This window comes from Bradyrhizobium sp. SZCCHNGR1005 (assembly GCF_032489995.1).
GTDB lineage: Bacteria > Pseudomonadota > Alphaproteobacteria > Rhizobiales > Xanthobacteraceae > Bradyrhizobium.
The window spans coordinates 115,344-173,014 of record NZ_JAUEZC010000004.1 but is presented as its reverse complement, the minus strand read 5'-3'; the positions used below and the strand labels follow the sequence as shown (position 1 = coordinate 173,014).

49 protein-coding genes (2 of these 49 cut by a window edge) are annotated in these 57,671 nt (G+C 63.6%); 23 read left to right on the top strand and 26 right to left on the bottom strand.

Annotated elements, in window-relative coordinates; translation table 11 throughout:
• The 8 genes from QXZ85_RS18515 to eno all read right to left on the bottom strand — a co-directional run.
• On the bottom strand, positions 1–699 hold the 5' portion of the coding sequence (locus QXZ85_RS18515; RefSeq protein ID WP_316174601.1) for a GAF domain-containing protein. Its footprint begins 267 nt before the window's first position; the window shows 699 of its 966 coding nt (coding positions 1–699); it begins with the start codon at positions 697–699; the stop codon falls past the left edge of the window.
• A 156-nt stretch (positions 700–855) separates the two neighbouring features.
• Positions 856–1,173 carry a septum formation initiator family protein gene (locus QXZ85_RS18510; protein ID WP_315704153.1) on the bottom strand — a complete coding sequence of 106 codons (318 nt, stop codon included), beginning with the start codon at positions 1,171–1,173 and terminating at the stop codon, positions 856–858.
• Positions 1,174–1,475: 302 nt separating this feature from the next.
• Positions 1,476–2,033 (bottom strand): NADPH-dependent FMN reductase, encoded by a 558-nt coding sequence (locus QXZ85_RS18505; RefSeq protein ID WP_315704154.1) that lies wholly within the window; start codon positions 2,031–2,033, stop codon positions 1,476–1,478.
• 167 nt (positions 2,034–2,200) lie between these two features.
• On the bottom strand, positions 2,201–3,061 hold the full coding sequence (locus tag QXZ85_RS18500) for a hypothetical protein (protein ID WP_316174599.1): 861 nt from the start codon (positions 3,059–3,061) through the stop codon (positions 2,201–2,203).
• A 140-nt stretch (positions 3,062–3,201) separates the two neighbouring features.
• Complete coding sequence (locus QXZ85_RS18495) at positions 3,202–4,377, bottom strand: serine hydrolase (RefSeq protein ID WP_316174597.1); 1,176 nt, start codon at positions 4,375–4,377, stop codon at positions 3,202–3,204.
• Positions 4,378–4,505: 128 nt separating this feature from the next.
• Positions 4,506–5,504, bottom strand: coding sequence for an MBL fold metallo-hydrolase (locus tag QXZ85_RS18490; RefSeq protein ID WP_316174595.1), 999 nt, complete (start codon positions 5,502–5,504; stop codon positions 4,506–4,508).
• Positions 5,505–5,620: 116 nt separating this feature from the next.
• Complete coding sequence (locus tag QXZ85_RS18485) at positions 5,621–6,763, bottom strand: zinc-binding dehydrogenase (RefSeq protein WP_316174593.1); 1,143 nt, start codon at positions 6,761–6,763, stop codon at positions 5,621–5,623.
• 202 nt (positions 6,764–6,965) lie between these two features.
• Entirely contained in the window at positions 6,966–8,249 is a 1,284-nt protein-coding gene (eno, locus tag QXZ85_RS18480) for a phosphopyruvate hydratase (protein ID WP_315704159.1), read from the bottom strand.
• 144 nt (positions 8,250–8,393) lie between these two features.
• On the opposite strand from eno, the gene queF reads away from it, so the two are divergent.
• Entirely contained in the window at positions 8,394–8,870 is a 477-nt protein-coding gene (gene queF, locus QXZ85_RS18475) for a preQ(1) synthase (RefSeq protein ID WP_315704160.1), read from the top strand.
• Here queF and QXZ85_RS18470 read toward each other — a convergent pair.
• From QXZ85_RS18470 to secG, 5 genes are all read right to left on the bottom strand, one after another.
• Positions 8,867–10,075, bottom strand: coding sequence for an MFS transporter (locus QXZ85_RS18470; RefSeq protein ID WP_315730052.1), 1,209 nt, complete (start codon positions 10,073–10,075; stop codon positions 8,867–8,869). The genes queF and QXZ85_RS18470 overlap by 4 nt on opposite strands.
• Positions 10,075–10,953 (bottom strand): 3-deoxy-8-phosphooctulonate synthase, encoded by an 879-nt coding sequence (kdsA, locus tag QXZ85_RS18465; RefSeq protein ID WP_409977497.1) that lies wholly within the window; start codon positions 10,951–10,953, stop codon positions 10,075–10,077. The genes QXZ85_RS18470 and kdsA overlap by 1 nt, the downstream gene beginning before the upstream one ends.
• 84 nt (positions 10,954–11,037) lie before the next feature.
• On the bottom strand, positions 11,038–11,364 hold the full coding sequence (locus QXZ85_RS18460) for an NIPSNAP family protein (protein WP_315704163.1): 327 nt from the start codon (positions 11,362–11,364) through the stop codon (positions 11,038–11,040).
• A gap of 75 nt (positions 11,365–11,439) precedes the next feature.
• Positions 11,440–13,071: a CTP synthase gene (locus QXZ85_RS18455; protein WP_315704164.1), complete on the bottom strand. Its 1,632-nt coding sequence runs from the start codon at positions 13,069–13,071 to the stop codon at positions 11,440–11,442.
• 167 nt (positions 13,072–13,238) lie between these two features.
• Positions 13,239–13,625: a preprotein translocase subunit SecG gene (secG, locus tag QXZ85_RS18450; RefSeq protein ID WP_315704165.1), complete on the bottom strand. Its 387-nt coding sequence runs from the start codon at positions 13,623–13,625 to the stop codon at positions 13,239–13,241.
• 210 nt (positions 13,626–13,835) lie between these two features.
• Between secG and QXZ85_RS18445 the strand changes: the two genes are divergently transcribed.
• Positions 13,836–14,402: an XRE family transcriptional regulator gene (locus QXZ85_RS18445; protein WP_315744469.1), complete on the top strand. Its 567-nt coding sequence runs from the start codon at positions 13,836–13,838 to the stop codon at positions 14,400–14,402.
• Between the two features lie 3 nt (positions 14,403–14,405).
• Positions 14,406–14,933: a GNAT family N-acetyltransferase gene (locus QXZ85_RS18440; RefSeq protein WP_315744468.1), complete on the top strand. Its 528-nt coding sequence runs from the start codon at positions 14,406–14,408 to the stop codon at positions 14,931–14,933.
• Here QXZ85_RS18440 and tpiA read toward each other — a convergent pair.
• Positions 14,930–15,685, bottom strand: a complete 756-nt coding sequence (gene tpiA / locus QXZ85_RS18435; protein ID WP_315766381.1) for a triose-phosphate isomerase — start codon at positions 15,683–15,685, stop codon at positions 14,930–14,932. The genes QXZ85_RS18440 and tpiA overlap by 4 nt on opposite strands.
• Positions 15,686–15,910: 225 nt before the next feature.
• On the opposite strand from tpiA, the gene QXZ85_RS18430 reads away from it, so the two are divergent.
• The 5 genes from QXZ85_RS18430 to QXZ85_RS18410 all read left to right on the top strand — a co-directional run bounded on the left by QXZ85_RS18430 (position 15,911) and on the right by QXZ85_RS18410 (position 23,173).
• Positions 15,911–17,818: a peptidylprolyl isomerase gene (locus tag QXZ85_RS18430; protein ID WP_315767793.1), complete on the top strand. Its 1,908-nt coding sequence runs from the start codon at positions 15,911–15,913 to the stop codon at positions 17,816–17,818.
• A gap of 19 nt (positions 17,819–17,837) precedes the next feature.
• On the top strand, positions 17,838–18,851 hold the full coding sequence (trpD, locus tag QXZ85_RS18425) for an anthranilate phosphoribosyltransferase (RefSeq protein WP_315704170.1): 1,014 nt from the start codon (positions 17,838–17,840) through the stop codon (positions 18,849–18,851).
• Between the two features lie 131 nt (positions 18,852–18,982).
• Positions 18,983–19,801 (top strand): indole-3-glycerol phosphate synthase TrpC, encoded by an 819-nt coding sequence (gene trpC / locus QXZ85_RS18420; RefSeq protein WP_315766384.1) that lies wholly within the window; start codon positions 18,983–18,985, stop codon positions 19,799–19,801.
• A 5-nt stretch (positions 19,802–19,806) separates the two neighbouring features.
• A complete protein-coding gene (gene moaC, locus QXZ85_RS18415; RefSeq protein WP_315704172.1) occupies positions 19,807–20,301 on the top strand; it encodes a cyclic pyranopterin monophosphate synthase MoaC in 495 nt (164 codons plus the stop codon).
• 145 nt (positions 20,302–20,446) lie between these two features.
• Positions 20,447–23,173 carry an EAL domain-containing protein gene (locus QXZ85_RS18410; protein WP_315704173.1) on the top strand — a complete coding sequence of 909 codons (2,727 nt, stop codon included), beginning with the start codon at positions 20,447–20,449 and terminating at the stop codon, positions 23,171–23,173.
• 245 nt (positions 23,174–23,418) lie between these two features.
• On the opposite strand, the gene QXZ85_RS18405 is transcribed toward QXZ85_RS18410, so the two are convergent.
• Complete coding sequence (locus tag QXZ85_RS18405; RefSeq protein ID WP_315704174.1) at positions 23,419–24,750, bottom strand: S41 family peptidase; 1,332 nt, start codon at positions 24,748–24,750, stop codon at positions 23,419–23,421.
• Positions 24,751–25,154: 404 nt separating this feature from the next.
• Here QXZ85_RS18405 and QXZ85_RS18400 point away from each other — a divergent pair, with 404 nt between their 5' ends.
• Together QXZ85_RS18400 and QXZ85_RS18395 are read left to right on the top strand one after the other, a co-directional pair.
• Positions 25,155–26,291: an alpha-hydroxy acid oxidase gene (locus tag QXZ85_RS18400; RefSeq protein ID WP_315767792.1), complete on the top strand. Its 1,137-nt coding sequence runs from the start codon at positions 25,155–25,157 to the stop codon at positions 26,289–26,291.
• Positions 26,292–26,339: 48 nt separating this feature from the next.
• Positions 26,340–26,969 (top strand): HAD-IA family hydrolase, encoded by a 630-nt coding sequence (locus tag QXZ85_RS18395; protein WP_315767791.1) that lies wholly within the window; start codon positions 26,340–26,342, stop codon positions 26,967–26,969.
• An 877-nt stretch (positions 26,970–27,846) separates the two neighbouring features.
• On the opposite strand, the gene QXZ85_RS18390 is transcribed toward QXZ85_RS18395, so the two are convergent.
• From QXZ85_RS18390 to QXZ85_RS18375, 4 genes are all read right to left on the bottom strand, one after another.
• Entirely contained in the window at positions 27,847–31,194 is a 3,348-nt protein-coding gene (locus QXZ85_RS18390; protein ID WP_316174589.1) for a CHAT domain-containing protein, read from the bottom strand.
• A gap of 302 nt (positions 31,195–31,496) precedes the next feature.
• On the bottom strand, positions 31,497–31,718 hold the full coding sequence (locus QXZ85_RS18385; protein ID WP_315744458.1) for a hypothetical protein: 222 nt from the start codon (positions 31,716–31,718) through the stop codon (positions 31,497–31,499).
• 249 nt (positions 31,719–31,967) lie between these two features.
• A complete protein-coding gene (locus QXZ85_RS18380) occupies positions 31,968–32,324 on the bottom strand; it encodes an SPW repeat protein (RefSeq protein ID WP_316174587.1) in 357 nt (118 codons plus the stop codon).
• 306 nt (positions 32,325–32,630) lie between these two features.
• Positions 32,631–34,895 carry a DUF3141 domain-containing protein gene (locus QXZ85_RS18375; protein WP_315744455.1) on the bottom strand — a complete coding sequence of 755 codons (2,265 nt, stop codon included), beginning with the start codon at positions 34,893–34,895 and terminating at the stop codon, positions 32,631–32,633.
• 283 nt (positions 34,896–35,178) lie between these two features.
• Between QXZ85_RS18375 and QXZ85_RS18370 the strand changes: the two genes are divergently transcribed.
• From QXZ85_RS18370 to QXZ85_RS18360, 3 genes are read left to right on the top strand one after another with little or no spacing between them, the layout of a single operon-like run.
• Positions 35,179–36,216: an HlyD family secretion protein gene (locus QXZ85_RS18370; RefSeq protein ID WP_315744453.1), complete on the top strand. Its 1,038-nt coding sequence runs from the start codon at positions 35,179–35,181 to the stop codon at positions 36,214–36,216.
• The gene (rbbA, locus tag QXZ85_RS18365) at positions 36,213–38,975 is read left to right on the top strand and encodes a ribosome-associated ATPase/putative transporter RbbA (protein ID WP_315704180.1); all 2,763 of its coding nucleotides are present in this window, start codon (positions 36,213–36,215) and stop codon (positions 38,973–38,975) included. Before QXZ85_RS18370 ends, rbbA begins: the two co-directional genes overlap by 4 nt.
• Position 38,976: 1 nt before the next feature.
• Positions 38,977–40,182 carry an ABC transporter permease gene (locus QXZ85_RS18360; RefSeq protein ID WP_315704181.1) on the top strand — a complete coding sequence of 402 codons (1,206 nt, stop codon included), beginning with the start codon at positions 38,977–38,979 and terminating at the stop codon, positions 40,180–40,182.
• 128 nt (positions 40,183–40,310) lie between these two features.
• Here the strand turns inward: QXZ85_RS18360 and QXZ85_RS18355 are convergent, their stop codons facing one another.
• On the bottom strand, positions 40,311–41,798 hold the full coding sequence (locus tag QXZ85_RS18355) for an aldehyde dehydrogenase family protein (RefSeq protein WP_315728938.1): 1,488 nt from the start codon (positions 41,796–41,798) through the stop codon (positions 40,311–40,313).
• Positions 41,799–41,916: 118 nt separating this feature from the next.
• Here QXZ85_RS18355 and QXZ85_RS18350 point away from each other — a divergent pair, with 118 nt between their 5' ends.
• Together QXZ85_RS18350 and QXZ85_RS18345 are read left to right on the top strand one after the other, a co-directional pair.
• Entirely contained in the window at positions 41,917–43,002 is a 1,086-nt protein-coding gene (locus QXZ85_RS18350; protein ID WP_315728937.1) for a substrate-binding domain-containing protein, read from the top strand.
• A 118-nt stretch (positions 43,003–43,120) separates the two neighbouring features.
• Positions 43,121–43,870 (top strand): glutamine amidotransferase, encoded by a 750-nt coding sequence (locus tag QXZ85_RS18345; protein WP_315728936.1) that lies wholly within the window; start codon positions 43,121–43,123, stop codon positions 43,868–43,870.
• A gap of 129 nt (positions 43,871–43,999) precedes the next feature.
• Here QXZ85_RS18345 and QXZ85_RS18340 read toward each other — a convergent pair whose 3' ends face one another.
• Positions 44,000–44,893, bottom strand: a complete 894-nt coding sequence (locus QXZ85_RS18340; protein ID WP_315704185.1) for a phosphotransferase enzyme family protein — start codon at positions 44,891–44,893, stop codon at positions 44,000–44,002.
• 485 nt (positions 44,894–45,378) lie between these two features.
• Here QXZ85_RS18340 and QXZ85_RS18335 point away from each other — a divergent pair, with 485 nt between their 5' ends.
• The 4 genes from QXZ85_RS18335 (at position 45,379) to QXZ85_RS18320 (ending at position 49,462) form a co-directional block, all read left to right on the top strand.
• On the top strand, positions 45,379–46,791 hold the full coding sequence (locus tag QXZ85_RS18335) for an aldehyde dehydrogenase family protein (protein WP_315728935.1): 1,413 nt from the start codon (positions 45,379–45,381) through the stop codon (positions 46,789–46,791).
• 75 nt (positions 46,792–46,866) lie between these two features.
• The gene (locus QXZ85_RS18330; RefSeq protein ID WP_315728934.1) at positions 46,867–47,433 is read left to right on the top strand and encodes a DUF2478 domain-containing protein; all 567 of its coding nucleotides are present in this window, start codon (positions 46,867–46,869) and stop codon (positions 47,431–47,433) included.
• A 369-nt stretch (positions 47,434–47,802) separates the two neighbouring features.
• Complete coding sequence (locus QXZ85_RS18325) at positions 47,803–48,615, top strand: uridine kinase (protein ID WP_315704188.1); 813 nt, start codon at positions 47,803–47,805, stop codon at positions 48,613–48,615.
• Between the two features lie 13 nt (positions 48,616–48,628).
• Positions 48,629–49,462: a molybdenum storage protein subunit alpha gene (locus QXZ85_RS18320; RefSeq protein ID WP_316174584.1), complete on the top strand. Its 834-nt coding sequence runs from the start codon at positions 48,629–48,631 to the stop codon at positions 49,460–49,462.
• Positions 49,463–49,560: 98 nt separating this feature from the next.
• Here QXZ85_RS18320 and QXZ85_RS18315 read toward each other — a convergent pair whose 3' ends face one another.
• Complete coding sequence (locus QXZ85_RS18315; protein ID WP_315704190.1) at positions 49,561–50,427, bottom strand: TerC family protein; 867 nt, start codon at positions 50,425–50,427, stop codon at positions 49,561–49,563.
• A 79-nt stretch (positions 50,428–50,506) separates the two neighbouring features.
• Positions 50,507–50,929, bottom strand: a complete 423-nt coding sequence (ndk, locus tag QXZ85_RS18310; protein ID WP_315704191.1) for a nucleoside-diphosphate kinase — start codon at positions 50,927–50,929, stop codon at positions 50,507–50,509.
• A gap of 391 nt (positions 50,930–51,320) precedes the next feature.
• Between ndk and QXZ85_RS18305 the strand changes: the two genes are divergently transcribed.
• The 3 genes from QXZ85_RS18305 to QXZ85_RS18295 all read left to right on the top strand — a co-directional run bounded on the left by QXZ85_RS18305 (position 51,321) and on the right by QXZ85_RS18295 (position 53,915).
• Complete coding sequence (locus tag QXZ85_RS18305) at positions 51,321–51,581, top strand: sulfur globule protein precursor (RefSeq protein WP_315728933.1); 261 nt, start codon at positions 51,321–51,323, stop codon at positions 51,579–51,581.
• Positions 51,582–51,767: 186 nt separating this feature from the next.
• A complete protein-coding gene (locus tag QXZ85_RS18300; RefSeq protein WP_315704193.1) occupies positions 51,768–51,950 on the top strand; it encodes a hypothetical protein in 183 nt (60 codons plus the stop codon).
• Between the two features lie 93 nt (positions 51,951–52,043).
• Positions 52,044–53,915, top strand: a complete 1,872-nt coding sequence (locus QXZ85_RS18295; RefSeq protein WP_315728932.1) for an ABC-F family ATP-binding cassette domain-containing protein — start codon at positions 52,044–52,046, stop codon at positions 53,913–53,915.
• Between the two features lie 120 nt (positions 53,916–54,035).
• Here the strand turns inward: QXZ85_RS18295 and QXZ85_RS18290 are convergent, their stop codons facing one another.
• From QXZ85_RS18290 to QXZ85_RS18280, 3 genes are all read right to left on the bottom strand, one after another.
• Positions 54,036–54,581 (bottom strand): hypothetical protein, encoded by a 546-nt coding sequence (locus QXZ85_RS18290; RefSeq protein ID WP_315704195.1) that lies wholly within the window; start codon positions 54,579–54,581, stop codon positions 54,036–54,038.
• A gap of 127 nt (positions 54,582–54,708) precedes the next feature.
• Positions 54,709–55,161, bottom strand: a complete 453-nt coding sequence (locus QXZ85_RS18285; protein WP_315704196.1) for a DNA polymerase III subunit chi — start codon at positions 55,159–55,161, stop codon at positions 54,709–54,711.
• 8 nt (positions 55,162–55,169) lie between these two features.
• Complete coding sequence (locus tag QXZ85_RS18280; RefSeq protein ID WP_316174581.1) at positions 55,170–56,711, bottom strand: leucyl aminopeptidase; 1,542 nt, start codon at positions 56,709–56,711, stop codon at positions 55,170–55,172.
• A gap of 336 nt (positions 56,712–57,047) precedes the next feature.
• Between QXZ85_RS18280 and lptF the strand changes: the two genes are divergently transcribed.
• A protein-coding gene (gene lptF, locus QXZ85_RS18275) for an LPS export ABC transporter permease LptF (protein WP_315704198.1) crosses the window boundary here: on the top strand, positions 57,048–57,671 show its 5' portion. It continues 546 nt past the right edge of the window; the window shows 624 of its 1,170 coding nt (coding positions 1–624); the start codon lies at positions 57,048–57,050; its stop codon lies off the right edge, out of view.

Below are 57,671 nucleotides of genomic sequence, written 5' to 3'. Positions count from 1 at the left end.
ATCGACCGCAAGCAGCCCGCCACCATGGCCGTCCGGCGCACGCACAAGGACCATCCTCGCCTTCGGAAAAGCGGCCCTGAACATCTCGGCTTCAATGCGGCGGGCCGCTTCACCGACGGCCAGCGTGATCAGATCCGCAAAGGCTTCGGTGCGATCGGCGCGGCAGGAAGAGACGTCGAGCACACCGACCAGCTTGGCGTCATGATCGTAGATCGGTGAGGCCGTGCAGCTCAGCAAAGTGTTGCGCGTGAAGAAGTGCTGATCGCGGTCGATCGTCAACGGCCGCTTTTCAACGAGACACGTGCCGATGCCGTTGGTGCCTTCGTGCGCCTCGCTCCAGACCGCACCGGTCCAAAGCCCCCAGGATTCGAAGGTGGCATCGTCGGCCGCGGCACCACGGCGATCGACCGGAACGCCATCCTCGGCGGCCAGCAGGACGGAGCAGCCTGTCGCCCCGACCGCCTGATACAGCCGGTCCATGATCGGCCGGGCAGCCTGCAGCAGCGGCGCGGCCCTCTCACGAATCCGCGCAAGCTCGGCCTCGGTCAGCCGGAGCGGCGGCCGGGTGCCGGCGGGATCGAGCTGATGGAATCGGGACGAGCGGCTCCAGGACGCTACGACGGCAGATTTCGCCGCGTGGCCGGAGGCGATGGCGGCCTCAACCAGCGTTGCATGCTGCACGAGCTCGCGCTTATTCATCGCGTTTGGCGCTCCTCCCAGAACTACGGCTAAGGCAGCCGGCCCGGCTCCGTTTGATCTGCGTCAAACTTGGAAACCGACAGACGGAACGGACCGGAACGTCACGCGCCCGTACCTGAACTCTCCTCGGCTGCGGCGTCGGCCCGGAAGACGAGATTACCGCGGATGATTGATCCTGACCAGATCGTGCGGATTGGCATAATCGAGCTGAAAGCGTGCCCGTTCATCGAGCATGTCGGGATCGATACGGTCGGCGCGCAACAGCGACACCCGCTTCTGGCTGTCGGCGCGCTCCTGCTTCAGCCGCACCAGCTCCGAGGTCAGCGCGATGATCTCCTGGTCGAGTTCCTGGCGGGCGGTCAGGCCGTAGCGCCCGGTATAGGCGTTGATGCCGAAATAGCCGATGATGGCCGCCGCCATCGTGTACAGGGCGAGCCCGGTCAGGAATGATTTAAGACGCGCGCGGGAGACCATGGGCCGCAGGATGCGGCGACTTGGTTAAGGCAACCTTAAGGCAGGACCATCGCAAGCAGCCGAACCCGACCGGGCCTCATGGTTCGAGACGCGCCGCAAGCGGCGCTCCTCACCATGAGGGTCTGTCATTTGCCGCAAAACAAACCCTCGTCCTGAGGAGCTCGCCGGAGGCGAGCGTCTCGAAGGACGACCGCGAGAGAGATCGTCGGCCGAGTTTTTTCCTATCGATACCCTGCCGCTTGCGGGGCGAGGTTGTCGCGATCACGCCGCGAGCGCTGTGACAATCTGAGCAAGCTGCCGTCTCACCTGTTCTGCTTCTCCACGAACGCGGCAAACGCTTCAAGATATTGCTGCAGCACCACCTTCAGCGAGTCCTTGGTCAACTCGCCCTGGTCATCGAACGCGTCACCGACGCCGTTCAGATAGATTTCCGGCTGCCCCATGATCGGGCCAGAGATGCCGGGCATGATGGTCTGCAAATGCTTGGCTGCCGATACGCCGCCGAGCGGTCCGGGCGAATTCGAGACGATGCCGATCGGCTTGCCCAGGAATGAGCTCTTGCCATAGGGGCGCGAAGCGATGTCGATGGCGTTTTTCAGGACGCCGGGAATGGAGCGGTTGTACTCCGGCGTCAGGATGAGGACGCCATTCGAGTGCTGCAGCTTCTCGCGCAGCCTCAGCCAATCCGCCGGCGGATTGGCCTCGATATCCTGGTTGAAGAAGGACAGATCATGCAGCGTGGTCACGGCGACCGAGAGGCTCGCCGGCGCCAGCTTGGCCATGGCATTGGCGATCTTGAGCGTGAAGCTCTCCTTGCGGAGACTGCCGACGAGCGCAACGATAGAATACGGGCCAGGCATCAGGCGTCCTTTCGAGCCAAAAGAGGTCGGGCGACTTAACTCTCATGAGAAAATCATGCAAGTGCATGAAGCATGAGTTTTTAGAAACTTAGCGTTTCCCGATGGTCGCGACCGACATCATCATGTTCGTGCCACACCGCATGGGGGCAACTGGCGCCGTCGACACGTCATTGCACGTCGAAGTCCGCTCCTGGACATTCCAAGCTTACCATCGTCGCGCTCATTTGTGCGGTCTGCAAGGTTGGAATGGCAACGACCTTCCAATGACCCGGCTTGTTGAGCCAGAACTTCCGCCGTGACGTGGCGATGCGGCGCTCGGAATATCTGGTGCCCTGCCAAATCATCACCGCCTTCGGCTTCGGCGGGGCAACCTCGTGCCACGGTCCGAGATCGCCATGATCCAGGAACAACAGATGCCATTGGATGGTCTGGAACTCGTGATGTGCAACGATCACCTCGACGATCGAAGGCTTGGCGAGCGAAGTCGCGCCGAACTCCGTTGGAGACAGCAGCTGGCAACGCGTATGCAGCGGCTCCTGGATGTGGAGCAGGTTGTCTTTCTGCGCAGCGGTCAGCATGGCGGATGTGGCGGGAAGCCCCGCATTGGGATCGTTGGTCGGGAATGAGCAAAGCGGCACGCCGGACGGCCCCTGCCCGGTCCAGGGATTGTTGGTGCAAGTGGCGTTCTGTGACCAGCTTGACCAGCCGTTGGAGACCGTCTCCTCCGCCTTCCCCGTCTCGCGATCCCACACGCCGGTGAGCTTGACTGTTTTGTTCGGCGGACAGGCCATCTCCTTGCCGCCTTTCCACCAATGCGTGGTCTCGAACTCATAGATCGAATAGCGCGGCTGGGGATATTGAACGGCTTTGGCACTCGTCAGCGCGTGGTACTGAACGCAGCCGATGCCTTGGGTATCCAGAAAGCAGACGATCGGGAAATTCTCGCTCGGCCAGCAGCCGGCCCGCGCCGAGGAGGTCGATGCGAACACCGCAATCACAAGCGCAAAGGCGAGGATACAAACGCGCATGGACCACCCCATCCCGTTACTCACAACGTGAGGTGGAATTTGCGCTTGGCTTCGCCAAGAGCCTTGATCAAAATCAACTTCGCCTGCGGTCCGCACAAGTGCTCGCTCGCGCCGCATCATGGGCTGCCGCGAAACGATCGCTACCGGCCCGCATCCTCCCCGATGCAGCGCGTGAATTCAGCGACTGCCTTGTGGGTCAGCCAGATCGCCTGCGGCTCGACCGGTTGCGCCCAGGACGAGACCTTCGCAATGACTATGTTGTTGACGGTATCGACGAACAGGTTCTGGCCGTGGATGCCCATGGCGAACAGCAGCTGCGGCGCGTCGTCGATGACGTACCAGCCGCTGCGGTAATGCATGTTCCTGCTGATCGCCGCGAAGCTGTCGCGCCACTGTCCCTCGCGCCAGGCCTCGGCATCGCCGCCGTGCCTGATGTCCTCGATCCAACGCTCCGGAATGATCTGGTTGGAATCGCGATGGCCATTTGCGAGTACGAGCTGGCCGAGGCGGGCAAAGTCGCGCAGCGTCGCGCAGAAGCCGCCGGTGCAGCGCGGCGCGCCTTTGGCATCCACGGTGATGTAAGTCTCTCCGCTGGCGCCCATCGGCTTCCACAGCAGCGTGCCGACCAGATTGGCAAAGCTGCGCCCCGTAGCGCGTTCGATCACCCAGCCGAGCAGATCGGTATTGGCCGATACATAGCTGAACGGGCCGCCATGCGGTTTCGCCTGCGCCCGCATCGTTGCGTAGAAGCCGTGCAAGTCGGCCGTCGCGCCGGGCGCCACCGGCTCCCAGCCGCTCGCATCGGCATAGGCTTGCAACCCTGCAGCGTCCAGCACGACGCCCGCGCGCATGTCCAGGAGTTCGCGAATGGTCGCACCGCGATAGGCCGTCGCGGCAACTTCGGAGATGTAGGTCGTCACCTCCGCGTTCACGTCGAGTTCGCCGCGCCCCACTAAGATGCCGGCCATCAGGCCCGTGATCGACTTGGTCGCGGACATCAGGATGTGCGGCGTCTCGCGATCCAGGCCGCCATCGTAGAATTCGAAGACGATGCGGCCGTCATGCAGCACGACGAGCCCGTCCGTGGCGGTGGTCTTGAGAAAGCCCGCGAGATCGAGGCGCGATCCATTCGGCAGCTTCAAACTGAAGTCGTCGAACTCTCGCGGGCGCGCCGGCAACGGCCACGCACTGCCCGGGGCACTTTCGATATCGGCGACGGGAAGGATGGCGCGGATGTTGCGGAATGCCTGGCGGCTGTACGGCGCCGTGCGCCAGTTGGATCGGTCGGCGCGCGCGGGCAAAGGATCAATCGACATTCACAGTCCGGGTCAATTTGCGAAGCGAGATAGATAGACTCGCGCTGCCCAGAACAAAAGATGCCGCGACGCTGCAAAAGCAGGCAGGCCGCCGTTCCGGCGACCTGCGAGGTTGAAGGGCCGGATGGTCAGATCACCGGATTCCAGGGCGCCGGGATCAGCCGGTATGTGCTGCCGTTCTTCTCGACGTGGCCGACCGACGGAAACTGGAAGTGGAAGCCGATCACCGTTGCCTTCTCCGCTGCGGCCATGTCGTAGAATTTGTGCCGCGTCGCCTGCGCCAGTTCGGCATCGGTGTCATACATCACGTGCCAATCCGGGTTACGCAGGAAGAACTCCGGAATGTTGGTGACGTCGGACTGAATGAGAACCTTCGCGTTGCCCGAGGCGACGGCGAATGACGTATGGCCCGGCGTGTGACCGGGGGTCCCGATCGCGGTGATGCCGGGGGCGACCTCATTGTCCCAATCATACTTGGTGACCTTGCCCTCGAGCCCCGCGAACACCTTCTTGAAGTTTGCAAAGTTGCCCTTCATCAGGTCCGACTGCGCCTTGGCGGCGTTGTCGTCGCTCGCCCAGAACTCCCATTCCTTGGCGGGCACCTTGAGCTCGGCGTTCGGGAAGGCCAACGCGCCGTCCGCGAGCCTGATGCCGTTGATATGATCGCCATGCATATGGGACAGCACCACGATGTCGATGCTCTTGGGATCGACGCCGGCGGCGGCGAGGTTCTGCAAGGTGCGGCCGACCGCGCCTTTGCTGGCCTCGAGATTGGCGACGCCATTGCCGGTGTCGATCAGCACCAGCTTGGATCCGGTATTGATCAGCTGCGGATTGAACGGCACTGTCACCATGCCCTTCGGCATATAGGCCTCGTCGGCTGCCGCGAGGGCCTCCTCCTTCGGCAGATTGGTGACGAACTTGTCGGGCATCGGGAATGTGCGCGCGCCGTCATTGATCGACGTGCACTCGTAGTCTCCAACCTTGTAGCGATAGAAGCCCGGTGCCTGGGCGCCGGCCGCCGGCACCGCTGCCCGCGCAATTGATAGTCCGAGCGGCGACAACGCGCTTGCGGCTCCCACAGCAGCGGCAGCGGCCAGAACTTGACGGCGGCTCAGATCGGTCATGGCGAATTTCTCCCCTCAGCAGTTTTGCGGCGCACGCCGCATCCATTCGCGAGCGGATTTTCTCCGGCCGCGGCGAGAAGGCAAGGGCGGCAGCGGCCGCCGGGCGCGACCTTACGTCACTTATCTTTGTTCGGGTCGATAAGGAATTTTTCGCCAGTTGCCCGTTTGGCGTAGACCGCGAGGTTGGCGGGATCGAGCGCTTCCGCCAACGAAACCACCTTGGTGTAGTGACTCGCGAACGTCGTCTTCAGTTCGTCGACCACACGCTGGCGCAGCCGCTGGATATCCGCCTGGCCGATCTTCATCAGGAACGGAAATAGCAGCCAGCCCCCGACGCCCCAGGCCATGCCGAAGGAGCGCGTGATCTCGGTGGGGCGCGTATCGAGGGCGCCGTAGATGTAGACCTGCTTGTGCACGCTCGAGCCGTAGCGGCTGTACGGATGCTTGCCGGACTTGTTGACCGCGGCCTCCATGCCAACGAGGATCTGTCCGGCCAGTTTGCCGCCGCCGATCGCATCGAATGCGATGGTGGCGCCGGTCTCGACCAGCGCGCTTGTCAACACTTCCATGAAGTCAGGCGTGGTGGAATCGACGATGTATTTGGCGCCGATCTTGTGCAGGATCTCCGCCTGCCCGGCGCTGCGCACGATATTGACCAGCGGAACACCGTCCTTGAGGCAGATCCTGTTCAACATCTGCCCGAGGTTGGAGGCAGCCGCGGTGTGGACCAGCGCGGTGTGCCCTTCCCGCTTCATGGTCTCGGTCATGCCGAGCGCGGTAAGCGGATTGACGAAGCAGGACGCGCCTTCCGCCGCTGTCGTGCCCTCCGGCAGCACCAAACATTCCGCGACCTTCAGGCAGCGATATTGCGCATACATCGCGCCGCCGATCATCGCGACCGTCCGGCCCATCAGCGCCTTGGCCGCCTCGGACGAGCCGGTCTTGATGACGACGCCGGCGCCCTCATTGCCGACCGGCATCGACTCGCCGACGCGGCCGGCCATTGCCCGCATGCCGGCTTCCGGCACCTTCGCCGTGATCACCGGATGCTCCTTGCTGCCGGACGCCTGCATGGTCGACAGATCGGCGGCTCCAACCAAAAGCCCGAGGTCGGACGGATTGATCGGCGCCGCCTCGACCCGCACCACGACCTCGTCGGGCCCGGGTTCGGGAGTCGGCACGTCGAGCAACGAGATTTCGAGCTCGCCGCTCGCCTTGATCAATGTGCGCAGTTGCAGACCATGCGTCGCATCAGTCATGCCGTCCTCCCTTGCCGCTCGCACCCAGCTATGGAAACGAGCTGGGCCTGCAATCTTTGTCGTTGCCATCCTTCGAGACGGCCGCCTGCGGCGGCCTCCTCAGGATGGGGATTTTGCCCGCCGCGAGATTCTCGCCGCTCATAGTGAGGGCGCGGCAACGCCGCGCGTCTCGAACCATGAGCCCAGCGGGGTGCGGGGTTGATCAGACCAGCGCCTTCAGCGCCGCCCTGCCCGCATACTTCGCCTGGGAGTCCAGCTCCTCCTCGATGCGCAGGAGCTGGTTGTACTTCGCGGTGCGGTCGGAGCGCGCCAGCGAGCCGGTCTTGATCTGCCCGCAATTGGTAGCGACCGCGAGATCGGCGATGGTGGAGTCCTCGGTCTCACCGGAGCGGTGCGACATCACCGCGGTGTAGCCGGCCTTGTAGGCCATCTCGACCGCGGCGAGCGTCTCGGTCAGCGTGCCGATCTGGTTGACCTTGATCAGGATCGAGTTGGCGCGGCCCGCTTTGATGCCATCGGACAGACGGTCCACATTGGTGACGAACAGGTCGTCGCCGACGAGCTGGCACTTGCCGCCGACCAGGTCGGTCAACTCCTTCCAGCCGTCCATGTCGTCTTCGGACATGCCGTCCTCGATCGAGACGATCGGGTAGCGCGCAACGAGATCAGCCAGATATTTCGCCTGCTCGGAGCGGGAGCGGGTCTTGTTCTCGCCGCCATAGACGTATGTGCCGTCCTTGAAGAACTCGGTCGCGGCGCAGTCGAGCGCCAGCATCACGTCCTCGCCTGCGGTGTAGCCGGCCTTGCCGATCGCGCTCATGACGAAGTCGAGCGCGGCGTCCGCCGACGGGATGTTCGGCGCGAAGCCGCCCTCGTCGCCGACATTGGTGTTGTGACCGGCCTTCTTCAACTCGCCGCGCAGCGTGTGGAAGATCTCGGAGCCGCAGCGCAGCGCCTCGGCGAAGGTCGGCGCGCCGACCGGCATGATCATGAATTCCTGGAAGTCGATCGGATTGTCGGCGTGCACGCCGCCATTGAGGATGTTCATCATCGGCACCGGCAGCGTGCGCGCATTGACGCCGCCGACATAGCGATAGAGCGGCATGTCATAGGAGATCGACGCCGCCTTGGCGCAGGCGAGCGAGACGCCCAGAATGGCATTGGCGCCGAGCCGGCTCTTGTTCGGGGTGCCGTCGAGCTCGATCAGGATCTGGTCGATGGAGACCTGGTCCTGCACCGCCATGTCGCTGAGCGCTTCATAGATCTCGCCGTTGACGGCCTCGACCGCCTGCTGCACGCCCTTGCCGAGATAGCGGTCCTTGTCGCCATCGCGCAGCTCGACCGCCTCATGGGCGCCGGTGGACGCCCCCGACGGCACCGCGGCCCGGCCCACCGAGCCATCCTCCAGCACGACGTCGACCTCGACCGTGGGATTGCCGCGGCTGTCGAGAATTTCGCGGCCGATGATGTCGACGATGGCGGTCATGGGTTCCTCATGTGTTTCTTGGGTCAACCGTTCGGCGCCGCTTCTAGCGCAAGGCCGCGGGTGCGAAAAGGCCAAGGAGAATGAAGCAAGCACCCGTGACGGGCTTGCCGCGATTGGCTATGGGAGGGTGGAACGGAGACCCCCATGGCGAAAAAACCCGACAAATCCGAGGCTTCAGCCCCACTTCAGCTGGGACAAGCGGTTGCGTGGCCGGATCGCCCCGAGGCCGCCCGGCTCGACCGGGTGCCCAATCCGCAGAAGGACACCGACTATCTGACCCGCTTCACGGTACCGGAGTTCACTTCGCTCTGCCCGGTCACGGGCCAACCGGATTTCGCGCATCTGGTGATCGACTACGCGCCGGGTCCATGGCTGCTGGAATCGAAATCGCTGAAGCTCTATCTGGCGAGCTTCCGCAACCATGGCGCCTTCCACGAGGACTGCACGGTTGCGATCGGCAAGCGGATCGCGGCCGAGATCAAACCGAAATTCTTGCGCATCGGCGGCTACTGGTATCCGCGCGGCGGCATTCCGATCGACGTGTTCTGGCAGACGGGCAAGCTGCCGAAGGGACTGTGGGTGCCCGACCAGGGCGTGGCGCCCTATCGCGGGCGGGGCTAGGTCACAGCATCCGCCGGCGGCCGCTGCCGGATCAGCGCGGCGCAGGCAAAGCCGAGGGCGATCATGATGCCGGCCGCAGCCATCAGGCTCGGCAGCTTGCCGGCATGGACGACGCCGAAGCCATAGGCGATGGGACCGACGGTCTGGCCCATAAAGAAGGAGAACGAGTGCAGCGACATCGCGGTCGCGCGCGCCTCGATAGACAGTTCGCTGGCGAAAACCTGAAGACAGCCGTGGATCATGTAGAAGCCCCAGCCCATCAGCAGCATGCTGGCAAACTGCACCTTCCAGCCCGGACCAAAGGCGATCGCGATCAGTTGCAGGCCGACGAGAGCGGCCCCCGCGATCATCATGCCCTTGACGCCGAGCCGCGGCAGGAATTGCGACACCGTGAAGGTGTAGAACAGCCCTCCGACGGCAAAGCCCGCGATCACGATGCCGGCGATCGAGAGCGACTTCTCGCCGAGATCGAACAGGAAGGCCGCGATGAATGGAAACAGCCCGAACACGCAGCAGCCTTCGATGAAGACCGCGGAAAAGCAGTAGCGCGTGTTCGGATTGCTGAAGATTGTGCGATAACCCTTCCTGAGCGCTGCGAAGTCGGTCGTCGGCGCATGCGTCAGGCTCGCCCCGCGAAAACCGGCGAAGACCGCGATGGCAGCGATCAGTCCGAGCACGCCGAGCGTCGCGAGCACGCCGCGCCAGCCGATGAAATCGCCGATAACGCCGGACGCGGTGGCGCCGAGCAGATTGCCGGCCATCGACCCTGCCAACGTCCGGCCAATCGCGACCTGGCGCTTGGCAGGTGCGACCAGATCGCTCGTCAGGCCGAGCGCGACCGGAAACACGCCTCCGGAGGCGATGCCAGCGAGAATGCGGGTTGCGAACAGGGCGCCGAACGAATTCGCGAGCGCGCCGAGGATGCTTGCAACGCCAAGCAGCGCCAGGCAGAGCGTCATCAACCGCGCCTTGCCGAACATATCGGCGGCCGCACCGATCAAGGGTTGGACCAGCGCATAGATCAAGGCATAGCCGGCAGCGAGGCCTGCGGCCGTGGCGATGCTGATGGCGAAATCGTCGGCCACGTGCGGCAGCACCGGATCGAGCGCCCTGGTCGAGAGCGCCGCCGAGAAGCCGGCCAAAGCAATGATGTTGATCGCTGGCGGGAAGCGCTGTTCCGACGGCCGGGCGACGGTCTGATGCATCAACGCCCCTGCCCTTTGGCAAGCGCGTCGAATGCCATCAGGGTGCGCAGCAATCCCTCGAACTCCGAGAGCGGGACCATGTTGGGGCCGTCCGAAGGAGCGTGATCGGGATCGGGATGGGTTTCGATGAACACGCCGGCGACTCCAACCGCGACCGCGGCGCGCGCCAGTACAGGCACGAATTCGCGTTCGCCGCCGGAGGAGGTGCCCTTCCCGCCCGGCTGCTGCACCGAGTGGGTCGCATCGAAGATGACCGGCGCACCGGTGGTACGCGCCATGATCGGCAACGAGCGCATGTCCGAGACCAGCGTATTGTAGCCGAACGACACGCCACGCTCGGTCACCAGTACATTGCGATTGCCCGCGCTCGTGATCTTGGCCACCACATTGGCCATGTCCCAGGGCGCGAGGAACTGGCCCTTCTTGACGTTAACGACCTTGCCGGTCGCGGCCGCCGCAAGCAGCAGGTCGGTCTGCCGGCACAAGAAGGCCGGAATCTGCAGCACGTCGACAGCCTGCGCCACCTCGGCGCATTGCGCCGGCTCATGCACATCGGTGAGCACCGGCAGGCCCAGCGAGGAGCGGATCTCGGCAAAGATCGGCAGCGACTCCGATAACCCCAAGCCGCGTGCGGCCGACGCGCTGGTGCGATTCGCCTTGTCGAACGAGGTCTTATAGACGAGCCCGATCTTGAGCCGCGCCGCGATCTCCTTCAGGGCCGAGGCCACTTCCAGCGCGTGGTTGCGGCTTTCGAGCTGGCACGGCCCCGCGATGACGGCGAGCGGCAACGCATTGCCGAAACTGACGGAGCCGGCAGTGACGACGGCCGCGGCTGGTGTGGTTGAGTTCAAGAGATCATCCTCGTTGCGTCCGACCATGGCGCAATGGCGCGGCCGGGATCAACCGGCAATCGCGACCGAATGGCTGGGTTGCGCAGCTCGGACGCTGCGCCCGCCGCGGCGCTACCGCATCGCCGAAAACGCCGTCGGCGTCAAAAGCTGGCTGGTAATATTGGCGACGATCTGGCCGTCCTCTTCGCTCTTCGCGCGCGCCGCGAGCCACTCCGGATCGGTCGCGAACGCCGTCCAACGGGTTTCGCGCTCCGCAAGCGATTCCCAAGCAAGGAAGTAGGTCAGCTCCTGGTTGGATTCGCCGATCAGAGTGGTGAAAAAGCCGACCGGACGGATGCCATGCTTCTCGAACAGCTTGAGCGTGACGGTCTCGAAGCGCTTCAGCAGCGCCGGCAAGCGGCCGGGAATGCAGTGATAGATGCGGCTTTCGTAGATCATCGGTTCCTCCCTAATCGGTCGTTCTTTGATCAGGGAGCCTTGTCGCAACAATCGCGGCCACCGTCAAAGGCAGCATCACACCAGGCGCGACTGCACCATCGCGGCCCGAACGAAGGACGCAAACAGCGGATGCGGCTCGAAGGGCCGCGACTTCAGCTCCGGGTGGAACTGCACGCCGATGAACCAGGGGTGGTCCTCATATTCGACGATCTCCGGCAACACGCCGTCCGGCGAGAGGCCGGAGAATTTCAAGCCATGCTGCTCGAGCCGATCCTTGTAGGCGGTGTTGACTTCGTAACGGTGGCGATGGCGCTCGGAGATCTCCGTGGCGCCGCCATAGACCTCCGAGACCCGGCTGCCCCGCTTCAGCACCGCAGGATAAGCGCCGAGCCGCATGGTGCCGCCGAGATCGCCGCTCTTGGAACGCTTCTCGAGCTCGTTGCCGCGCAGCCATTCGGTCATCAGGCCGACCAGCGGCTCCGGCGTCGGGCCGAATTCGGTCGAGTTCGCTTCGGCAATCCCAACCAGATTCCGCGCCGCCTCGATCACCGCCATCTGCATGCCGAAGCAGATGCCGAAATACGGCACGTCGCGCTCCCTGGCGAACTGTGCCGCGCGGATCTTGCCTTCGGCGCCGCGCTGGCCGAATCCGCCGGGCACCAGGATGCCGTTGACGTGCTCCAGGAACGGCGCAGGATCTTCGTTCTCGAACACCTCGCTCTCGATCCAGTCGAGCTTGACGCGGACCTTGTTGGCGATGCCGCCATGCGACAAGGCCTCGATCAGCGATTTATAGGCGTCCTTCATGCCGGTGTATTTGCCGACGATCGCGATCGTCACGTCGCCTTCCGGATTGCGGATGCGCTCGTTGATGGTGTGCCAGCTGGCCAGCGCCGGCGGGATCTTGGGCGCAATGCCGAACGCGGCCAGCACCTCGTCGTCGAGGCCAGCCGCATGATAAGCCTCGGGCACGGCATAGATGTTGTCGACGTCGCGGGCCTCGATCACGGCGCTTTCGCGCACGTTGCAGAACAGTCCGAGCTTGCGCCGCTCCTCCTTCGGAATCTCGCGATCGGTCCGGCACAACAGGATGTCCGGCTGGATGCCGATCGAGCGCAGCTCCTTCACCGAGTGCTGGGTCGGCTTGGTCTTCAATTCGCCTGCGCTCGGGATATAGGGCAGCAGCGTCAGGTGGATGTAGATCGCGTGCTCGCGCGGCAGATCGTTCTTGAGCTGCCGAATCGCCTCGAAGAATGGCAGGCCTTCGATGTCGCCCACCGTGCCGCCGATCTCGACCAGAACGAAATCGAACGGATCATTGTCGGAGACGATGAATTCCTTGATCGCGTTGGTGACGTGCGGGACGACCTGGATCGTTGCACCGAGATAATCGCCGCGCCGTTCCTTGGTCAGGATGTCCTGATAGATGCGGCCCGTGGTGATGTTGTCCTGCTTGGTTGCTGGACGTCCGGTGAAGCGCTCGTAATGGCCGAGATCGAGATCGGTCTCGGCACCGTCATCGGTCACGAACACTTCGCCGTGCTGGTACGGCGACATCGTGCCGGGATCGAGGTTGAGATAGGGGTCGAGCTTGCGAAGGCGGACCTTGTAGCCGCGCGCCTGCAGAAGCGCACCGAGTGCGGCTGACGCCAGACCCTTGCCGAGCGAGGAGACCACGCCGCCGGTGATGAAGATATACCGCGCCATGGGACTTTACCTTTAATGCCGCTGACGCGATTCGCCAAAACGAATCGCACAAAGCCCGCAAGTGGCTCGCGGGCCTGTGGGTTACAGGAAAACTGAAATCTTTTCAGTCGGTTAATTCAGCAATTCACAGACAGAAAGCCAGCCGGCTTCTGCATGGCGGCCCCGCATTATTGCGATTGCGGAGCCTGCGGCGCTGCCGGAGCCTGGTTCTGCTGCTGCTCGTCCGCCTTCTTCAGTTGATCCAACAGCCCGCCACCGGCCGGCGCGACCGGCGTTGCACCGCCTGCCGGCTGCGTCTGGCCCGGGACGTTGTTGAGGATCGAGGCCGGCTTGCGATCAAGGCCCGCCAGCCAGGACAGCAGCAGGCTGGTAAGGAAGAAGCCGGCCGCCAGCACCGCCGTGGTCCGCGTCAGCAGATTCGCGGTGCCCCGGCTCGACATGAATCCGGCGCCACCACCCATGCCCAGGCCACCGCCTTCGGACTTCTGCAGCAGCACCGCGCCAATCAGAACGGAGACGATCATGAGGTGAACGACGATGACGACAGTCTGCATAATGACCTTCAGTCGCAAGCCCCAGGTTGCAACCGGGCCGGAGGCCGGGTCGCAAGGGCTTTGCGGGTTCTTCGGAAATTTGCGCGGTGTTACACGATCGAAACCGGCATTTCTACCCCGCAGATAATCGCGTCCGCGCTCATCGCAAGCGCCGAATGGCTACGGGAGCCACTTGCGAACTACCTTACCGCCGTCTATTAAAATAGACAAATGGATCATATTATAGACGATCTCAGCCGGCGTCTCGCCCGCCGGCTCCAGCTCGAACGTGACACCCGCGGCTGGTCCCTGGCCGAGCTCGCCGAGCGCTCTGGTGTCTCCAAGGCCACCATCAGCAAGATCGAACGCGCCGAGGTCAGCCCCACCGCGACCGTGTTGGTCCGGCTCGCCAGCGCCTTCGACCTGACCTTGGCCGGCCTGATGCTCCGCGCTGAGCAACATGGCGAGCGCGTCTCCAGGGCGAGCGAGCAGCCGGTCTGGCAGGATCCTGAAAGTGGCTACGTCCGCAAGCAGGTCTTCAGCCGCCCTGACCATCCGGTCGAACTGGTGGAGGTCGAGATGCCTGCGGGGCAGAGCGTGACTCTCCCGGCCTCGTCTTATGCCCACATCCGCCAGCTGCTCTGGGTGCAGCGCGGCAACCTCGTGATCACCGAGGGCGGCGAGCGATATGAACTCGGCCCGGGCGACTGTCTCGGCTTCGGCCAGCCCGCCGAGACGGTGTTCGCCAACGAGACCGATGCCCCCTGCGTCTACGTCGTCGCGCTCGCGCGGAGCTGAGCTATGTTGCGGATCAAAATCGAGCCGTTGTCGGATACGCCCGAGATCCGGGCGGCGTTGGGCGAACTCCTGGTCGAAACCGTCGCAAGCGGCGGCTCGGTGAGCTTCCTGCATCCGCTCCCGGTCCAGATCGCGGAGGAATTCTGGCGGAAGTCACTCGCCGCGGCCACTCGCGGCGAACGAATCATCATCGGCGCCTTCGATCGAGAGGACCTGGTTGGCACGGTAACGCTGCAGCTCGACCTGCCTCCGAACCAGCCGCACCGTGCTGAAATCGCCAAGATGATGACGCGGCTCAGCCACCGCAATCGCGGGATCGCAACGGCCCTGCTACGCGCAGCCGAACAATTGGCCTGCGCGTACGGCCGAACCTTGCTGGTGCTCGATACCGCTGTCGATGGCGGCGCTTCGCAGCTTTATGAGGGGCTCGGCTTTCAGCTCAGCGGCGTCATTCCGGATTACGCCTTCAAGCCGCATGGCGGCCTGACCGGCACCAAGATCTACTGGAAAAAGATCGCCACAGCGGTTTAGCAGGCCTTCGCGATTGCCAGGAAGTCGACCGCCTTCAGGCTGGCTCCGCCGATCAGCGCACCGTTGACATTGGCGACCGCGAGCAGCTCGGCGGCATTCGAAGGCTTCACCGAGCCGCCATAGAGGATGCGCATCCGCGCCCCCTCGGCCTTGAAGCGTTCGCTCAGCAATTGGCGGATAAACCCATGAATCTGTTCGACATCGGCCGCAGTCGGCGTCAGCCCGGTGCCGATCGCCCAGACCGGCTCATAGGCTATGACCAGATTGTCGGCGCGGGAGCCGTCCGGCAGGGACAGGTTGAGCTGCCCGCGCAGGATATCCAGCGTCTCGCCAGCGTCTCGCTGGTGCTGGGTCTCGCCGATGCAGGCGATGGCGGTCAGCCCCGCCCGCCAGACCGCCTCGACTTTCCGGTGGACGACGTCGTCGCTCTCGCCATGATCGGCCCGCCGCTCGGAATGGCCGACGATGATGGCCGCGGCCCCCGCATCAGCCAGCATCTCCGCGGAAATGTCGCCGGTGTGGGCGCCGGAGACCGCCGGATGGCAATCCTGCGCGCCGACCGAGAAGGCCTTCGTCCCACGTGCCTTCTCCGCGAAGCCGGCCAGGAGGGTCGCAGGTGGGCAGACCAGGAGATCGGCCTTGGCGGCAACCTCGGGAGCTCCCGCCAGCATGGCATCGAATTCGGCGATCGAGGCCTTCAGGCCGTTCATTTTCCAGTTGCCGGCGATCAGCGGCCGGATGCGGTCGGTCATGGCAAGATTCCAGCGGGCGTTTGTGACTTGGAGCGGTGATCCGGATGCGCTAGCAGAGCGCAACGATCAACGCCAGAGAGGACGCCCTGTCCGCCTGATTCCACCGCGGAGCCGAGGTTGCGACCGGGTGCAGCCCTCTTTATAAGCCTTTTCAATTCGGTGACGGGCTTTTGCGGAAATCTCCTTTAAGAGCCGTCGCTTCCTTCCTGCAGACAGATTGGACCCATGCTTCGAGGATTACGCAAGGCCTCATCAAACTGGCTCGGCAAGACCATCATGGCGGTGGTCATGGGCGTATTGATCGTCAGTTTCGGCATCTGGGGCATCGCCGATATCTTCCGCGGCTTCGGGCAATCGACGGTCGCGACGGTCGGACACACCGAAATCTCCATTAACGAGTTCCGGCAGATCTACACCGACCGCTTGCAGCAGATCGGCCGCCAGTTCGGCCGGCCGCTGACCATGGACCAGGCGCGCGCCTTCGGCCTCGACCGCAGCGTGCTGCAGCAGACCCTCGCTGAAGCTGCCCTGGACGAGGAGGCACGCCGGCTCGGCCTTGGCCAATCCGATGCCGAGACCATGCGGGTGATCTTCGCCGATCCGACCTTCAAGGGCCCCAACGGTGCCTTCGACCCGCAACGCTTCCAGGCCATCATCCGCAATGCCGGCTTCACCGAGCAGCGCTATCTTGCCGACCAGCGCCGGGTATCGCTGCGCCACCAGATCGCGGGCACGATCTCGTCGGGGCTCGAGACCCCGAACACGATGGTCGACGCCCTGAGCCGCTATCAGAACGAGCAGCGCTCGATGGAATACATCAAGCTCGATCAGGCGCAGGCCGGCACCATCGATCCCCCCTCGCCCGAAGCGCTGGCGGCGTATTTCGACGAGCACAAGGCGCAGTTCCGCGCGCCCGAATACCGCAAAATTTCCTTCGTGCTGGACACGCCGGAGGAGATCGGCAAATGGACTGACGTGTCGGACGAGGACGCCCGAAAAGCGTTCGAGCAGCGGCGCAGCCTGCTCGGCACCCCTGAGAAGCGCGAGGTCCAGCAGATGACCTTCCCGACCATGGAGGAGGCGCAGGCCGCGCGCGCCCGCATCGCCTCGGGCGTAGTGACGTTCGACGAACTCGCCAAGGAGCGCAATCTCAACCCGGCGGATCTCGACCTCGGCCTGGTGGCGAAATCGGCCATTCTCGATCCTGCCATTGCCGACGCCGCCTTCTCGCTGCCGACCGGCGAGGTCAGCGAGCCGATCAAGGGCGCATTCAACGTGGCCTTGGTGAAGGTCAGCGCCATCCAGCCCGGCGAGCAGCCGAGCTACGAGAGCCTCGCGAGCGAGATCAAGAAAGAGATCGCGGCCGAACGCGCCCGTTCGCAAGTCGCAACCTTGCGCGACAAGATGGAGGATGAGCGCGGCGGCGGCGCCAGCGTGGCGGAGGCCGCGAAAAAGCTCGGTCTCACGCCTGTGACGATCGACGCGGTTGATCGCTCGGGGCGCCAGCCCAACGGCCAGCCTGCTCCCAACATTCCTCTCGGGCTCGACGTCGTCGCCCAGTCCTTCAACAGCGATGTCGGGATCGACAACGAGCCGATCTCCTTCCGCGGCGGTTATGTCTGGTACGAAGTGCTCGGCATCACCCCACCCCGCGACCGCACGCTCGACGAGGTGAAGGGCCAGGTCGAGGCGCGCTGGCACGATGACGAGGTTGCGGCCAAGCTGCGAACCAAAGCATCCGAGCTGGTCAAGAAGCTCAATGACGGCGGCAAGCTCGCCGACGAGGCGACCGCGCTCGGCGTGAAGGTCGAGACCGCCAGCAATTTCAGGCGCGATGCCACGCTGCCGGGCGTGCCCGCCGGCGCGGTCACTGCAGTTTTCCGGACCGGCAAGGATACCGCCGGACAGACCGACGCCAATGGCGGCAGCCAGTGGATCGTGTTTCGCGTCACCGATGTCACCGTCCCTCCGATCGATCTGGCGTCGAACGACGTCAAGAAGCTGAAGGATACGTTGCAGCGGGCCTTGAACGAGGAGCAGACGACGGCCTACGTCGCAAAGCTCGAGAAGGATATCGGCACCACGATCAACGAGGCCGCCGTTGCACAGGTGGTCGGCGGCAACAACCAATAACCCCGTCTGAAGGCACGCGATGAACGATCTCAAGTCGATCATTGGCAAGGTTGCGACCGGCGCGACCCTGTCCCGCGCGGAGGCGGCCGCCGCCTTCGACAGCATGATGTCCGGCGAAGCCACGCCGTCGCAGATGGGGGCGCTGCTGATGGCGCTGCGGGTCCGCGGCGAGACCGTCGACGAGATCACCGGCGCGGTCAGCGTGATGCGCGCCAAGATGCTTCGCGTCGACGCGCCGTCCAATGCGATCGACATCGTCGGCACCGGCGGTGACGGCTCCGGCTCGGTGAACGTCTCGACCTGCGCCTCCTTCATCGTCGCGGGCGCCGGCTTGCCGGTGGCCAAGCACGGCAACCGCGCGCTCTCCTCTCGTTCGGGCGCCGCCGATGTGTTGGCCTCGCTCGGGGTCAAGATCGATCTGAAGCCCGAGGAGGTCGGCCGCTGCGTGCGCGAGGCCGGCATCGGCTTCATGTTCGCCCCTGCGCATCACCCGGCGATGAAGAACGTCGGCCCCACCCGCGTGGAGCTCGCTACCCGCACCATCTTCAACCTGCTCGGCCCGTTGTCCAATCCGGCTGGCGTCAAGCGGCAGATGGTCGGCGTGTTTTCGCGGCAATGGGTAGAACCGCTGGCGCAGGTCCTGAAAAATCTGGGCTCGGAAGCGGCCTGGGTGGTTCACGGTTCCGATGGCCTGGACGAGATCACCCTCACCGGCCCGACCTTTGTCGCCGCGCTGGAGAATGGCAATATCCGCACCTTCGAAGTCTCGCCCGAAGAGGCCGAGCTCGATCGTTGCGGCGGCGATGGCCTGAAGGGCGGCGACGCGGCGGCCAATGCCGTCGCGTTGCAGAGCGTACTGGACGGCATGCCGAGCCCCTATCGCGATGTCGCCCTTTTGAATGCCGCAGCGGCGCTGGTCGTCGCCGGCCGTGCTAAGACGCTGAAGGAAGGCGTTGCGATCGGCAAGGAGTCGCTCGACAGCGGCGCAGCAGCGGCGCGGCTGAAACAGCTGATCGCCGTGTCCAATAGCTAGATTAAGACCAGATCATGATGCGATTAGAAAGAACCCCATCATGATCTCATCTCTTTGATTGAGCGTGATCTTTTCGGAAGACCGGTTTCCGCTTTTCCGGATCAAGCTCGAAATGTAAGGCGTGGCGCGAGATGTCCGACATCCTGAAAAAGATCGAGGCCTATAAGCGCGAGGAGATTGCGGCGGCGAAGCGTGCGCATCCGCTGTCTGAGCTCGAGTCCCTTGCCCGTGCGGCTACGCCGCCACGCGGCTTCGTTCAGGCCATCCGCAGGAAGCACACAGCCGGCGATTATGCTCTGATCGCTGAGGTGAAGAAGGCCTCACCGTCGAAGGGGCTGATCCGCGCCGATTTCGATCCGCCGGCGCTCGCCAAGGCCTATGAGGCCGGCGGCGCCGCCTGCCTGTCCGTTCTGACCGATGCGCCATCGTTCCAAGGCCACCTCGATTTCATGGTGGCGGCGCGCGCGGCAACATCGCTGCCCGTCCTGCGCAAGGATTTCATGTTCGAGCCCTATCAGGTCGTGGAGGCCCGGGCCCATGGCGCCGACTGCATCCTGATCATCATGGCTGCGCTCGATGACGAAGCGGCGCGCGAGATCGAGGCAACCGCGCTTGCCTACGGCATGGACGTGCTGCTCGAGATTCACGATCAGGCGGAGCTCGATCGCGCGCTCAAGCTCCGGTCGCCGATGATCGGCATCAACAATCGCAATCTGCGGACCTTCGAAACCAGCCTTGCGACATCCGAAGCGCTCGCGCCGCTGGTGCCGAAGGAGCGCCTGCTGGTCGGCGAGAGCGGGATCTTCACGCCGGCCGATCTGGCTCGCCTCGAACGTGTTGGCATCCGCACCTTCCTCGTGGGCGAAAGTCTGATGCGGCAGGCCGATGTGACGGCAGCCACTCGTGCCCTGCTCGCGCGCGATGACCACGCGGCGAGCGCCGCGGGCTAGGCTCCATGGCAGACGATCCCTCCAAGAGCCCTGCCCTGACCCATATCGACCAGCGCGGCGAAGCGCGCATGGTGGACGTGTCGGAGAAGCCGGCAACCGAGCGAATCGCGGTCGCTGAAGGCCGTGTCGTCATGAGCCATGCGACCTTGGAGTTGATCGTGTCCGGCAACGCCAAGAAGGGCGATGTGCTCGGCACTGCTCGCATTGCAGGCATCATGGCCGCCAAGCGAACTTCGGAGCTGATCCCGCTCTGCCATCCGCTGATGCTGTCGAAGGTCACGGTCGACATCACTCCGGATGCGCAGCTGCCCGGTTGCAAGGTTCAGGCAACCGTCAAGGTTACCGGGCCGACTGGAGTCGAGATGGAAGCGCTGACCGCCGTCTCGGTCGCCTGCCTCACCATTTACGACATGATCAAAGCCGCCGAACGCGGCGTGCGGATCGAGGGCATCCATCTGGTCGAGAAGATCGGCGGCAAGTCCGGCCATTATCGCGCGTAGGATCTAAGAGCATCCAATCAAATTAAGCATCGGTTAACCGAACTTCCTAACCTCACATCCATGGTGAACTGGAACCGTGGTGGGTGAAGGGGGAGCGTCCCGGGACAATCTGTCCAGGCGACGCCGCGCGAGACGTTCAGGACCGATGACGACGAAGATCAGTTCAGCGCTAGGAGCACGGGCTTCCACAGGCCGTAGCGGCCCGATCCTGTGGCTCATTGCGGGTGGGTTGATGCTGATCGTTGCCATCGCGATCGGCACGACCATCATGGCCGACAGCTTCCGCCAACGTGCGTTGAACGGCGCGAGGCGCGAGCTGCAGAACACCGTGCTTCTGCTCGCGCGCCACTTCGACCAGCAGCTCGACGACCTCGTCGCTGTCGAGCGCGACCTCGCCGGCTACGTTCGCGACAATCGGCTGACCACGCGCGCGCTCTTCAACGAGCGGATGGGAAGCGCCGAAGTTCACGCGATGATCGTGGCCAAGGTCAGCGCTTTGTCCTACGTCGGCAGCCTGAACATCTTCGATGCCGAGGGGGAACTGATCAATTCCACCGCGTCCTGGCCCCTCTCGTCCGTGAACGTTGCAGACCGCAGCTACTTCACGCGCTTCCGTACCGATCCGACCTCGCCGCAGATCCTGATCGAGCCTGCCGTCAGCCGCATCACCGGTATCGTTACCACCATCGTCGCGATGAAGGTGACGGGAGCCAAAGGCGAATTTCTCGGCGTCATCGCGCGTGGCCTCGAGCCGATCAATATCGAGCGGTTCTTTGCATCGGTTGCACTAGGCCCTGAAGGGTCGATCTCGATGATGCACCGCGACGGCACGCTGCTCGCACGCTATCCCCGCCACAATGGTGTGATCGGCCAGAACTATCGCGAGACGCCGATCTTCCGCCAGATCCTCGCTGGTGACGGCAATACGACGGCAATTTTTGACAGTCCCGTCGATAGCGTGCACAGGATCGGCGCGGCGCATCGCTTAACGAGCTACCCGTTGATCGTGACGGCCACGACGACCGTGTCTTCGGCGCTCGTCGATTGGCACGAACAAATGCGGTTCCTGATCGCGGTGGGCACGACATCGGTCCTGCTGATCGCGGCCATGCTCTACATCGTGGTGCGAAGGCTCCTTTGCGACCACCAGACCTCGCAGCAGCGATTGACCCTGGAGAAGCTGCGGCTTGACAAGGCCGTCAACAACATGACGCAGGGGCTGCTGATGTTCGATGCCAATGAGCGTCTCGTCATATGCAATCAGCGCTATATCGACATGTACGGCCTCTCCCGTGACATCGTGAAGCCCGGATGCAGCTTTCGCGAGCTGATCGCGCACCGCAAGGCCGCCGGCTCGCTCGCCGGCGATGAAACGGCATACGCGACCGCGGTGCTGCGCGATATCGGACGCAAAAAGATCAAGGTCATCGAAACACCCGACGCACGCTCGATTCAGATCGTCGACGAGCAGCTCGCCGGCGGTGGCTGGCTTTCGACTCATGAGGACATCACCGAGCGGCGCCGCGCCGAGCGGCAGATTACGCATCTCGCCCATTACGACGCATTGACCGACCTGCCGAACCGCGCCCTCTTCCATGAACGTTTGAAGCAGGAGTTGGCTACGCTCGCACCAGGACAACAACTCGCGCTGCACTACATAGACATCGACGAATTCAAGGGCATCAACGACTCGCTTGGCCACCTGATCGGCGACGAACTGCTGAAATCGGTCGCGGCGAGTCTCGAGCGAGCGGTCGGCGAAGCCGGGCTCGTCGCCCGCCTCGGCGGTGACGAGTTTGCGATCGTGCAGACCGCAATCGCTGGGCCGGAGAACGTGGTTCGGCTGGTCGAGACCGTGCTGGAGGCCATCCGGGCGCCGCGCGACTGCCTGGGTCATCAGCTGACGGCCGATGCCTCGATCGGCGTGGCGCTCGTGCCCGAGCACGGTACCGAGCTCGACGAGATCCTGAAGAATGCCGATCTCGCGATGTATGCTGCGAAGGCCGCCGGCCGCCGCACCTATCGCTTCTTCGAGCCCGAGATGGATGCGCAGGTCAAGGCCCGCCACCAGCTTGAGGTGGATCTGCGCCAGGCGATTGCCGACGGCGCGCTGGAGGTCCATTACCAGCCCTGCCTGAGCCTCGCGAACGATCGGATTACCGGCTGCGAAGCCCTGGTGCGGTGGAAACACCCGGATCGGGGGGCGATCTCGCCGGGCGAGTTCATCCCGATCGCCGAGGACACCGGACTGATCAACCAGCTCGGCGAATGGGTGCTCGACGTCGCCTGCACCGAGGCTGCCACCTGGCCCGACGACATCAGGCTCGCCGTCAACGTCTCTCCCGTGCAGTTCAAGAGCGGCACCCTCGCACTGAAGATCGCCAATGCGCTCGCGACTTCCGGGCTGCCGCCGCATCGGCTGGAGATCGAAATCACCGAGGCCGTGCTGATCCGCGACGACGAAGCGGCACTGGCAATTCTGCATCAGCTCCGGGCCGTCGGCGTGCGGATCGCGCTCGACGATTTCGGCACTGGATATTCGTCGTTGAGCTATCTGCAGCGTTTCCCGTTCGACAAGATCAAGATCGATCGCAGCTTCGTCAGCGACGTGAGCGATTCTCACGGATCGGCGTGCATCGTGCAGGCCGTCGTCAACATCGCCGCCGTTCGGGCGATGACGACGACCGCGGAAGGAGTCGAAACCGATGCACAACGGCAGGCGCTGCGTGCACTCGGCTGTTCGGAGATGCAGGGCTATTTGTTCAGTGCGGCCAAGACCGCCGTCGAACTGCGCAAACTGTTTGCCTCCTATCACCCCGCACAGCTGCGGGCCCAACCGCAGACCCAGCGCCGGTTCGCGAGCGCTGAGTGACGCTCCGGGCCTGAGCGGGAACAATCCCTAAATACCGCTACAATTTGAACCGACTGCGCAGCAACAATTCAAACCTTGTCTTTCAAATCTCGGCGCCAGCCGCTTGCGGCGGTGCGAAAGTCAATGGATGATCGAAACAGTCAGACACAAACCTGACTATCAACGCCGTACACGTTGGTTGGAACCGCGACGGGACGGCCCTCCAAGGCCGCCCCGTCGGGGTATGAACGTGAAGCATCCGTTTATTAATTCGGCACCGCGTTCTTGGCATGGACATCGGCATTGACGGTGCCGCCGCGCAGCAGATTGTAGGCTGCGTGCAGCGCCTTGTCGTCCTTCTCGTCCGGCGGCACGTAGGACTGCGACCCGGTCTGCTCATTGCCGTCACCCGACAGGTGACCGCGCATCGAGGCCTCGCCCTTAATGTCGGCCCGATCCTTCAGGTCATCAGGCACGTCCTGTTTCACCTCGACGTCCGGCGCGATGCCCTGCGCCTGGATCGAGCGGCCTGACGGCGTGTAATAACGCGCCGTGGTCAGCGCCAGCGCACCATTGCCGGCACCGAGCGGGATGATGGTCTGCACCGAGCCTTTGCCGAACGACCGCGTCCCGATCAGGGTGGCCCGCTGATGATCGTGCAGCGCGCCCGCCACGATCTCGGAAGCCGACGCCGAGCCGCCATTGATCAACACGACCAGCGGCTTGCCCTTGGCCAGATCGCCACCCCGCGCAGTGAAGCGCTGAGTTTCCTCCGGATTGCGGCCGCGAGTCGAAACCACCTCGCCCCGGGGCAGGAAGGTGCTCGACACCGACACGGCCTGGTCCAACAGTCCACCGGGATTGTTGCGGAGATCGACCACATAGCCGGCGAGCTTGTCCTGCGGAATGTCCTTGGAGATGCTGGCGATCGCCTTGCGTAGGCCGTCGGTGGTCTGCTCGTTGAACGAGGTGATGCGGATATAGCCGATGTCGCCGCCGTCGGTGTGATAACGCACCGGACGCACGCGAATGACCTCGCGGGTGATCGCGACGTCGAACGGCGCGTCCTTGCCCTTGCGCAGGATAGTGAGCTTGGTCTTGGTGTCGGCTGCGCCCTTCATCTTCGCGACCGCCTGCTCCAGGGTCAGGCCCTGGACGGCTTCGCCATCGATCTTGGCGATGAGGTCACCCGAAAGAATGCCGGCCTTGGCGGCGGGTGTGTCGTCGATCGGCGCGACGACCTTGACCAGGCCGTCCTCCATCGTGACCTCGATGCCGAGCCCTCCGAACTCGCCGGAGGTGGTCTCCTGCATTTCGCGCCAAGCCTTGTCGTTCATGTAGCGCGAATGCGGATCGAGCGAGGTGACCATGCCATTGATGGCCCCCTCGATCAGCGCCTCGTCACTTGGCCTCTCGACATAGTCGGCCCGGACGCGCTCGAAGACGGCGCCGAACAGGTTGAGCTGCGAATAGGTGTCGCCAACACCGGCGGCCGCCCTGGCGCGTGCAATCAGATGCTCGCCCTCGGGGCCCGTTACGAGCAAAGTAAGGCAGACGCCAGTCAGCGAACCCGCCAGGAACAACCAATTCTTCCGCATGTGCTTTCTGCTTCCCGAGCTCGTTGGGTGCCCCGATGAATGAGATACGCCCCTCAAGAACCGAGCGCCAGCCTGATCGAAACCGAAAGCTCACAACAGATTTCTGGTTTCTTCAAGGCCCGTGCTGCGCCGTCGAAATCCCCGTGACCCAAAATGCCGGGGGGCGAGATGGCATCGGCCACGGCCGCACCCCGGAGATGGAGATTCGCCGCCTATGTTCAAGGTAGCTTCCATAGTCGACTCCAATTATCAAGAATTCCGCTGCGCGCCGCAATCACATCTGCCTGACCTGTCGGGAATGGGCGGCTGATTCGGCCGTTCCCGGGGCTTTGCGATTGGGGATGGCGCCGGCGGGCGAGACGGGATAGCCGGTGAATAAGAACAACGATCGTCGAGGGAACGCCATGAATGAACAGAGCCCGGTCGGGACCGGATGGAGGAACATCGAGCTCGGCGCCAGCGAGGAGACGTTCCAGAACCTGCACGAGTTCATTCGCAAGGCCAGGGCCCAACTGAACCAGAATGCCTGGGACTATATCGTCGGCGGCGCCGAGACCGAGACCACGTTGCGGCGAAATCGCATGGCCCTCGACGAGATCGCGTTCCGGCCGCGCGTACTGCGTGACGTCTCGCGCGTCGATGCGGCGGCCGAGGTGTTCGGTCGCCGGCTCCGCCTGCCCGTCGTGCTGGCGCCGGTCGGCGCGCTCGAGATATTCGATCCGCAGGGAGCGGCAAGCGTGGCGCGCGGGGCCGGACAGTTCGGCGCAGCCCACATGCTGAGTTCGGTATCCGAACCCGGGCTCGAGAAGGTTGCCGAGGCGGCGCCGGATGCGTTGCGCATCTTCCAGCTCTATGTGCGCGGCGACGACGCTTTCGTCGAGGACTATGTCAGCCGTGCGATCGCAAGCCGCTACACGGCATTCTGCCTGACAGTCGACACCGCCCATTATAGCCGGCGCGAACGCGACATCGCCAAACGCTACGTCCGCGAGAGCCGGCTGCGCGCCACCGGCGGCGAGCATCAGAAGGCGCTCAGCTGGCACACCGTGAAGCTGATCAAGGACAAGTTCCGGATCCCGCTGATCATCAAGGGCATCGCGACCGCCGAGGATGCCGCCATCGCGGTCGACCACGGCGTCGACTGGATCTATGTCTCCAACCATGGCGGCCGGCAGCTCGACCACGGCCGCGGCGCCATGCATGTGCTGCCGGAAGTAGTGCAGGCCGTGAAGGGCCGCGCGAAAATCATCGTCGATGGAGGCTTCTGCCGGGGCAGCGACATCGTCAAGGCGATCGCCTCCGGCGCCGACCTGGTCGGCATCGGGCGCCTGCAATGCTGGGCGCTGGCAGCCGCGGGCGAGGCCGGCATCGAACGGATGCTGGAGCTTCTGGAAGACGAGGTGATCCGCACCCTCGGCCTGCTCGGCGTCACCTCCTTTGCCGAGCTCGACGGCTCCTATCTCCATCCGGCCACCGCCACCAACCCTCCGAGCGTGTTGAGCGCCTTTCCGCTGGTCGATATCGAGCCGTATCGCTATTAGGGATCGCACAGAGCCGACGGAACGATCGAGAGGTCGATAGCGCCCATCATGCCCCTGCCCCACCTCTCCCCAGACGGCGCCGACGCGCTGCTGTTCGATCTCGGCCGCGTCCTGATCGATATCGATTTCGCCAAGGCGGTGGCCTGCTGGGCGGGCCATGCCGGCTGCGCACCGGACCAGATCGTCGCGCGCTTCGTGCATGACGAGACCTATCATCATCACGAGCGCGGGCAGGTCAACGACGCCGCGTTCTTCGCCAATCTGCGCGACCTGCTCGGCATTTCCATCACCGACGCGCAGTTTCTGGAAGGCTGGAATGCGATCTTCGTCGGCGAGGTGCCGGGCATCGCGCCGCTGCTCGCACGTGCCGGCGCGAAGCTGCCGCTCTATGTGTTCTCCAACACCAACCGGCCGCATGTGGAGCATTTCTCGCCGCGCTATGCCGAGCTGCTGAGCCATTTCCGCGAGATTTTCCTGTCGTCGTCGATCGGCCTGCGCAAGCCCGATCCGGAAGCGTTCGACCACGTGGTGCAGGCGATCGGCGTGCCGGCCAGGCGCATCGTGTTCTTCGACGATCTCGCGGAGAACGTCGAAGGTGCGCGGGCGCGTGGTCTGCAGGCGGTGCAGGTGCGTTCGTCCGACGATGTCGCCGCGGCGCTCGATGCGCTCGGGATTTAGCTTCGGTCCCATTCGCCGGCTCGTTGGTTCCCCGCTCCCACGCGCTCCGCTGTCTTCGCCCGGCTTGACCGGGCGATCCGGTATCCAGAAATGCCCATGTTCAAGCAGAGAAGCCGCGGTGTACTGGATTGCCCGCCTTCGCGGGCCATGACGACCGAGCCATACAAACGAGACGTACAAAATCCTTCTCGCAACGCATTCGCGCCCGAGTCCCGCCTGTTAGTTCGTCCCTCCTGAAACGAAGGGCGCAGGGAATGCCGGGTGCTGGCCGCAACCCATGGCCCGCCTGCAACAAAGAAAGCAGGCGGCAGTCACCACAGGTACAGCCGGTCACCGGCATTCCCTGCGCGATGGTCTTAACGCTTATACGCGCTCTCCTCGGTGCACCGGGCTTTCTGGCCACCGTGCGCGACAAAGCGCTCGCGCGCTTTGCGCGGGATACCAGCGTCGGGGTATCAGGACCACGCGACTTCACGTCCGAAAAACACCGTTCGTCCGCACTCAGAGAATGCTTCCGATGTTTTGCGGCCACCGCCTCCCCGCCTCGCGTGTCGTGACGATCGCGCGCAACGCCCCTCCGTGGTGAGGCGGGATATCGACAGACAACCATAATTTCCGAAAAAGCGAAACCAAAATCTTTTTCGCAACGGGACTGGACAGGCCGAGTCGCGTTGAACTCGCTGGCGAAATTCGTGTTTCGGCGCAGATCAAGCTCGCCGTTTCAGATGTCCCGCAATTCTTCGGACAACTGCGCTCCTCGTCTCGAGCAGGACGATGCTTCGCATCGCCAGGGGCGCTCATCGGAACCTCGATCTCGATTCCTAAGCCGATCCGACCGACGCAAAGGCTACTCGCAGGGCGCTTCGCCCGTGAAGGATCAGGCCGTTTCAGGGACGGGCTGCGGCGGGCTGGAGCTTGACCGCGGCAGCGCCGGCGCGATCTGGGTATCGCCGTCACAATGCACGGCATAGAGCAAGCCGAGCGGGTTGCCGTGCTGCTTGAGAAACTCCTGCCTGAGCCCGAGGAAGACTTCGCCGAGCGGCTCGCCGTCTAGGAAGCGCTCGAAGAAGCGCTTTGCCCAGGCCGTCGCAAACAGCGCCGGCGTCTTGCACTCGGTGCCGATGACGCCGCGGGCTCCCTTCGCCATGAAATAGGGCACGAAGCCGTCGTAGAAGGCCGGTGACAACTCGGCGGATTCGCACGCATTGATGAACACCAGCGGCTTGCCGCGAAGCTGCTTGCTGGTGGGCGCGTCGAGATTCAGATCGCCCAACGTGATCCGCTTATCATCGGTGAGCACGAGGCAAGAGCTGTCGGGGCCGCCAGGGTCATTGAGGCCGGTCGACTGGGCGTGACAGTAGAAATAAAGGATCTGGTCGTCCGTGTTTTCGTTCGCGAGCGCGTGAACGAGTTCGGCGCTCGTGGTGCGCGGTGTCACCCGCACGCTGCCGCGCTCTGTTCTTGCGCTGTCCCAGAACCGATGCTGCTGCGCGACGAAATCGGCGTGCATCTGCCTGTCGATATCGTCGTTCATGTTGATGCTGACGCTGAGCTCCGGCTGATCGCTGGGGATCAGGCAATCGAACACGAGCGGCGTGACCTGCATCGGAATCTGCTCGATGACGTGACGCATGCCGATGAAATTATCCCAGTCGAGTTGCGCGCCGGTGGCAACATCGCCCACATAAAGCAGGCCCCAGGGAATCGAGGTCGCATCGGCCATCACCTGCAGCGTCAACTGCCGTTTTCGATCGCTCACCAGGCTGCGCAGGAAATTGCCGACGGCTTTGGAGTCTTCTCCAGCGCCCGGGCCGTAGAACAGCTTCTGGAACAACGCCGCGCCGGCACGAGCCATGATCTTCAGCGCAGCATCACGATCGCCGTCGCGAATATCGATCCCCGTCTGGAATACCGGCGTTCCAGCAGCGTTGGTGTAGCTCACCACCTTCATCAGCTCTTGCCGCGCCGTCTCGATCGCCTTGGCGAGATAGTCCGCCGAAAGCGGCAGCCGCGCCCGGCCCCCGACCGGTTTCCAGACCAGGCACTCATAGCCACCGACCGTCGGCATGATCGACAGCCCGACGTCGCGCGGCTTCAGCACGTTGGCGGACGCATAGGGCCGGCCGTGGGCGTCCTTGACCTCCGGCGGAGACACGCTCTGGCCGACATTGATGGTCAAGTCGATCTGCTGGACGAAGTTGCCGTCCTTGTGGATCGTCGCTTTCAGCGCCGAGGGGCCGAGATGCCGGGGCGAGATGTCGAAACGTGCCTTGCGGGACTTCCCTCGTCGCGGCAGCGTGAGTCTCTTGCTCTGCTGATCCGCTGGAATTTCAAAGTCCGAGCTATCGAGCTTGACGGTGAGGACCACCTCAGTGGTGCCTTCAGGAAACAGCTGCTGCTCGGCCAACGGCACGGCAGACGCATCGCGCGGCACAATGTCCACGTCGAAGGCGAAGCTGTACCATTGCCCGGGCTGCAGCGGTGCGTCGAGATCTTCGAAACCGGCGTTGACCCAACGTTGCTGGCCCGGAGGAGCGGCCTTGACCTCCTCCGTCGCCGCGGGGGCGCCGGCGCCGTTCTCGATGGAGAGGTTGCCACGCGTGGATTCGAGGATGTCTTGGATATCCTTGATCTCGGCCTGCCCGGCCGTGAAATTCTTGAAGATACCTCCTCCGCGAGTGAAATGGTCGAGCTCTAATGGCCTGACTGTCGCCACCTGCGGCTCCTTTTCCGACGCCCCCGGCCAGAAGCCGCCTTCAGACTCTTGCTGCTGTTGTTGTTGCTGCTGCTGCTGTTGTTGCTGCCGGCCGTGCGTGTGCTCAAGACCGAGCAGTCCTCCCCCGCCCGCATGCGTTGCCGACACCGCCTGTCCAGCGAGCACCGCCGCCCAGAACAGATGCGCCACCTCGATATGCGCGATATCGCTATGCGCGCCGGAGAGACCGCCTCCATTCTTGATGATCCGGCTCGCCTCGATGTTGTAGACGCGTCCCCCCTCGAAATTGTAGGCGAAAGCTGGCGATTGGACCGGCCGATCCGTCGTCAGGGCCGCCTTGGTGCCTCTCATCCCGAACGTGCCGAGGCCGCCATAGGCCGGATATTCCATATCCAGCACGAGTTGGTTCCGCGCCCGCGCGCCGAGCGGATAGAAGAATCCGACCGCCCTGTCATGTTCTGAGCGCGTCGTCACGATCGGGCCGCGCACCAGATCGTTCTGCATGATCCGGCGGAAATAACCCGGCGCATTCTGCGCGGCAGGAACGGCGTCGGCGAACGACCAGAGCGACAGCGCGCCCTGCACCAGGAACAGCGAGTCAACCGGACGGGACAGCGCACCCGCACCGGGCGGTCCGGCGACTGCCGCCGAGACCACGATACAGCCGAAACTATGCCCCATCAGGTGGACGCGCGCCGCCGGTGCGGCGAGCTGCAGCTGCTCCAGGAATGCGTGGGCGCCGCCTTCGCCAAACGCGCGTGCGCGGTCCTTCATCTTCCAGAACGACAGCACGCGGAGCGGCGCCAGCAGAGCATCGCGCAAGCTCTCTCCGACGCCGAGCAGGCCCGCGGCCGTTTCGGCGTTGAGCTCCGCAGCCTCGGCGTGCGCCTCCGCGACGATGGCGGCAGGATCGAAGGCCACCTGGTCGGAGCCCGGAGCGGCGCTCGCGTCGCCGGTCACCAGTCCGGACTCCGCGAAAACAGTCGTATAGGCGTCGCCGAGGGCCGGCGGCAGCGTTGTTGCGCCGAGGTCGGGACGGGAGGCTTGCAGGATCGAGCGGATCGCGTCGCGCGCGGCTGGCGTGTCCGCGATGCGGGTGGCGTAGAACTCGGTCAGCGCCTCGATCGATGCGCCGGGCTCGCCCTCCCCCAGAAGCATGCCTGCGCCGCCCTGGATCGTCTCGTCCCCGAACGGAAGACTCGGCCAGTGCAGGCCGATGATCAGCGGCTGAAAGCCCGGGCGTTGCGCCAAAACGGCGGTGCGATCCGCTTGATGCGCAGCCACCGCGCCAAGCCATTTGTCGTATTGATCGATCGCGGCGGGGACATCGCCCATCCAGCCGTGGCTCATCATGAACACGTCGGTGATCTGAGCGGCCGGGTCCTTGACGCGCTTCAACACCACATCGCTCAGAAGCGTGCCGTCGGGTTCAGGCCGCTCCCGTCCGCTCTCATCGAAGATGATCAGGCAATATTGCAGGTCCGTGCGGGGAATCTGACGGATGGGCATGGCCGGCTCGGAATTTTGGAGTGGAAATTATTCAAAACAAAAGGCTAAAGGAATTGCCCGAGGTAAATAGTTGCCAAGAATTATACATTCGCATTTTGCGTGTGTTGTAGTGCGCCGGTCCAGTGGTGTCAACGCGACGGCAGGCAGGTTGTCAGTGGCCGATCTACAAGGCGCGCTCGGGCGCGCGCCGGTGTTGCATCGGCGGATTCAATCGGTCCTACTGCAGCTCTGGTGCGGACCGGCGGAGGTGGCGTGCCAGACCGAGGTAAGAGGTGCGTGGATCCACACAGGCATCGTGCCTATCAGTCGTGCTCCACGCTGATCTGAGATTCGGCCGCCAAACCGGCCAGCGACTCCGCCACGGAGTGACGGAGCTCTTCGTCGGACGTATCGGCGGCCTTCCAGATCACGATCCGGGGGGCTTCGCTCCGACCGCTCCAGACCAAGCTGTATTTTCGGACGACCCCACCCGTTTTGAGAGAGTCAAGCGCCTCGGTGAGAGCGTCATTGACGGTGTTAGTCATGATCGCCTCCCAACGGTCAAACATCGTCTCACGAATGTCCGCACGCGACCCGCGGCACACAAGGCGGCCGATACCGCCCGGCACCTGGCCAAACTTTCGCGCGCCGGCTGATGAGGCATGACACGGTCAGCGCGCACGCTTGCACGCCGGCGACGTACCGTCGCCACCGCAATGTCCGTTGCGCCGACGTTTGATCCGGCCATTCGCGGCCGCGCCAACGTCACGATGAGAGCGGTCCTGCGACCGCGTTCAGCGGCTCGTCGTAATCCGCGACGGCGTCTGGGTCATCCAGATTTCCACCGCCGCGAGGATCGCCACCAGCGCACCGATGACCACATGGACCGCCATGGCTGTCCGGTTCCCTTCGAATCCGAGTACCCACGGGGAAACCAGGACCCACAGGCCGACGATGAGGTTGAGCCACTCCTCCCAGACGGCGAAGGCAGCCAGCGCGGCAATCGCCAAGACTGCGATCACGATGCCGGAGACGACGGCATTCTGGGACAGGTGTCCGGCCTCAAAGCCGAAGATCCAGGGTGAGAACAGGAGGATCGCGCCAAGGATCAGGTTGGCGACATCGCACAACTTCGCGTTCGATCTATCCATCAGTCCCTCCATCAGGGAGCAACCTACGCGTGTTAACTGAGCAACAGTCCTACGGTTCCGCTGCAACTCCCCAATTCCGCCGGGACGGCTCCAATTCCAGTGTCCGGACGGACGGGACGTCCCTTACGAGGGGCACACAATAGGCCTGCACGATGCCTGCACGCCTGCCACAGTGCCGGTGCGCACCTCCCGGAACAGCGGGCAGCCCAGCGGAGATGCCGGTGGGGAACATGGCCGCGACGGCGGGCGGAATCCTCGTTCCGCGTGCTGCAAGGTCAATCCGCGGCGGCTTCGCCGTCGCGTCCTTCAGCTTGTCCCTTCGGCGTTGCCGCCTCCGGCCACCAGCATGCGTCGCAACCTGTTCAATCGCTGCTGCCCGTCGGCATTCAGCTTGCCGGCCGCAGCGACGCAGGCCTCCAGCGCATCGAGACAGGCGCGCCGTCCCTCGGACCCCGGCGACGGCAACAACCCTGGCAAGGCATCGATCGCGGCGCGCTCATCGACGGCCAGGATCGCCCATTGCTCACGCAGCGCAGCCTTGAACTCCGCTGGCGGCACCTCCGGGTGCGCGAGCAGCAATTGGCGCAAGGAAGCGAAGGTCCTCTTGTCGATCCGACGCTGTGCCCGGCCGATATAGACCAGCATGCGGGCGACGGCATCGACCACGCTTCCCTTTGCGATCCTGTCCCGCAAGCGTTGCTTCTCGGCCTCCGCAGCCGCAAGAACGAAAGGCGACAGCCCCGGCCGGGGCCGCGGCGGACCATCGTCCTGAGAAACACCACAGGCAGCCTGGACCAGCGGCGAGCCATAGACGGCATGAAAGCTGCGTTCGACATGTTCATCGCGCAGTGCACGGAAGAGATCGAGCGCGTCCACCATGGCCTTCGAGAATTGCCGCTGCATGGCGAGAAACGGATTGTCGGCGGAGATGGCGGTGCGTTCCGCCCTGGCGGACTCGGCGAGCGGCGCGACGATCCGCATCATCGGATTCTTGTCCGAGAAGGCCGAGTAACCAAGTCGCAGCGGATTGAAATCCAAAACCGCGCGCGCGACCTGCGGACCGCTGACCATCCTGATCCAAGGCTGCACAAAGGTCTGATAGAGGGCGTTATTGATCTCCGAGACCCGCGCGGCTGCGGCGAATTCACGCTCGTCCTGCAGCGTGTTGCAACCCAGCGCGCGGATATCATCGAGCCCACGCGTCTCGATCGACAGATCGTAGCCGCCCTCGGCAGCATCGGTGATCACGATCTCGTAGAGACCGGGCGGCATGGTGTCGATCAGCTCCATGTTGTTGATGAACTCGGCATGGTCCTTCGCAGCAACGCTGGTGCCGACGAAAATCGCCAAATGGCCCGCCTTCGCGTCGATCGTGTAGAAAATCCGCTGACCGAATTCCCGGATCTCGTCGACGCTTTGGTAATTGTCGAGAATCCAGTCCAGTGCCTGCTGCGGCGGCGTGATATTGTCCCCGTGCGAACAGAAGCAGACGATCGGGCTCTTCACCTCGCGGATATCGAGGCGGATGCCGTCGCTGGTGACGATCTGACCGGTCGAGAACTTGTTGCCGATGAAGAGATTGTCGACCATCCACTGCATTTCCTCGCCGCGCAGCACGACGAAATCACCCCACCATTTCTCGAACTTCAGATAGCGCTCCGCCTCCTGCTCCGGATCGGCCCAGACCGTGTATTGCTTCGTCCACAGCGTATTCGCCGGGTTGAGATTGTCGAAATTGGCGACCAGCCAGGCCGCATCGAAGATGCCGTTGCCCATGTCGCTGATCATGCGGTCGAGCCAGCTCCCGCCATACCAGCCGCCGAGATAACGCATGGCATTCTCGCCATGGACTCCCGCCCAGAACGACAGCGGCGCGCCCGCAATCACCATCGGCCCGACCACGTCGGGGCGCATGCAGGCCGCCATCATCGCGTGCCAGCCCGCTTGGCAATTGCCGAACACGAACGGCTTGCCGAGTGCATCGGGATGAAGCTCCGCAACCTTCTCGACGAAGGTGACGAACGCACGCGCAACGTCTTCGATCTGCTGCCCCGGCACCGGCTGTGCCGTAAAGCCTACGAAATAGACCGGATGACCGGCCTTGAACGCCTCGCCAATCTCGCTGATCTGCTTGAAGCCGCCGATCCCCGGCCCCTGCCCGGCCCGCGGATCGATCACGATAACCGGGCGCTTGCGGTCATCGCTCTCGACGCCCTCGGGCGGAATCACGCGCACGAGCCCATAATTGACCGGCCTCGGCAACTCATCACCGCGCATCACCAGTTCGCTGTCGTAGATCAGGACCGAACTCACCTCATGCGCCAGCATCTCCTCGTGCTGGTTGCCGCGCTGGCGCAAGATGTCCAAGAACAGGACCGATCGCTCCCAGGCATCACGAATATAGTCGGTGAGATCGTTCGGTGGAACGGACTGCTGCCAGACGCGCTGGTGCTCCTGCAACCGACTCAACGCTGTCGGCGCCGCTTCCCCGATCTGGCTCGATAGTCGTTCGAGCACTCTCGGTGGCCTCAAAAGTCGAAGAGCGCTCGCATCGGCGATGGACTGGGTCACTGCGTTCTCCATTCGAGGCACGCGGCGGGAATCCCCGCAAGGCTCATATCGGCAAGCGCCGGGTCGTGTCGCAGGGCGCCAGACGCCGAACATCCTATTTGCTGGCGCGCCGTCCCCCGTTGACTGAAATCAACAACCGGCTGCGCCCATCTGTCATCGTCCTTGGAGTTCAAAGTGCCGGCGGGCACGTGCTCGCCGCATCCGCGCGGTACGACAAGGATCGATCATGCTTCCACGACGGAATGCTCTTTTATTGTGCAGCCGAGCGATTCCAGTTTGCCTCATGCTGTCAGTTGCAACATCGCTGCTGCAGGGTTGGGACGGAACGGCCCTGATCGCGACAGCTCGCGCCGACGCGTTCTCGCCCAAACCGATCGAAGATGCGCGGAAGGCGGTGGAGACGCTGATCAACCGGCTGCATGGCCGCGATATGCCCGACGGCATCGTCAAGACCAATGGCCGCATCGAAGCGACGCAGGTGGACGTGGCCGCGAAATACCCGGGCCGCCTCGCGACGCTGACGGTCGACGAAGGCGATGAGGTCACGGCCGGCCAGGTGGTCGCCACCATCGCATCACCGGAGACCGAGGCTCTGCTCCGTGCTGCCCAGGCGCAGGTGCTCAGGGCCAAGCAGGCCCTGGCGGAAGCGATTGCGCTGATCGCGCAGCGCGAGAGCGACCTGTCGTTCGCCAGGACCGATTACGACCGCGGCAAGTCCCTGCTGCAAAGCGGCAATATCGCCCAGCAGGTGGTGGATACGCGGCGCAACAGGTTCGAAGCTGCCGAAGCCGCATATCTGGCCGCCAATGCCCAGCGCGATCAGGCGGAGTCATCGATCAAGGCCGCCGAGGCCGACGTCGACCGCTACCAATCGATGCTGGTCGACATGACGCTCGTCTCGCCACGCAGCGGACGCGTGCAATACCGCCTGGCACGCGCCGGCGAGGTGATCGCCTCCGGCCAGCGCGTCCTCACCATTCTCGATCTCAACGACGTCTATATGACGATCTATCTGCCGGCGGCCCAGGCCGGCCGGCTGACCATCGGCGATCAGGCGCGCGTCATCGCCGATCCGATTCCGGAATACGTGATTCCCGCAAGCATCAGCTTCGTCGCGAGCGACGCCCAGTTCACGCCCAAAAGCGTCGAGACGAGCGAGGAACGCGAGAAGCTGATGTTCCGCGTCAAGCTCCAGATCGATCGGAACGTGTTGGACAAGTATCACAAGTCGGTCAAGACCGGCGTGCGCGGGCTCGGCTTCGCGCGTACCGACCCCAAGATCGTCTGGCCGAGCGAGCTCGAGGTCAAGCTGCCGCAATGACCGAGACCATTGTCGCCAAGGTCGCCCACGTCACGCATCGCTACGGCAAGACGTTTGCGCTCGATGAGCTGAGCCTCGACATTCCCGCCCGTTGCATGGCCGGCCTGATCGGGCCCGACGGCGTCGGCAAATCCACCCTGCTCGCCCTCATCGCCGGCGTGCGCAAGATTCAAACCGGCAAGGTCATGGCGCTCGGCGGCGACATGGCCAATGAAGACCACCGCCGCGCGAGTTACGGCCGCATCGCCTATATGCCGCAGGGCCTGGGCCGCAATCTCTATCCGACACTCAGCGTGTTCGACAATATCGACTTCTTCGGCCGCCTGTTCGGCCAAGGCGCCGCCGAGCGCCGCGCGCGCATCGACGAACTGCTGAAAGCGACCGGCCTCGAACCCTTCGCCGACCGGCCATGCGGCAAGCTCTCCGGTGGCATGAAGCAGAAGGCGAGCCTGTGCTGCTCGTTGATGCATGACCCGGACCTGCTGATCCTCGACGAGCCCACCACCGGCGTGGATCCCTTGTCGCGCCGGCGGTTCTGGGAGCTGATCGACTCGATCCGGCTGCGGCGCCCGCAAATGAGCGTGATCGTCGCCACGGCCTACATGGACGAGGCCAGCCGGTTCGATTGGCTCGCCGCGATGGATGAGGGCAAGGTCATCGCGCACGGTACGCCGAAGGAGATCCTCGCCAAGGCCGACAAGACCACGCTCGACGATGCCTTCATTGCCCTGCTGCCGCCGGAAAAGCGCGCGCAGCATCTGGAGGTCATCGTCCGACCGCGCAGCGAAAGCGACGACCTGACCCCAGCCATCGAAGCTATAGATTTGACGCGCCGGTTCGACGATTTCGTCGCGGTCGACCACGTGAACTTTCGCATCGGGCGCGGCGAGATCTTCGGCTTTCTGGGCTCGAATGGCTGCGGCAAGACCACGACGATGAAGATGATGACCGGCCTGCTGCCGGTCACCGAGGGCTCGGCCAAATTGTTCGGCAAGCCGATGGCGGCTGACGACATGGAAGCGCGGCATAATGTCGGTTACATGTCGCAGGCATTCTCGCTCTACAGCGAGCTGACCGTCCGGCAAAACCTCGAGCTCCATGCGCACCTCTACCACCTGCCGTCGAACGAGATCGACGGCAGGCTCAAGGAGCTGCTGGAGCGCTATGAACTCGCGGATGTGGTGGACGCCAAGCCGGAAAGCCTGCCACTCGGCGTCAAGCAGCGACTGCAGCTTGCGGTGGCGGTCCTGCATCGTCCGGCGATGCTGATTCTCGATGAGCCGACGTCGGGCGTCGATCCGGTGGCGCGCGACGCGTTCTGGCGCACGCTGATCGACCTCTCCCGCAACGATGGCGTCACCATCTTTCTCTCGACCCACTTCATGAACGAGGCCGAACGCTGCGACCGTATTTCGCTGATGCATCAAGGGCGGGTGCTTGCGGTTGGCGCGCCGAAGGAGCTGACCAAGGCGCGTGGCAAGGACTCGCTGGAAGATGCTTTCATCTCCTACCTCGAGGAAGCCGCCGAAGGCGAGGAGAGCAACATCGCGCCGACGCCGCAAGCACACGCTGATGCAAGTTCGCCTGCCCCCAGGCCAGGGCAACCGGCCAGGGTCAAGCGATTTGACGCGGGACGGATGTGGGCCTATGCGCGGCGCGAAACGATGGAGCTGATCCGAGATCCGATCCGGCTCGCCTTTGCTTTCGTCGGTCCGCTCGTTCTGATGCTCGCCATGGGCTTCGGCATCACCTTCGATGTCGAGAACCTGAAATATGCAGCCTTCGACCAGGACCAGACGCCGGAAAGCCGCCGGCTGCTCGAAAGCTTCTCCGGTTCACATTACTTCTCCGAACAGCCTCCGGTCAGTTCGTCGGCCGAGCTGGACCAGCGCATGCGGAGCGGCGAACTCGCCGTCGTCGTCGAGATCCCATCCGGCTTCGGCCGCGATTTGGCCGCCCTGCGCGCGCCCGAGGCTGCCTTCTGGATCGACGGCGCCATGCCCTTTCGGGGCGAGACCGCGAAGGGCTATGTCAACGGCCTGCTGCTTCGCTACGCGCAGGAACTCGCGACCGAGCGCCTCGGTCCCAACGCCCTCTCCAGCCCGTATCTCGGAAGCGTGCACATCGAAAATCGCTTCCGCTACAATCAGGCGTTCAAAAGCGTCTTCAGCATGGTTCCGAGCGTCGTCGTGATCATGCTGGTCTTGATCCCGGCGGTCATGGCGACCATCGGTGTCGTCCGCGAAAAGGAAACCGGCTCGATCGCCAATTTCCGCTCGACGCCCGTCAGCAAATTCGAATTCCTGATGGGCAAGCAATTTCCCTACGTGATCGTCGGGATGCTGACCTTCGTCCTGTTGGTGCTGATGGCGCGGATCGTGTTCCACGTGCCGGTCAAAGGATCGTTCGGCGCCCTCGCTCTCGGATCCCTGCTTTATGTCTTCGCGACCTGCGGCTTCGGACAATTCATCTCGAGTTTCACCCGGACCCAGGTCGCAGCGGTGTTCGCGACCACGATCCTCGCCATCATCCCGGTCGTGAATTTCTCGGGTCTGCTCGTCCCGGTCTCATCCCTCACCGGCCAGGGGCGCCTGATCGGGCTGATCTTTCCGGCCGCCTGGTTTCAGCCGATCAGTGTCGGCACCTTCACCAAAGGTCTCAGCTATTCCGATCTCGGCTTCAACATGCTGATCCTCGTGATGTTCGCAGTCGGCTTCTTCGGCGCGGCTCACATCCTGCTGCAGAAACAGGAGAACTGAGATGTCGGCAGGCGAAACAGAGGCCTCACGGCGACCGCCGACACTGGTGCAGCGGGCTCGAACGAGCCGGCTGGCCAGGCTGCGGCTGCACCTGGCCAACATCTACCGATTGACGATCAAGGAGCTTCGCAGCTTTCGCTCCGACCCGGTCATGCTGTTGCTTGTCGCCTACGCCTTCACGATCGCGATCTACGCCGCCGCCACCGGCGCCTCCACGGAAGCGAAAAATCTTTCGGTCGGCATCGTCGACGAAGACCATTCCGATCTGTCGCGCCGGATCGCCGACGGCCTCACCCCACCGACCTTCAAGCCCGCGATCGCGCTCAATGCGAGCGAGATCGATGCAGCGATGAACTCGCAGCGCGTTATTTTCGTGATCGAGATCCCGCCACGATTCCAGGCCGATATCCTCGCCGGTCGGCAGCCCTCGGTCCAGATCGACGTCGATGCCACGGCGGCGGCCCAGGCGTTCAACGGCATGACTTATATCCAGAATGTCATCACCGACTACGTGACGCAGTTCGTCACGGGGCGCGAAGCGAATTTCGGCGCGCTGCTCAAGACGGTGACGGAGGTCAAGTTCAATCCGAACCTGAAATCGAGCTGGTTCACCGCGGTCATGCAGGTCATCAGCAACCTCACCATGATCACGGTCATGCTCAGCGGCGCCGCGCTCATTCGCGAACGCGAGCAAGGCACGGTCGAGCATCTTCTGGTGATGCCGGTGGTTCCATCCGAGATCATGCTCTCCAAGATCCTGGCCAACGGCATCGTCATCGTCGCCTCGGCCGCTCTGTCGCTGGCGATCGTCGTCGAATGGTGGTTGCAGGTGCCGGTCTCCGGATCGCGGCTGCTCTTCCTGGGCGGAGCCTGCTTCTACGTGTTCACCGTTGCGGCGCTCGGGATCGCGCTTGGAACGGTGGCCTCGACCATGGCACAGTTCGGCTTGCTGTCGATCCCGGTCCTGCTGGTGATGGTGCTGCTGTCGGGCAGCACGACCCCGCTCGAAAGCATGCCGGTGTGGCTGCAATATCTGATGAAGTTCATCAGCCCGACACCGCATTTCGTGATCTTCTCGCAGGACGTGCTATACCGCGGCGCGGACGCCTCGATCGTCTGGCCGGAGATTCTGATCACAGCGGTGATCGGCGGCGTCTTCTTCGGACTTGCGCTGTATCGTTTCCGCCGTGTCATTTTCAACGGCTGACTCTGATTCCAGATCTGCAGAGCGCGCCGATCCGCGTCGACCACGACAAGACGAGCGATCGACGCACTCCGCTTCTGCAGACTACCCCCGACGAGGCAGGCTCTAACTGGAAGGCGATCAAGGAACGATCAGACGTTCAGGTTCATCCAGATGGATTTTGGCTCAGTGAAATTCTCCAGCGCCGCTGTCCCATGCTCCCGACCGAGCCCCGAATCGCGATCGCCGCCCCACGGCAGCCGTACGTCGGTGTAGCCATAGGTGTTGATCCACACCGTGCCCGCCCGCACCCGCTTGGCAAACCGTTGCACCCGGCCCATGTCACGGCTCCAGACGCCAGCCGCCAGGCTGTAAGCGGTGCCGTTTGCGATCCTGAGCGCATCCGCCTCGTCCGTGAACTTGATGACGCTGACGACGGGACCGAAGATTTCCTCCTGCGAGATCCGCATCTCATGCGTGACGCCGGCAAACACGGCGGGACTGATGAAATAGCCACGGCCGGCGGCACGCTCGCCACCTGTCACCAGCGAAGCGCCTTCCTTCTGTCCGATGTCGACATAATCGAGGATCGTCTGCATCTGACGTTCGGAGATCACCGGGCCGAGCGAGGTGGCGCGATCGAGCGGATCGCCGATCCGCAAGGCGTTCGCCCGCGCCGCCAGCCGCGCGACCACCTCGTCATAGACGCCTTCCTGCGCGAGCACGCGCGATCCGGCCGAGCAGACCTGCCCGGTGTTGAAGAAAATGCCGCTGGCGGCCGCCTTCGACGCCGCGTCCAGGTCGGCATCGTCGAAGATGACGTTGGCCGATTTCCCGCCGAGCTCAAGCGAGACACGTTTGAAGTTGCCGGCGGCGCCCTTCATGATGCCGCGGCCGACGCCGGGCGAGCCGGTGAAAGTCACCTTGTCGACATCGGGATGATTGACCAGGGCTTCGCCCACGGTGCGGCCGGGCCCGGTGACGATGTTGAGCACGCCGGACGGCAGGCCCGCCTCCAGCGCGAGCTCACCAATCCGCAGTGCCGATAGCGACGTCAGCTCCGCCGGCTTCATCACGACGGTGCAGCCGCAGGCCAGCGCCGGCGCGAGCTTCCACATGCCGATCATGAGCGGGAAATTCCACGGCACGATCGCAGCCACCACACCGACGGGTTCGCGCACGGTGTAGGTCAGCGCATCGTCGCGCGTGGAGATGACGTCGCCGCTGATCTTGTCGGCCCAGCCCGCATAATACGTCAGAGTGTCGAGCGCAGCAGGAAGGTCCTGACGCAGGATCGCCGCGATCGGCTTGCCGGCATCGAGGCTCTCCAGCTCGACGATCTCATCGGCATGGTCGCGGAGCAGCTGCGCCCATCTGAGCAGGATGTTGCCGCGCTCGGCAGCCCGCATCGTGCGCCACGGTCCCTCGAAGGCCCGCCGTGCAGCCGCCACGGCGCGATCGACGTCCGCCGCGTTGCCCTCGGCGATCGTCGCAATGACCTCCTCGGTCGCCGGATTGAGCGATTTGAACGTCCGCCCGGACAATGACGGCACCTGGCGCCCATCGATCAACAGCTGAAGCGGCCTTGCAAGATAAGCCGCAGCGCTCGATTCCCGCTCGTAATCATATGCAGTCGACATCATATTTCCTCCGTCTCTTGTATGCCACGGTAGGAGGAAATATGAGATCGTAAATATGATATGTTCTGCCTATGGCGGCCCGAACATATGAACTCGCCTTCATAACAGGGGCTCAGCAATGCTGCGAATTACGATCGAGCCCGTCTGGCGGTTTCACAAGGAGGAGAGTCCGCAGAGCATCGTCGTGATGCTCGGCGTTCTCAGCGAGATCGGGAAGACCGGCAAGATCACCAGCGCCGCCAATGACGCGCATCTCTCCTATCGGCATGTGTGGAATCTGATCGAGCAATGGTCCGATTTCTTTGGCGTGCCGCTGGTCGAGACGCGTCGTGGCAAGGGATCGAGACTGACCGCTTTCGGCGAGAAGCTGGTCTGGGCGGGCGAACGGATGCAGGCGAGGCTCGGTCCGCAATTGGAGAACCTCGCGCAGGAGCTGGCGACCGAGATCAAGCCGTTCCTGCAGCAGCGTCCCTCGGTAATCCGCGTGCATGCCAGCCATGGCTTTGCCGTGGCCAAGCTGCGAGAACTGCTCGACCGCGAGCCCGGCATCGGCGTCGACCTGCGCTATGTCAGCAGCCAATATTCCCTGGCCTCGCTGGCCCAGGGGGCCTGCGACCTGTCGGGCCTCCACCTGCCGCGCGGCGAGCTGCGCGCACAAGGGATCCAGGCCTGCCGGGAATGGCTCGATCCGAGGCACGACCGCGTCATCAGCTTCGTGACCCGCGAGATGGGATTGATGGTCAAGCGCGGCAATCCGCTCGACATCCGCGCGCTCCCCGACCTCGCGGATGGCAAGGCCCGCTTCGTCAATCGCGATCACGATTCCGGAACGCGGCTGCTGTTCGACCAGTTGCTGGCATCACATGGACTTGACGAGACCCGCATCAACGGCGCGCAGCAGATCGAGTTTACCCACGCCGCCGTGGCCGCCTATGTCGCAAGCGGCATGGCGGACGCGTGCTTCGGCGTCGAGGCCGCCGCCCGGCAGTTCGGGCTCGATTTCATCCGCGTCCTGACCGAGGATTATTTCTTCGTCTGCCGCCAGTCCTTCCTCGACACCGAGCCGATGCGCCGCGTGATCGAGCTGATGAAAGGCCGCGAATTCCACGAGGCGATCGCCGCACTGCCCGGTTATCAGCCCGCCGAGACCGGGTCGGTCCATACCGTGCGCGAGTTTCTCGACCGCGTCGACACCGGGGCATAGCCCTGCCCCACCGGGAGCGGACTGGACGGAGCGCGCTTCTCCGCGTTATATTCACGTTCATACAACGTAAGCCGTCAAGCAGCGTACAGCAGCGCCGTACCGAGGAGCGAATCTCCTGATGATCCATTCTCGTCGCTCCGCGGTGGCCCTTCGTCATGTTGCATTCGAGGATCTTGGCCTGCTCGCGCCGATCATGGAGCGCAACGGCTGGGATGTCTCCTTCTGTGAGGCCACGGTCGAAGACCTGACACATGCCTCGATCAGGGATGCCGACCTCATGATCGTGCTGGGCGGACCGATCGGGGTCTACGAGACGGAGAGCTATCCGTTCCTGACCGACGAGATCGCGCTCGTGGAACACAGATTGAAGCGGAACCTTCCGACGCTCGGCATTTGCCTCGGCAGCCAGATCATGGCGCGCGCGCTCGGGGCCCGCGTGCACAAGGGCCCGGTCAAGGAGATCGGCTGGGGCAAGGTCGAACTGACCAAGGAAGGCGCATTGTCGTGCCTGAAGGGACTGCAGGACGGCAGCGCCGTCGTTCTACACTGGCACGGCGACACCTTCGAGCTACCGCCAGAGGCCGTACGGCTCGCGTTCAACGAAAATTATGAAAATCAGGCGTTCGCTTACGGCCAACATGCGCTCGCCCTGCAATTCCACCTTGAAGCCGATCCGCGACAACTCGAAGAATGGTACGTCGGCCATGCCGTCGAACTTGCTGCCGCCAATATCGCGGTGACGGATCTGCGCGCGCAAACACAGCGCCACCGTGCCGGCCTTCTCGCGCAAGCCGAACGGGTCTTCGGCCAATGGCTGCATCAGATCGCGCCGATCGAGAGCTTCCGCCTTCCGAGGGTCGAGGCGTGAAGCCATCGCCAAGTCGAAACTGTGGCCTCCAGCCCTGCGGACAACGACACGATGCCTGCTCGATAGGTCGAGGGGCAATAGACCTCCATAACCCGTCAAGATCGGAGCATGGCCGGGAGCGGTTCGTTCTCATGCCCAGGCAAATCGGGAAAGGTCGCCGCTCAAGACAAAGTCGAACGTCTCACGGGCGAACTTGGCTGTGGCAAGCTTAACGTCGCGTGACATGGTGATGTTCTGACAAAGAAATCTGATGTTATTGATCTCTTTGCGCAGCAAATTCAGCTTCATATCGTCTTCACTGAAATTCAGGTCATATTCGTACCGGTACCCCTCTACGAAGCTCGCAAAGATGGCAGCCTCATCTTCATTGCCTTCCGCACGCAGCGCCCAGATGAATGTCGCGATATCGTATGCAAGCGGCCCACGACCTGAAAATTCGAAGTCAAAAAGCACCGCTTTCCCATCACTGTTGATTGCGTTGCCCAGCCAGGCGTCACCGTGGCAGATGCCAAACAATGCGGCGGACTCGTCGGCCAACTGGTCGACCAAATCGGTCAGATCTCGAAACACTACCCGTACGGCCGGGTCAATGTCGTCCCCGCCGTTGACGTTGATGGCCAGTGTGCGCGCCAGCCCCTCGATCGGTGCACGGTGCAGCTGAGCCAGCGATTGCCCGAAAGCGCGAGCGTCTTGCGCAGTCGTCGTGAGCGCACATCCGGGGATCGTTCGGCTCAGCAAGACATTGTACTCGATGCCATTGACCGTTTCGGGGCCAAGAACCGAGACTCCATCAATATCGGCGAGCTCATGGCATGGCACGTCATGCTTGCGCAAACTCGCTATCAAGGCAGCTTCGCTTTCAAGCTCATCGCGACTATGCAAAGTGGCGGGCGAGAATCGAACAAACAAATCATCATGTTCGCTCACAACGCGCAGATTCTTGTTGACCCCGTCCGTGATCATCCGCACGGCTCCCGGCGCAATATCGAACCAGCCGGCAACGAGTGCTTCGAAGTTGGTCACGCTAAAAGTCCAGCTTTATAGTTTTTCGATCGCAGAGAAAGCCGATAGCATCGGCAGCCGCATACTCCTCCGTAGGCAAATTGCGGCTTTCCAGGTCTTCTGCCGAGAAGCCGGCATGTATTGACGGCTGTCAAGGAGGAAATCTCTGCATCGGACGGCACTGATTACCCTGTTACGGCGGTCGAACCGCGCTTGGCTCTCAGGTCCGCAGCCGATCTCCAGCCCTCGCCCTCGCAGGCTCGAAACGACACAGAATCACGAAAGATGCGACGCTTTCCAGCTTAACTCCGCCACAAATGCCGGATCCATCGCGACTACGTGCCGCCGATTCAATTCTTTGTTATATTTCAATGCACCCATCGCCGGCCAGCACGAAGCTCCGTCTGTCGCCGCCGCTCATCGCGGTGGCTCGCCTCATCCTATCGTGATATATACATGAATATAACGAGGCCGAGACGGCCCGTTCGACAGGGAGTGCAATGCCTATGACTGACTATAGCCTTTTGATCGACGGACGAATGGTTCCCGGCGATCTGATCATGCCTGTTCTCAACCCGGCAACCGAGGAGGTGCTGGCGCAATGTCCGCGCGCCTCCAAGGAGCAGCTCGACCAAGCAGTCGCAGCCGCCAAGGCCGCCTACCCGGCCTGGGCTGCAACCCCGATCGAGGAGCGACGCCGTCTCATCGGCAAGATGGCCGATATCGTCGAAGCCAACGCGAGCGAGCTTGCTCGCATCCTGACCAGTGAACAGGGCAAGCCGCTGACCGACGCCACCGGCGAAGTCTTCGGCATGGCGGCCTTCTTCCGCTATCTCAGCTCGCTCGATCTGCCGATGCGGGTGATCGAGAATTCCGGCGAACGCCGCGTCGAAGCCTATCGCCGTCCGCTCGGCGTCGTCGGCGCGATCATCCCCTGGAACTACCCGCTTCTGATCCTCAGCTTCAAGCTGCCGTCGGCCCTGCTTGCCGGCAACACGCTGGTGGTGAAGCCGGCCCCCACGACCCCGCTCTCGACGTTGCGTTTTGCCGAGCTTGTCAAAGATGTGCTCCCGCCGGGCGTCCTCAACGTCATCGCCGACGCCAACGACCTTGGCGACCACATGACCAGGCATCCCGATATCCGCAAGATCTCCTTCACCGGCTCGACCGCGACAGGCCAGAAGGTGATGGCGAGCGCATCCCAGACGTTGAAACGGATCACGCTGGAGCTTGGCGGCAACGATGCCGGCATCGTGCTCGACGATGTCGATCCGAAGACGGTCGCGCCAGGCATCTTCGAAGGCGCTTTCCAGAACTCGGGCCAGGTCTGCCTCGCCATCAAGCGACTCTACGTGCATGAGAGCGTCTATGACGACGTCTGCAACGAGCTGGTGACGATCGCCAAGAATACCGTGGTCGATGACGGCGCCAAGCAAGGGACGAAGCTCGGGCCGCTGCAGAACAAGATGCAGTACGAGAAGGTCAAGGCGTTTCTCGAGGATGCGCATAAGAACGGCAAAGTCATCGCCGGCGGCGCGGCCATGGACCGCCCGGGATATTTCATCGAGCCGACCATCGTGCGCGACATCAAGGAAGGCTCGAAGCTTGTCGACGAGGAGCAGTTCGGTCCGGTGCTCCCGGTGATCAAATATTCCGACAACGATGATGTGATCCGTCGCGCCAATGCCACGAGCTACGGCCTGGGCGCTTCGGTCTGGTCGTCCAATCCCGCGCGTGCGCACGACATTGCAGGCCGAATCGAGGCCGGGACGGTCTGGATCAACAAGCACCTCGACATGGCGCCGAACATTCCATTCGGCGGCGCCAAGCAATCGGGGATCGGCACCGAATTCGCCGAGGAAGGCTTGGCCGAGTTCACGCAGTTGCAGATCATCAACGGACCGGCGGCGACGGCTTGAGCCAATCATGGGGGCTGCGGCAAGCCGCAGCCCCTCAAACAACCGTTGCCGCAATCCTCAAGAGGGAGCCGCGCGATGTTCGATGCCCAGTGCGATCTTGCCGCCTTGGTCTTCGATCCCGGCGAAGACCCGGACTCGGTGCTGCGCGAATTTGCCGCAACCTCGAATGCAAACGGCTTCCGTGCGGTCGGTCTGGTACAGATCGGACGCCATTACGTGAATGTCCCCAACATTTCGGCAATGCTTCTGCACGACGGCTCGGAGCTTGCGCTGTTGCAGGATGTTGGATCTCGTTCTCCCGGTCGCCGGCTGAAAGTGAGCCGTCTGCTGAACGCGGGGGCTCGAGTGGCGCGTGCGCTCGACGACGGCGCCGACATCCTGATCATCAACCGCTTCGGTCGAGAAGAGTGCGCAGGCCGGGGCCTCCGCTACCTCATCGAACGGGCTATTGATGCCGACATCCCCGTGGTGATCGCCGTTCCTCGCCACCGCTTCACGGACTGGATCAAGTTTGCGGAGGGCATGAGCGTCAAGCTTCGCTGCGATCGCGATGCACTCGATGGCTGGTGGCACGGGGTCTCGAGGCGCCATGCGGTCCCAATCCAGCAACGGGCTCCCACCGTTTGCGAAGTCTTCAAATGAGAGCATGGCCGGCAATCTGCGCCGCCAATTCATGATGCTGTCGTAGACGCGTTTTGCCGTTCATCGCAGCCGTTCCGTTCGGCCTACTCCGCATCCTGTATAGGATCAGATATAGCTTATTGATTATCAAAGATATTCGGCGATCACCGTTGACGCCGGACTGCTAACGGATCATTTTTCGCCGCCGTTCCGACACGGAGCCGAACAGAGCTCGCAGAAAGCCGTTGGCACCAGGTACCCACCGTACCGTCTTATCTGCTCAACAAACAGGCAGAGCGATCCAGGAAACGCGCAGAGAAGGGTGGTCTTCGGCCCGCTACGGCTCGCCGAAGACCCGCATTCGCGCATTGAAGAATGAAAGGACGTCTTATGGCAACGACGACAGCAGAGCTCGAGGCACTGCTGATGCAGCGCTCGCTCACCGACACGCAGCTTATCGCGGCGACGGAGAAGGCAGCCGATTTCCGAATCCTCCCCGACGCCACCGTGATCAAGATCGGTGGACAGAGCGTGATCGACCGCGGCCGCGCTGCCGTCTACCCGCTCGTCGACGAGATCGTCGCCGCTCGTCACAGCCATAAGCTCTTGATCGGGACCGGCGCCGGCACACGGGCGCGGCACCTCTACTCGATCGCGGCAGGGCTCAATCTGCCGGCGGGCGTGCTGTCGCAGCTCGGCGCCTCCGTTGCCGACCAGAACGCGGTGATGCTCGGGCAGCTCTTGGCCAAGCACGGCATCTCCGCAGTCGATGGCGCCGGGCTTTCGGCGGTGCCGCTCTATCTCGCCGAAGTGAACGCGGTCGTCTTCAGCGGCATGCCGCCTTACGGCCTCTGGATGCGCCCTGCGCCTGAGGGCGTCATCCCGCCCTACCGCACCGATGCCGGCTGCTTCCTGGTCGCCGAGCAGTTCGGCTGCAAGGCCATGATCTACGTGAAGGACGAAAACGGCCTCTACACCGCGAACCCGAAGACCGAGAAGAAGGCCACCTTCATTCCGAAGATCACGGTGGCGGAGATGAAGGCCAAGGGGCTCGCCGATTCCGTGCTCGAATTCCCGATGCTCGACCTGCTCGAGCAGGCCCGCCATGTCCACCAGGTTCAGGTCGTCAACGGCCTCGTCCCCGGCAATCTCACCCGCGCGCTCGCCGGCGAGCACGTCGGCACCATCATTACTGCGAGCTGAAAGGCCGACTGCCATGGACGACACCACCAACACCATCAAGCACGTCGCCTCGCCGCTCGCACGCCAGACCCTGCTCGACGACAAGCTCACCCACCCCGTGGCCGGCCGGCGCCCGATCCCGCTTCTACCCTGGCTCCAGGTCGTCAAGATCGGCGGCCGCTCGATCATGGATCGCGGCGCCGAGGCGATCCTGCCGCTCGTGGACGAACTCCGGAAGCTGCTGCCCGAGCACAGGATGCTGATCCTGACCGGTGCCGGCATCCGCGCCCGCCATCTCTACGGCGTGGGTCTCGACCTCGGTTTGCCTGTGGGTTCACTGGCCCCGCTCGCGGCCAGCGAGGCCGGCCAGAACGGCCACATCCTGGCAAGCCTGCTGGCTCCGGAGGGCGTCTCCTACATCGAGCATCCTACGATCGCGAACCAGCTCGCCATCCACCTCGCTGCCGCACGTGCCGTCATCGGCAGCGCGTTTCCGCCCTATCATCATCACGAATTCCCGACCTCGCGCATCCCCTCGCACCGCGCCGATACCGGCGCCTTCCTGATCGCGGACGCGCTCGGTGCAGCCGGGCTCACGATCGTGGAGGACGTGGATGGGGTCTACAGCAGCGATCCGAACGGACCCGGCGGCGCGAAGGCGGAGCTGTTGGCCGAGACCAGCGCCGCTGAACTTGCGAAGCTCGAGGGCACCCTGCCCTTCGATCGGACGCTGCTCGAGGTGATGACCTCCGCGCGCCATATCGCACGCGTGCAGATCGTGAACGGGCTGGTGCCGGGCCGACTTAGCGCTGCGCTACGCGGCCAGCACGTCGGCTCGATCATTCACACCGGCGCACGCCCGGCCTGATCGAAGCGACCGACATACAGCGAAGGCCGCTCGCTCCGGCAAGCGGCCTTCATCTTGTTATCCCGTCACCGGAAAACGTGGCCGCTCTCGTCCTGCCATCAGGGCAGATCGATGCCTCGCGCAGGCGCGGCTTGCAGCAACTCCTCCTTGGCCTGCCGCTGCAAGGTGCGGCCGCGCCAGATCGAGCCCGCGATGAGGACGACGAGCGCTGCCAAGGTCGAGACCACCGTCTCCATCACATCGAGATGGATGCCGAAATGAGTCTTGCCGGCGAATAGCGTCGAAGCAGCTTCGACATTCATGATCACCGTGCCATCCAGCAGGTAGTGCAGAAGCGGCTCGATCGCCGGATCGGTCGCGATCACCTCGCCGGCCACCCAACCGAGCAGCATCGCGCCGAGCCAGACCAGGAGCGGGAAACGGTCGAGCACCAGCATGATCAGCGCAGCACCGGCGATGATCAGCGGAATGCTCATGGCAAGGCCGAGGATCAACAGCGAGGCATCGCCATTGGCGGCGGCCGCGACTGCAATGACATTGTCCAGGCTCATGACGACGTCGGCGAGCGCCACGATCCGGATCGCGTGCCACAGCGTGGTACCCGCAGCGATCTCGTCGTCTTCGTCTTCGGGCACCACGAGCTTGGCCGCGATCACGAGTAGCGCCAGCCCGCCGATCAGCTTCAAATAGGGCAACGCCATCAGCGTCGCCACGATTCCGGTAAAGGCGATGCGCAGCGCGACCGCGATCCCCGAGCCGGCGACCATGCCCCAGAAACGATGGCGGCCATGAAGGCCGCGGCAGGCCAGCGCGATCACCAGCGCATTGTCGCCGGACAGCAGGATATTGATCCAGATGATCTTGCCGAGCGCCAGCCAGAAGCCGGCGGTCTGAACGCTGTTCTGGAATTGCGCCAAGACGTGGCCGAGACCGGCGGGATCAGTGACCTGCGACAGCCAATTCACGGCCTACCCCTTCGCTGCCGCCCATCGGAGCAGGACGGCGATCACGGCGCGGAGGCCATTCGGGCTCCGCGCCCCGCGCTCAACCGACGATTTCGTTGCCGGAGAAGAACTGAGCGATTTCGACCGCGGCGGTTTCCGGTGCATCCGAGCCGTGCACCGAGTTCTCGCCGATCGACTTCGCATGCAGCTTGCGGATCGTGCCGTCCGCAGCCTTGGCGGGATCGGTAGCGCCCATCACGTCGCGGTACTTCTGGATCGCGCCCTCGCCTTCCAGGACCTGAACGACGACCGGACCCGAGATCATGAAGTCGACCAGTTCGCCGAAGAACGGGCGCGCCTTGTGCACGGCATAGAAGGTCTCGGCCTGTTCGCGGCTCATGCGAATGCGCTTCTGCGCAACGATCCGAAGGCCGGCCTTCTCGATCAGCGCGTTAATCGCGCCGGTCAGATTGCGCTCGGTCGCGTCGGGCTTAATGATCGAAAAGGTGCGTTCAATCGCCATGATATCGTCCTCAAGAAGAGCAGGTTTTGTGGGTTGCGGGCTTATATCGGCGTGATCGGGCGACCGCAAGCGAGCAGGACGGATTAGTCCGACACGTCAAAAGTGCGCCGTCAGTCCGGGGCAGCCCGTCAGGGCCGAACCCGGAATCTCGTCATTCCGGGTTCGATGCTGTCGCATCGCCCGGAATGACGCTGGGAGAAGCAGCGTAGCGGTTACAACAATTTCACAATCCTGAACCCAGTCTGAAGGGCGTGTGCCACCAGCATTCACCTTCTCGGACGTAAGATCCTCTTCATCAGGCGGTGGCGAGCTGTCTCGTCAGGAGCGCCATCTCCCAGCCTCACGCGTCGTTCAGTGTGGCGCCATCAGCGCCGTAACCCAGGAGACGATCATGTTGCGCAAACTCTCCCTCATGGCGGTCGCCGCAGTGTCTTTGGGCGCAGCCGCCCTCGCCCCGACGGCGGCCTCGGCTCATTGGCACGGCGGCTGGTATGGCGGATGGCATGGCTATGGCTGGCACCGCCCCTGGTACGGTCCGCGCGTCTTCGCCGGTGGCCCCTATTACAGCTACGGCTATGGTGGGTGCTACGTTCGCCGCCTGGTCCCGACCCCCTGGGGGCCGCGCTGGCGCCTGGTCAACCGCTGCTATTAAGCGAGTATCGGCGCAGCTCTCCGGTCCCCCGCAGCGCCGATCTTGAGAAGCCCCGGCGAGCCCCCGCCGGGGCTTTTTTCATTCCTTGTTTACTAAAATCCCCTGCAATCTCAGCGGGAGCGGAAACCAATCTCCCCGCCATGACTTGGTACGGCATCATATTGAACACGCTTCTGGAACTCTGCCATGACCGGCTGTACCACCGATTTCAGCGAGGCGATGGATCGCAAGACCAGCCGATCGATCTGCGACGCCGTGGGGGAACGGCTGCAGCGCAGCCTGCCGCCGGATAGCCGCCTGCCCCGCCAGCTCCAGCGCCTGATCGACGAACTGGGAAAGCAGGATCGCGACATGGGACGGGCAGAGTGAGCCCGGTATGGCGCGGAGGTCACAATCGGTCATATCGCAGGCCGTGATCACAAAGCGGTTGCGTTTGGTGCCGGCTGCGGTGACAACGCCCGCATGCTTTCCATCACCGACATCTCGATCCGGCTCGCCGGACGGCTTCTCATCGACAGCAGCTCGGTGCAGATCGTACCCGGCGCCCGCGTCGGCCTCGTCGGCCGCAATGGCACCGGAAAATCGACACTGTTCAGGGCGATCCGCGGCGAACTCGCGCTCGAAAGCGGCGCGATCAGCCTGCCGCCCCGCTGGCGGGTGGGCAGCCTGGCGCAAGAGGCGCCGAACGGCCCCGAAAGCCTGATCGAGGTCGTACTCAAGGCCGATCTGGAACGCGACGCCCTGCTGCGCGAAGCCGAAACCGCGACCGATCCGCATAGGATCGCGGACATCCAGACGCGGCTTACGGATATCGATGCCCATTCGGCCCCGGCGCGCGCCGCCGCAATCCTGAGCGGCCTTGGTTTCTCGACCGAGGACCAAGCCCGCGCCTGCGCCGAATTCTCCGGCGGCTGGCGCATGCGGGTGGCGCTCGCTGCGACCCTGTTCGCCGCACCGGACCTCCTGCTGCTGGACGAGCCGACCAACTATCTCGACCTGGAAGGTACGTTGTGGCTGGAGGATCATCTTGCGCATTATCCGCGCACCGTGATCGTGATCAGCCACGACCGCGACCTTTTGGAAACCTCGGTCGACCAGATCCTGCATCTCGACCGCGGGAAATTGACGCTTTATCGCGGCAGCTACTCCTCGTTCGAGGAGCAACGCGCCACACGCGAGATGCTCGACGCCAAGGCGGTGAAGCGCCAGGAGGCGGAGCGCGCCCGCCTGCAGGCCTTCGTCGACCGCTTCAAGGCCAAGGCCTCGAAGGCGCGCCAGGCGCAATCCCGCGTCAAGATGCTGGAGCGGATGAAGCCGATCGCCGCACTCGTCACCCAGGACGTGCGCGAGATCACCTTCCCCGCACCGGAGAAGTTGCTGTCACCGCCGATCATCGCCGTCGACAATGCCTCAGTGGGCTATGACCCTGCACAGCCCGTGCTCAACCGCATCACCTTGCGCATCGACAATGACGACCGTGTCGCGCTGCTCGGCGCCAACGGCAACGGCAAGTCCACGCTGGTGAAGCTGCTGGCCGGCCGGCTGGCGCCGTTCTCCGGCAAGGTCACCCGTGCCGACAAGCTCTCCATCGCCTATTTCGCCCAGCATCAGCTCGATGAACTCGATGAGGCCGGCTCGCCCTACAGTCATGTGCGCAAGCTGATGCCGGACGCGCCGGAATCGAAAATCCGGGCACGTGCAGGCGCGATCGGCTTTTCGGGCAAGGCGGCCGATACCCTGGTGAAGAGCCTGTCGGGTGGCGAGAAGGCGCGGCTGCTCCTGGGCCTCGCGACCTTCTTCGGTCCCAACATGATCATCCTGGACGAACCGACCAACCATCTCGACATCGACAGCCGCGCCGCGCTCGCGGAGGCGATCAATGAATTCCCGGGCGCGGTGATCATGGTCTCGCACGATCGCTATCTGATCGAGGCCTGTGCCGATCGGCTTTGGGTGGTGGCCGATCACACCGTGAAGACCTACGATGGCGATCTCGATGAATACCGGCGCATGGTGCTGTCGACACGCAGCGGCGCGCCGGCGCGCGGGAACGAACGTGCTCCGACGGCCGAGAAGGCGGAGCGGCCACGCGGCGACAACAGGCGGAGCGCACTGAAGCAGAAGATCTCCGCGGCCGAAGCGGAGATCGTGCGCATTACCGACATCATCGCCAAGATCGACACGGCGCTGGCGATGCCTGATATTTTCAGCCGTGATCCGAAACAGGCGGCACAATTGTCGAAGGCGCGCGCCAACGCGACCGAAGCGCTGCAGCGCGCCGAAGAGCAATGGCTGCTGGCGAGCAGTGCCTATGAGGATGCAGCGGCGGGCTAGCGGAGAGCCGACTGTTTCCGTTCAAAAAGTATCCGCTCGAAGCAGCGCGAAAGAGGTCCGTGGACTGAACCTCTCAAGGCAATATCGGTCCTGTCCGATACAAATATTCGCTGAGGTCGTTCAGGTCGCCGCGTGCTTCTTCTTGCCCTTCGGTTTGACGACCTTCGGCGGCGGACCGGCATCCGGGGCCTTCTCGACCGAACTCAACCGGCCGCCGGTGAAGGTGTAGATGCCGGCGCGCCCACCATGCAGCCACGTCACCGTCGCAACCCGCGCATCGCCCGCGCCGGAGATGTTGACGCTGTCGGGCGCGCCGATGCCGCGCACCACGTCGCATTCGGTGTGACCAAGCGCGACGCTACCGGCGGTCTGCGGCGGACCGCCGGCGGCATCGGTCGATGCATTGGCATCGGCAGGAGCGACCGCAGGGGCCATCCCGGGACAGCCACCTTCCGCGCTGACGAGGTCGTCGGCCGTGACCGGCTTGTCAGGAGTGAGCGGCGGCGAATCGATCGAGATGTTGCGGATGAACAAGCGGCTCGGCCGCGAGAACCACTCGGCGTCCTTTGAAAGCAGATCGGACGCGCCCGAGCAGCCGGACACGACCGGCGCGAGCGCAAGGAACACCAAGATGTGCGTCAGTCTTCGGGTGTGATCTCGCACCATAAACCCCGCCGAATTACCACCGAGTAGCGATTTAACCCGTTGTCCCACCACCACTTTGCGGCACGTTCGTGGCTATACCAACGCCCTGCCGACAAAACGGCAAATTATCATCAACCGCATGGGGTAGCTATTGGCGCCGTTGCCAGCGTCCCCGCTCGTCGGTCTGCCAATAGGTGACTTCGAATCCGCGAGCCTTGCAGTCGGTCCACGCCGCGCGAGCGTTTGCCAGCCCATCCGGATCGTCACCATTGAACACCAGGACCATCCGTTCATAGCTATGCGCATCCGCCGGCAGCGGCGCGTTGTCCACAAGGAAACGCACCGTCGCGCCGTTCGGATTGCCCTCTTCCATCGACAGCACCACCGGTTGCTCGGCCACGTCGGCCACCCGCCAGGTTGCGTGCGGCAGAAACGAATCGTCACGATAGGTCCACAGATGGGCATCGAGCGCATCGGTCCGCTCCGGCGACGTCGCCTGCACCACCACCCGCCAGCCCCGCTCGAGCGATTTCTCAAGCAAGGGCGGCAACACGCTTTCCAAAGACATGTTTTGCAGGTGGTAGAACAGGACTTCGGTCATCGCGCGCCCTATCGTTTGGCCTCGTAGAAATCGGCCACCAGCCGATCCAGCAGACGGACGCCGTAACCGGAGCCCCAGCTCTGGTTGATCTCCGATTTCGGCGCCCCCATCGCGGTCCCCGCGATGTCGAGATGCGCCCAGGGCGTGTCGCCGACGAAGCGCTGCAGAAACTGCGCGGCCGTGATCGAGCCGCCATGGCGCGAGCCGGTGTTCTTCATGTCGGCGAACTGCGAATCGATCAGCTTGTCGTATTCGGGCCCGAGCGGCATCCGCCACACCTTCTCGTCGGTCTCCTGCCCGGCCTTGGTCAAACGTTCCGCGAGTTCGTCATTGTTGGAGAACAGGCCGGCGTGCTCGGTGCCGAGCGCAACCATGATCGCGCCGGTCAAGGTGGCCAGATCGATCATGAATTTCGGCTTGAACTTGGTCGCGACGTACCAGAGCACGTCGGCGAGCACGAGGCGCCCTTCGGCGTCGGTGTTGATGATCTCGATGGTCTGGCCCGACATGGATGTCACGATGTCGCCCGGGCGCTGCGCGTTGCCGTCGGGCATGTTTTCCACAAGGCCGATGGCACCGACGACGTTCACCTTGGCCTTGCGCGCAGCGAGCGCATGCATCAGGCCGACGACGCAGGCCGCGCCGCCCATATCGCCCTTCATCTCCTCCATGCTGCCGGAGGGCTTGATCGAGATGCCACCGGTATCGAAGCAGACCCCCTTGCCGACGAAGGCGACCGGTTGATCGCCGCGCTTGCCGCCGTTGTAACGCATCACGACGGTGCGCCCCGGCCGGGCCGAGCCCTGGGCGACGCCGAGCAGCGCCCCCATGCCGAGCTTCTTCATCGCAGACACGTCGAGGACATCGACGGTCACGCCGAGTTTACGCAACGCCCCCGCCCGCTTGGCGAATTCTTCGGGATAGAGCACGTTGGGCGGCTCGTTGACGAGGTCGCGGGCGATGATCACGCCATCGGTAATGTGCGACCGTGGAGCGAACGCCTTCTTGGCGGCCGCGGGGTCGGCCACGGCGATCGAAATGCTCGCGGGCAGCCCGCCGTCATCGTCCTTCTTCTTGGTCTTGTACCGGTCGAAACGATAGGCCCGCAGCCGGATCCCGGCTGCGAGCGCGCCGATCTGATCCGGCGTCATGGCCCCCTCGGGGAGCTCGGCAAGCACGGTCACCGGTTCGCTCTTTACATTGAGCTTTCCCGCCAAGGCCCCGCCATACTTCAGGAAATCCTTTTCCTTTGGCTCTTTGTCCTTGGGACCTTTGTCTTTGCCGTCCTTGGCGCCATCCTTGGCCTTCCCGGTACCGATCACGATCAAGCGCTGAATCTTGATTCCATCGGGTGCAAGCAGGTCGAGGGCAGACCCGTCCTTGCCTTTGAACTGTCCGGCGCTCGCAGCGCGCTTGATCAACTCGGGCGCGGCGCCGAGCGCCTTCGCGGTGGCGGGACCGATTCGCAACGAGTCGTCACAGAACGCCACCACGATACCGCGCAACGCGGTCGACAATGGAACGAAGCCGACCTTGACGGCGTCGGACATCAAGCAATCCTCCAATAATCATGAGCCGCCGGACGCCTTATCCGTCCCCCAATCGAGGGGCAAGGCACGATTGGCGGCGTTTCGGAACGCGACGTCGCAACACTATGGCCCGCCGTTGCCGCCGCTGCCAAGCGCCGCGTGGCCAGCGCGCCACAACAGTTAAATTTTAACCGTATTATAACGGCGCCATGGCACAGCCATTTTGTTGACAGATCAAAGGGATGGTAGTGAGAATCTTGGCCTTCGGGAAAGTGTTCAACCCGTAGGCTCGGAGCCGCTTTCGGGGTAGTTTGCAGGTGCTCGTCGGGGGGCGGCGAGCGGGTTGTGCGGGTCAGGATGGGGTCGATCGACAGGTATATTTTCCGCACGACCCTGGCGTCGTTTGCGGTGGTCTTGATCAGCCTCACGGGCGTGATCTGGATTACGCAGGCGTTGCGCGGTATCGACCTGATGACGAGCCAGGGCCAGACGATCCTGACCTTCCTGGGCATCACGGGTCTGGTGATCCCGTCCTTGATTGGGGTGATTTCGCCGATCGCGGTGATGATCTCGATCTCGCACACGCTGAACAAGCTCGCGACCGATTCAGAGATCATCGTGATGAACGCGGCCGGCATGTCGCCATTCCGGCTATTCCGCCCATTCGTCTACGCTACCTGTGTCGTGGCGGTGCTGGTGACCTTCATCGCCGCCTATATGGCGCCCGATGGCCTGCGCCGGATCAAGCAATGGGACGCCGAGATCACGGCCGACGTGCTCACCAACATTCTGCAGCCCGGCAGCTTCAAGCAGCTCGATCAGGGGCTGACGATTCGCATCCGCGAACGCAAGCCGGGGGGCGAGCTTGCCGGGATCATGATCGACGACCGGCGCGATCCCAAGGAGCGCAACACGATCATCGCCGACCGCGGCACTGTCGTGAAGAACGGCGACGGCTCGTTCCTGGTGCTCGAGGACGGC

What these genes read in the sequence shown, in the direction of transcription:
- QXZ85_RS18510 (WP_315704153.1), bottom strand. Translation starts at nt 1,173, where the DNA reads ATGGTCTCCCGCGCGCGTCTTAAATCATTCCTGACCGGGCTCGCCCTG.
- QXZ85_RS18505 (WP_315704154.1), bottom strand. Translation starts at nt 2,033, where the DNA reads ATGCCTGGCCCGTATTCTATCGTTGCGCTCGTCGGCAGTCTCCGCAAG.
- QXZ85_RS18500 (WP_316174599.1), bottom strand. Translation starts at nt 3,061, where the DNA reads ATGCGCGTTTGTATCCTCGCCTTTGCGCTTGTGATTGCGGTGTTCGCA.
- QXZ85_RS18495 (WP_316174597.1), bottom strand. Translation starts at nt 4,377, where the DNA reads ATGTCGATTGATCCTTTGCCCGCGCGCGCCGACCGATCCAACTGGCGC.
- QXZ85_RS18490 (WP_316174595.1), bottom strand. Translation starts at nt 5,504, where the DNA reads ATGACCGATCTGAGCCGCCGTCAAGTTCTGGCCGCTGCCGCTGCTGTG.
- QXZ85_RS18485 (WP_316174593.1), bottom strand. Translation starts at nt 6,763, where the DNA reads ATGACTGATGCGACGCATGGTCTGCAACTGCGCACATTGATCAAGGCG.
- eno (WP_315704159.1), bottom strand. Translation starts at nt 8,249, where the DNA reads ATGACCGCCATCGTCGACATCATCGGCCGCGAAATTCTCGACAGCCGC.
- queF (WP_315704160.1), top strand. Translation starts at nt 8,394, where the DNA reads ATGGCGAAAAAACCCGACAAATCCGAGGCTTCAGCCCCACTTCAGCTG.
- QXZ85_RS18470 (WP_315730052.1), bottom strand. Translation starts at nt 10,075, where the DNA reads ATGCATCAGACCGTCGCCCGGCCGTCGGAACAGCGCTTCCCGCCAGCG.
- kdsA (WP_409977497.1), bottom strand. Translation starts at nt 10,953, where the DNA reads ATGGTCGGACGCAACGAGGATGATCTCTTGAACTCAACCACACCAGCC.
- QXZ85_RS18460 (WP_315704163.1), bottom strand. Translation starts at nt 11,364, where the DNA reads ATGATCTACGAAAGCCGCATCTATCACTGCATTCCCGGCCGCTTGCCG.
- QXZ85_RS18455 (WP_315704164.1), bottom strand. Translation starts at nt 13,071, where the DNA reads ATGGCGCGGTATATCTTCATCACCGGCGGCGTGGTCTCCTCGCTCGGC.
- secG (WP_315704165.1), bottom strand. Translation starts at nt 13,625, where the DNA reads ATGCAGACTGTCGTCATCGTCGTTCACCTCATGATCGTCTCCGTTCTG.
- QXZ85_RS18445 (WP_315744469.1), top strand. Translation starts at nt 13,836, where the DNA reads ATGGATCATATTATAGACGATCTCAGCCGGCGTCTCGCCCGCCGGCTC.
- QXZ85_RS18440 (WP_315744468.1), top strand. Translation starts at nt 14,406, where the DNA reads ATGTTGCGGATCAAAATCGAGCCGTTGTCGGATACGCCCGAGATCCGG.
- tpiA (WP_315766381.1), bottom strand. Translation starts at nt 15,685, where the DNA reads ATGACCGACCGCATCCGGCCGCTGATCGCCGGCAACTGGAAAATGAAC.
- QXZ85_RS18430 (WP_315767793.1), top strand. Translation starts at nt 15,911, where the DNA reads ATGCTTCGAGGATTACGCAAGGCCTCATCAAACTGGCTCGGCAAGACC.
- trpD (WP_315704170.1), top strand. Translation starts at nt 17,838, where the DNA reads ATGAACGATCTCAAGTCGATCATTGGCAAGGTTGCGACCGGCGCGACC.
- trpC (WP_315766384.1), top strand. Translation starts at nt 18,983, where the DNA reads ATGTCCGACATCCTGAAAAAGATCGAGGCCTATAAGCGCGAGGAGATT.
- moaC (WP_315704172.1), top strand. Translation starts at nt 19,807, where the DNA reads ATGGCAGACGATCCCTCCAAGAGCCCTGCCCTGACCCATATCGACCAG.
- QXZ85_RS18410 (WP_315704173.1), top strand. Translation starts at nt 20,447, where the DNA reads ATGACGACGAAGATCAGTTCAGCGCTAGGAGCACGGGCTTCCACAGGC.
- QXZ85_RS18405 (WP_315704174.1), bottom strand. Translation starts at nt 24,750, where the DNA reads ATGCGGAAGAATTGGTTGTTCCTGGCGGGTTCGCTGACTGGCGTCTGC.
- QXZ85_RS18400 (WP_315767792.1), top strand. Translation starts at nt 25,155, where the DNA reads ATGAATGAACAGAGCCCGGTCGGGACCGGATGGAGGAACATCGAGCTC.
- QXZ85_RS18395 (WP_315767791.1), top strand. Translation starts at nt 26,340, where the DNA reads ATGCCCCTGCCCCACCTCTCCCCAGACGGCGCCGACGCGCTGCTGTTC.
- QXZ85_RS18390 (WP_316174589.1), bottom strand. Translation starts at nt 31,194, where the DNA reads ATGCCCATCCGTCAGATTCCCCGCACGGACCTGCAATATTGCCTGATC.
- QXZ85_RS18385 (WP_315744458.1), bottom strand. Translation starts at nt 31,718, where the DNA reads ATGACTAACACCGTCAATGACGCTCTCACCGAGGCGCTTGACTCTCTC.
- QXZ85_RS18380 (WP_316174587.1), bottom strand. Translation starts at nt 32,324, where the DNA reads ATGGATAGATCGAACGCGAAGTTGTGCGATGTCGCCAACCTGATCCTT.
- QXZ85_RS18370 (WP_315744453.1), top strand. Translation starts at nt 35,179, where the DNA reads ATGCTGTCAGTTGCAACATCGCTGCTGCAGGGTTGGGACGGAACGGCC.
- rbbA (WP_315704180.1), top strand. Translation starts at nt 36,213, where the DNA reads ATGACCGAGACCATTGTCGCCAAGGTCGCCCACGTCACGCATCGCTAC.
- QXZ85_RS18360 (WP_315704181.1), top strand. Translation starts at nt 38,977, where the DNA reads ATGTCGGCAGGCGAAACAGAGGCCTCACGGCGACCGCCGACACTGGTG.
- QXZ85_RS18355 (WP_315728938.1), bottom strand. Translation starts at nt 41,798, where the DNA reads ATGTCGACTGCATATGATTACGAGCGGGAATCGAGCGCTGCGGCTTAT.
- QXZ85_RS18350 (WP_315728937.1), top strand. Translation starts at nt 41,917, where the DNA reads ATGCTGCGAATTACGATCGAGCCCGTCTGGCGGTTTCACAAGGAGGAG.
- QXZ85_RS18345 (WP_315728936.1), top strand. Translation starts at nt 43,121, where the DNA reads ATGATCCATTCTCGTCGCTCCGCGGTGGCCCTTCGTCATGTTGCATTC.
- QXZ85_RS18335 (WP_315728935.1), top strand. Translation starts at nt 45,379, where the DNA reads ATGACTGACTATAGCCTTTTGATCGACGGACGAATGGTTCCCGGCGAT.
- QXZ85_RS18330 (WP_315728934.1), top strand. Translation starts at nt 46,867, where the DNA reads ATGTTCGATGCCCAGTGCGATCTTGCCGCCTTGGTCTTCGATCCCGGC.
- QXZ85_RS18325 (WP_315704188.1), top strand. Translation starts at nt 47,803, where the DNA reads ATGGCAACGACGACAGCAGAGCTCGAGGCACTGCTGATGCAGCGCTCG.
- QXZ85_RS18320 (WP_316174584.1), top strand. Translation starts at nt 48,629, where the DNA reads ATGGACGACACCACCAACACCATCAAGCACGTCGCCTCGCCGCTCGCA.
- ndk (WP_315704191.1), bottom strand. Translation starts at nt 50,929, where the DNA reads ATGGCGATTGAACGCACCTTTTCGATCATTAAGCCCGACGCGACCGAG.
- QXZ85_RS18305 (WP_315728933.1), top strand. Translation starts at nt 51,321, where the DNA reads ATGTTGCGCAAACTCTCCCTCATGGCGGTCGCCGCAGTGTCTTTGGGC.
- QXZ85_RS18300 (WP_315704193.1), top strand. Translation starts at nt 51,768, where the DNA reads ATGACCGGCTGTACCACCGATTTCAGCGAGGCGATGGATCGCAAGACC.
- QXZ85_RS18295 (WP_315728932.1), top strand. Translation starts at nt 52,044, where the DNA reads ATGCTTTCCATCACCGACATCTCGATCCGGCTCGCCGGACGGCTTCTC.
- QXZ85_RS18290 (WP_315704195.1), bottom strand. Translation starts at nt 54,581, where the DNA reads ATGGTGCGAGATCACACCCGAAGACTGACGCACATCTTGGTGTTCCTT.
- QXZ85_RS18285 (WP_315704196.1), bottom strand. Translation starts at nt 55,161, where the DNA reads ATGACCGAAGTCCTGTTCTACCACCTGCAAAACATGTCTTTGGAAAGC.
- QXZ85_RS18280 (WP_316174581.1), bottom strand. Translation starts at nt 56,711, where the DNA reads ATGTCCGACGCCGTCAAGGTCGGCTTCGTTCCATTGTCGACCGCGTTG.